Origin of the sequence: Erwinia wuhanensis (assembly GCF_030484085.1) — a bacterium.
Lineage (GTDB): Bacteria > Pseudomonadota > Gammaproteobacteria > Enterobacterales > Enterobacteriaceae > Erwinia > Erwinia aeris.
Map to the genome: position 1 here is coordinate 115,344 of NZ_JAUJUH010000004.1, position 40,722 is coordinate 156,065.

General features: G+C 57.6%; 42 protein-coding genes and 3 tRNA genes (1 of these 45 cut by a window edge). 14 read left to right on the forward strand and 31 right to left on the reverse strand.

Features of this window, described 5'->3' with window-relative positions; all coding sequences use genetic code 11:
* From tssF to QZH36_RS11060, 12 genes are all read right to left on the reverse strand, one after another.
* On the reverse strand, positions 1-800 hold the 5' portion of the coding sequence (gene tssF / locus QZH36_RS11005; protein ID WP_301730210.1) for a type VI secretion system baseplate subunit TssF. It extends 1,078 nt beyond the left edge of the window; the window shows 800 of its 1,878 coding nt (coding positions 1-800); it begins with the start codon at positions 798-800; its stop codon lies off the left edge, out of view.
* Positions 801-802: 2 nt separating this feature from the next.
* Positions 803-1,354: a type VI secretion system baseplate subunit TssE gene (gene tssE, locus QZH36_RS11010; protein WP_125290453.1), complete on the reverse strand. Its 552-nt coding sequence runs from the start codon at positions 1,352-1,354 to the stop codon at positions 803-805.
* Entirely contained in the window at positions 1,347-2,156 is an 810-nt protein-coding gene (locus QZH36_RS11015) for a type VI secretion system accessory protein TagJ (protein WP_253455488.1), read from the reverse strand. Before QZH36_RS11015 ends, tssE begins: the two co-directional genes overlap by 8 nt.
* Positions 2,157-2,177: 21 nt before the next feature.
* Positions 2,178-3,194, reverse strand: coding sequence for a hypothetical protein (locus tag QZH36_RS11020; protein ID WP_301730211.1), 1,017 nt, complete (start codon positions 3,192-3,194; stop codon positions 2,178-2,180).
* A gap of 18 nt (positions 3,195-3,212) precedes the next feature.
* Positions 3,213-4,004: a PP2C family protein-serine/threonine phosphatase gene (locus QZH36_RS11025; protein ID WP_301730212.1), complete on the reverse strand. Its 792-nt coding sequence runs from the start codon at positions 4,002-4,004 to the stop codon at positions 3,213-3,215.
* Positions 4,004-5,989 (reverse strand): type VI secretion system-associated FHA domain protein TagH, encoded by a 1,986-nt coding sequence (gene tagH / locus QZH36_RS11030; RefSeq protein ID WP_301730213.1) that lies wholly within the window; start codon positions 5,987-5,989, stop codon positions 4,004-4,006. Before tagH ends, QZH36_RS11025 begins: the two co-directional genes overlap by 1 nt.
* 124 nt (positions 5,990-6,113) lie before the next feature.
* Positions 6,114-6,965, reverse strand: a complete 852-nt coding sequence (locus QZH36_RS11035) for a hypothetical protein (RefSeq protein WP_301730214.1) — start codon at positions 6,963-6,965, stop codon at positions 6,114-6,116.
* Positions 6,966-7,190: 225 nt separating this feature from the next.
* Positions 7,191-7,535 carry a hypothetical protein gene (locus QZH36_RS11040; RefSeq protein ID WP_301253421.1) on the reverse strand — a complete coding sequence of 115 codons (345 nt, stop codon included), beginning with the start codon at positions 7,533-7,535 and terminating at the stop codon, positions 7,191-7,193.
* A 211-nt stretch (positions 7,536-7,746) separates the two neighbouring features.
* A complete protein-coding gene (locus QZH36_RS11045; RefSeq protein WP_301730215.1) occupies positions 7,747-8,037 on the reverse strand; it encodes a hypothetical protein in 291 nt (96 codons plus the stop codon).
* 559 nt (positions 8,038-8,596) lie between these two features.
* Positions 8,597-8,998: a lysozyme inhibitor LprI family protein gene (locus QZH36_RS11050; RefSeq protein WP_301730216.1), complete on the reverse strand. Its 402-nt coding sequence runs from the start codon at positions 8,996-8,998 to the stop codon at positions 8,597-8,599.
* A 12-nt stretch (positions 8,999-9,010) separates the two neighbouring features.
* A complete protein-coding gene (locus tag QZH36_RS11055; RefSeq protein WP_253455504.1) occupies positions 9,011-9,880 on the reverse strand; it encodes a DUF8812 domain-containing protein in 870 nt (289 codons plus the stop codon).
* A 107-nt stretch (positions 9,881-9,987) separates the two neighbouring features.
* Positions 9,988-10,470, reverse strand: a complete 483-nt coding sequence (locus tag QZH36_RS11060) for an Hcp family type VI secretion system effector (protein ID WP_253455505.1) — start codon at positions 10,468-10,470, stop codon at positions 9,988-9,990.
* A gap of 257 nt (positions 10,471-10,727) precedes the next feature.
* Between QZH36_RS11060 and QZH36_RS11065 the strand changes: the two genes are divergently transcribed.
* A complete protein-coding gene (locus QZH36_RS11065) occupies positions 10,728-10,940 on the forward strand; it encodes a hypothetical protein (RefSeq protein ID WP_253455506.1) in 213 nt (70 codons plus the stop codon).
* 84 nt (positions 10,941-11,024) lie between these two features.
* On the opposite strand, the gene tssC is transcribed toward QZH36_RS11065, so the two are convergent.
* The 12 genes from tssC to QZH36_RS11125 all read right to left on the reverse strand — a co-directional run bounded on the left by tssC (position 11,025) and on the right by QZH36_RS11125 (position 24,433).
* On the reverse strand, positions 11,025-12,521 hold the full coding sequence (tssC, locus tag QZH36_RS11070) for a type VI secretion system contractile sheath large subunit (protein ID WP_253455508.1): 1,497 nt from the start codon (positions 12,519-12,521) through the stop codon (positions 11,025-11,027).
* Positions 12,521-13,057 carry a type VI secretion system contractile sheath small subunit gene (tssB, locus tag QZH36_RS11075; RefSeq protein WP_253455511.1) on the reverse strand — a complete coding sequence of 179 codons (537 nt, stop codon included), beginning with the start codon at positions 13,055-13,057 and terminating at the stop codon, positions 12,521-12,523. The genes tssC and tssB overlap by 1 nt, the downstream gene beginning before the upstream one ends.
* Positions 13,058-13,083: 26 nt before the next feature.
* Positions 13,084-14,091 carry a type VI secretion system protein TssA gene (tssA, locus tag QZH36_RS11080; protein ID WP_301253426.1) on the reverse strand — a complete coding sequence of 336 codons (1,008 nt, stop codon included), beginning with the start codon at positions 14,089-14,091 and terminating at the stop codon, positions 13,084-13,086.
* A gap of 9 nt (positions 14,092-14,100) precedes the next feature.
* Positions 14,101-14,787, reverse strand: a complete 687-nt coding sequence (gene tagF / locus QZH36_RS11085) for a type VI secretion system-associated protein TagF (protein WP_301730218.1) — start codon at positions 14,785-14,787, stop codon at positions 14,101-14,103.
* 14 nt (positions 14,788-14,801) lie between these two features.
* Complete coding sequence (tssM, locus tag QZH36_RS11090) at positions 14,802-18,398, reverse strand: type VI secretion system membrane subunit TssM (RefSeq protein ID WP_301730219.1); 3,597 nt, start codon at positions 18,396-18,398, stop codon at positions 14,802-14,804.
* Between the two features lie 3 nt (positions 18,399-18,401).
* Positions 18,402-19,634: a DotU family type VI secretion system protein gene (locus QZH36_RS11095; protein ID WP_253455519.1), complete on the reverse strand. Its 1,233-nt coding sequence runs from the start codon at positions 19,632-19,634 to the stop codon at positions 18,402-18,404.
* A gap of 17 nt (positions 19,635-19,651) precedes the next feature.
* Complete coding sequence (gene tssK / locus QZH36_RS11100) at positions 19,652-20,992, reverse strand: type VI secretion system baseplate subunit TssK (protein ID WP_301730220.1); 1,341 nt, start codon at positions 20,990-20,992, stop codon at positions 19,652-19,654.
* 24 nt (positions 20,993-21,016) lie between these two features.
* Positions 21,017-21,508: a type VI secretion system lipoprotein TssJ gene (gene tssJ / locus QZH36_RS11105; RefSeq protein ID WP_445235124.1), complete on the reverse strand. Its 492-nt coding sequence runs from the start codon at positions 21,506-21,508 to the stop codon at positions 21,017-21,019.
* Positions 21,509-21,540: 32 nt separating this feature from the next.
* Positions 21,541-22,038, reverse strand: coding sequence for an SH3 domain-containing protein (locus tag QZH36_RS11110; RefSeq protein WP_253455525.1), 498 nt, complete (start codon positions 22,036-22,038; stop codon positions 21,541-21,543).
* Between the two features lie 882 nt (positions 22,039-22,920).
* A complete protein-coding gene (yjjG, locus tag QZH36_RS11115) occupies positions 22,921-23,601 on the reverse strand; it encodes a pyrimidine 5'-nucleotidase (protein WP_301253430.1) in 681 nt (226 codons plus the stop codon).
* A gap of 9 nt (positions 23,602-23,610) precedes the next feature.
* Positions 23,611-24,051, reverse strand: coding sequence for a ribosomal protein S18-alanine N-acetyltransferase (gene rimI, locus QZH36_RS11120; RefSeq protein ID WP_253455529.1), 441 nt, complete (start codon positions 24,049-24,051; stop codon positions 23,611-23,613).
* On the reverse strand, positions 24,014-24,433 hold the full coding sequence (locus tag QZH36_RS11125; RefSeq protein WP_301730221.1) for a DNA polymerase III subunit psi: 420 nt from the start codon (positions 24,431-24,433) through the stop codon (positions 24,014-24,016). Before QZH36_RS11125 ends, rimI begins: the two co-directional genes overlap by 38 nt.
* A gap of 106 nt (positions 24,434-24,539) precedes the next feature.
* Here QZH36_RS11125 and rsmC point away from each other — a divergent pair, with 106 nt between their 5' ends.
* The 4 genes from rsmC to QZH36_RS11145 all read left to right on the forward strand — a co-directional run bounded on the left by rsmC (position 24,540) and on the right by QZH36_RS11145 (position 26,146).
* Positions 24,540-25,574 carry a 16S rRNA (guanine(1207)-N(2))-methyltransferase RsmC gene (rsmC, locus tag QZH36_RS11130; protein WP_301730222.1) on the forward strand — a complete coding sequence of 345 codons (1,035 nt, stop codon included), beginning with the start codon at positions 24,540-24,542 and terminating at the stop codon, positions 25,572-25,574.
* Positions 25,575-25,819: 245 nt separating this feature from the next.
* Positions 25,820-25,906, forward strand: a tRNA-Leu gene (locus QZH36_RS11135).
* A gap of 33 nt (positions 25,907-25,939) precedes the next feature.
* Positions 25,940-26,026: transfer RNA gene (locus QZH36_RS11140), tRNA-Leu, on the forward strand.
* A gap of 33 nt (positions 26,027-26,059) precedes the next feature.
* Positions 26,060-26,146, forward strand: a tRNA-Leu gene (locus QZH36_RS11145).
* 401 nt (positions 26,147-26,547) lie between these two features.
* On the opposite strand, the gene QZH36_RS11150 is transcribed toward QZH36_RS11145, so the two are convergent.
* A complete protein-coding gene (locus QZH36_RS11150) occupies positions 26,548-26,838 on the reverse strand; it encodes a DUF1435 domain-containing protein (RefSeq protein WP_301730366.1) in 291 nt (96 codons plus the stop codon).
* A gap of 240 nt (positions 26,839-27,078) precedes the next feature.
* Between QZH36_RS11150 and QZH36_RS11155 the strand changes: the two genes are divergently transcribed.
* From QZH36_RS11155 to QZH36_RS11165, 3 genes are all read left to right on the forward strand, one after another.
* Positions 27,079-28,164, forward strand: coding sequence for a GGDEF domain-containing protein (locus QZH36_RS11155; RefSeq protein WP_301730223.1), 1,086 nt, complete (start codon positions 27,079-27,081; stop codon positions 28,162-28,164).
* Between the two features lie 431 nt (positions 28,165-28,595).
* On the forward strand, positions 28,596-29,390 hold the full coding sequence (gene fhuF / locus QZH36_RS11160) for a siderophore-iron reductase FhuF (protein ID WP_301253067.1): 795 nt from the start codon (positions 28,596-28,598) through the stop codon (positions 29,388-29,390).
* A gap of 100 nt (positions 29,391-29,490) precedes the next feature.
* Positions 29,491-29,958 carry a YbaK/EbsC family protein gene (locus tag QZH36_RS11165; protein ID WP_253455539.1) on the forward strand — a complete coding sequence of 156 codons (468 nt, stop codon included), beginning with the start codon at positions 29,491-29,493 and terminating at the stop codon, positions 29,956-29,958.
* Positions 29,959-29,965: 7 nt separating this feature from the next.
* On the opposite strand, the gene QZH36_RS11170 is transcribed toward QZH36_RS11165, so the two are convergent.
* Positions 29,966-31,174: an MFS transporter gene (locus QZH36_RS11170; protein ID WP_253455542.1), complete on the reverse strand. Its 1,209-nt coding sequence runs from the start codon at positions 31,172-31,174 to the stop codon at positions 29,966-29,968.
* A gap of 207 nt (positions 31,175-31,381) precedes the next feature.
* Here QZH36_RS11170 and QZH36_RS11175 point away from each other — a divergent pair, with 207 nt between their 5' ends.
* From QZH36_RS11175 to QZH36_RS11190, 4 genes are all read left to right on the forward strand, one after another.
* Positions 31,382-31,858 (forward strand): DUF2946 domain-containing protein, encoded by a 477-nt coding sequence (locus QZH36_RS11175; protein WP_301730224.1) that lies wholly within the window; start codon positions 31,382-31,384, stop codon positions 31,856-31,858.
* 74 nt (positions 31,859-31,932) lie between these two features.
* Positions 31,933-33,345, forward strand: a complete 1,413-nt coding sequence (locus tag QZH36_RS11180; RefSeq protein WP_301730225.1) for a PepSY-associated TM helix domain-containing protein — start codon at positions 31,933-31,935, stop codon at positions 33,343-33,345.
* Between the two features lie 89 nt (positions 33,346-33,434).
* Positions 33,435-33,743 carry a type II toxin-antitoxin system RelE/ParE family toxin gene (locus QZH36_RS11185; RefSeq protein ID WP_253455550.1) on the forward strand — a complete coding sequence of 103 codons (309 nt, stop codon included), beginning with the start codon at positions 33,435-33,437 and terminating at the stop codon, positions 33,741-33,743.
* 24 nt (positions 33,744-33,767) lie between these two features.
* The gene (locus QZH36_RS11190; RefSeq protein ID WP_253455553.1) at positions 33,768-34,094 is read left to right on the forward strand and encodes a HigA family addiction module antitoxin; all 327 of its coding nucleotides are present in this window, start codon (positions 33,768-33,770) and stop codon (positions 34,092-34,094) included.
* A 6-nt stretch (positions 34,095-34,100) separates the two neighbouring features.
* Here QZH36_RS11190 and QZH36_RS11195 read toward each other — a convergent pair whose 3' ends face one another.
* Genes QZH36_RS11195 through QZH36_RS11205 form a run of 3 tightly spaced genes read right to left on the reverse strand, consistent with a single transcriptional unit; the run spans position 34,101 to position 37,533 of the window.
* A complete protein-coding gene (locus tag QZH36_RS11195) occupies positions 34,101-35,078 on the reverse strand; it encodes a nucleoside hydrolase (RefSeq protein ID WP_301730226.1) in 978 nt (325 codons plus the stop codon).
* Positions 35,078-36,109: a LacI family DNA-binding transcriptional regulator gene (locus QZH36_RS11200; RefSeq protein WP_301730228.1), complete on the reverse strand. Its 1,032-nt coding sequence runs from the start codon at positions 36,107-36,109 to the stop codon at positions 35,078-35,080. The genes QZH36_RS11195 and QZH36_RS11200 overlap by 1 nt, the downstream gene beginning before the upstream one ends.
* Positions 36,110-36,156: 47 nt before the next feature.
* On the reverse strand, positions 36,157-37,533 hold the full coding sequence (locus QZH36_RS11205) for an MFS transporter (RefSeq protein WP_253455562.1): 1,377 nt from the start codon (positions 37,531-37,533) through the stop codon (positions 36,157-36,159).
* 561 nt (positions 37,534-38,094) lie between these two features.
* Between QZH36_RS11205 and QZH36_RS11210 the strand changes: the two genes are divergently transcribed.
* A complete protein-coding gene (locus QZH36_RS11210) occupies positions 38,095-38,661 on the forward strand; it encodes a histidine phosphatase family protein (RefSeq protein ID WP_301253075.1) in 567 nt (188 codons plus the stop codon).
* Between the two features lie 118 nt (positions 38,662-38,779).
* Positions 38,780-39,514, forward strand: a complete 735-nt coding sequence (locus QZH36_RS11215) for an SDR family oxidoreductase (RefSeq protein WP_301730229.1) — start codon at positions 38,780-38,782, stop codon at positions 39,512-39,514.
* Here QZH36_RS11215 and QZH36_RS11220 read toward each other — a convergent pair.
* Complete coding sequence (locus tag QZH36_RS11220; RefSeq protein ID WP_301253145.1) at positions 39,508-40,407, reverse strand: AraC family transcriptional regulator; 900 nt, start codon at positions 40,405-40,407, stop codon at positions 39,508-39,510. The genes QZH36_RS11215 and QZH36_RS11220 overlap by 7 nt on opposite strands.
* 44 nt (positions 40,408-40,451) lie before the next feature.
* Positions 40,452-40,722: hypothetical protein (locus QZH36_RS11225; RefSeq protein WP_301730230.1), on the reverse strand; the 271-nt coding region annotated here is incomplete at its 5' end.

The window sequence follows — 40,722 nt, forward strand, 5'->3', positions numbered from 1 at the left end:
GGAAAAGCGAAATATTCCTGAAGCAGCCTGTAACCGTCAAAGTTGCGCAGATCTTCCGGCAGCAGTGCCTGGTTAGCCGCAAAGCCCTCCTGCTTCAGCGCGTCGTCGCCCAGCACGACCCGCTGCGGCTGCGGCTCCACCGTCTGGCAAAAGCTGCCGACCGTGTGCTGCATCATCAGCTCCAGCAGCTGCTGCGCCTGAATGTCCGGGCCGCTGAGAAAAAACATCAGATCTTTCAGGGTCAGATGGCTCAGCGCCACTTCGCTAAAGCATTCAAGGCGGATACGCAGCGCGCTGACCGCACCGCGCTGGCTCAGCCCCATGCTGCCAAGCGGGATATCCGCCGGCACGCCGCCCAGTTCCACGTGAGCGATGCGCAGCGGTTGCAGCATCACGTCGTGCGCCGTGGCGTAGCTACAGGTGACGCCGCTTTTTTTCAGCATCTGGCTGTCCATCATGGTGCCGCGCGGCACCATGAAACCGCCGCTGATATCCCCTTTTTTACCGTCGGGATGCAGTTCAGCAATCGCCATTGAAGGCACGGGCGAAAGATAGTTGGGCGCGATCATCTCCAGCATCCGCTGCGAAAAGCGCGGGAACTCGGCGTCCATTTTCAGCTGCACGCGCGAGGTCAGAAAGGCAAAGCCCTCCATCAACCGCTCGACATAGGGATCGGCCACGTCAATGCCGCTCATGCCCAGCCGTCCGGCGACTTTGGGATAGCGTTCGGCGAACTCCGCCCCCATTTCGCGCAGGTACGCCAGTTCACGGTTGTAATAATCGAGCAGTTTGCTGTCCATAATTACCCTACGTCTTTCAGTTCAAAATGGCCGTTTTCTAAATCCAGATCGGTGCGGAACAGAAACTCCAGCGGATAAGGCACGCACCAGAGCCGCCCTTTGATTTCAATCGACAGCATGTTGTGCAGGCTGAGCGAGCTGGTGTCTGATATGCAGCGCACCTGAAGCCCCGCCGGCAGAATGCGCGGCTCAAAGTACAAAATAGAGTTGGTGATTTTGCGCTGGATGTCGGCCAGTTCGATATCGGACATACGCTGTCCGGCCAGCGGCGCAACGCCAAAGTTATAAGCGGAGCGCTGCACGTGCGGAAACGGCGAAAGATCCTGCTGCGCTTCGTTGTTGATGCTGTTAAACAGCCACTGCAAATCACGCAGAACGTTACGCTTCAGCGTGGCGTGCGAAATCACGCGGCTGCCGGGGGCTTCCTGCGGCTTATCCGGCGCGTTGTCGGTCAGCCTGTCCAGCAGCGACGGCTGCATTTTATCGCGCGCCGTCATCGTCTCCCTGCCGCGCTGGCGAAAACCGCCGTGCAGCAAATCGCGACCGTCACTCATCGTCGGCTTCCGCTGCAAAGACAATATGCGCCAGGCTCAGCAGCGGAAAATCCTGCTCTTCGCTCAGCCAGGTTTTCTGACCGTGGCCGATAAACTGCTGGTCGTCCAGCGGCGTCCACTCGGTGACGGCGGCCAGCCGCAGGTTGTCTTCGGCCGTATCGGCAAACGGATAGCGCACCGGCAGCTGGCAAACCTGTTCGCTGCCGTCGATTAGCGTGACGGCCGTGTGCCGCCAGACCAGATCGGTGACGCTCGCCGGCGGCTGAAAACGCATTTCGCGCACGGCGGCGAACGGCAGCCAGGTGTAATGGCCGTTAACGATCAGCTCACAGATCGGGCCGAGCCGTCCGTCGCCGTCGATCAGCCATGCCACGGTCTGCGTCTGCTCGTCCTGCATGGTGACGCGGGCCGGGTTGGCCTGCGCCGCCGCAAAAGCCGCCGCGCGTAACTCATCGGCCTCTTCGGCATGTTCCTTACGCAGCGCCTTCAGTAACGCTTCCGCCCAGGCGAACGCCTCGCCGGGCATTCTCGGCATCGCCAGGCCTTCAAAGACCGCCGCTCGCTGGATTTCTGCCGTAATGGCCTGCTCCAGCAGCGTAACCGTGGGCTTTGCCTGCGGCTTTAAGGCCAGCCAGGATTTCAGCTGGGTTTTGGCGCGCGGCCAGTGGCCCGCCAGACAGAGCAGCTGTACGAAGGCGGCGCGCAGGTCGGCATCCGCCGGGCGGCTTTTGATATCGCTTTCGACGCGCGCCAGAGTTTCCAACAGCGTGGCGCCGGACATCAGTTGAGTCAGAGATTTCATAGCTTTCCTCGGGCACAGGGGTCAGTTAAGCGTCCGGTAAGCACCGGCGGCCGGATCTTTCAGCTGCGGATGGATTTCATCCACCAGCTTGACGATCACCGCGCCGTCGGCCAGATAGGGCGACCAGACCTTACGGACTTCGTCCAGGCGCGCCTTCAGGATACTTGCATCGCTGGCTTCCTGCTGGCTTATCGCCACCACCACGGTGCCGTCAGCCTGCCAGCCGTTCAGCGCGGGCGCGTAAGGCACGATCATCCAGCTCTGCGGCGAACGCTCGTCGCTCAGCACCATACGCTCGTTGTTGACGGTGGTGATCTGCGTATCGCGACCAATCGCTTTGCCGTTCAGCCCGGAAACCGGGAAACCCTGCACGAAGCTGACCTGACGGCTTTTGGCGCCGCCTTTGCCCAGCTGCGTTAGCTGGCTGTCGCCGCTGAGCCAGCCGTCGCTGCCGCAGGTCACGCCGCCTTTCGCAGGCACAAACAGCGCGCTGGCCTGGCTGGCGTTATTCCACCAGGTGCGGAAGTGGCAGCCGTCCAGCAGACTGAACTGGATCCACGGCGTGGTATCCGCCGGCGGCGATAGATCTTCTGCCTTAACCGGCGCGGCGGCTGGCGCGGTTTCTGTCGGTGCGGCCTGAACCGGCACGGTGGGTGTTGCCGCCTGTACCGGCGTGGCCGCTGGCGTTTGCGCCTCTATTTTGCTTTGCCAGCCCTGCGCTTTAGCGGCGCTGCCGTGCGCCAGCGCTTTGCCGTTGCTGTCGGTCAGCTGCCATTGAAACGTGGCTATTTTCGCGCAGCTGTGCGACATCAGGCCCGCGACCTGCGGCAGCAGCTCGTTTACCTTCGCCGGATCTTTATCACCGTTGGCCACGATGCGCAGCGCAACATCGCGCTTGCACCAGCTGGCAGGCTTCTGATCTTTAACGTTATCGAGCCAGACATCCATTTGCAGCGATTTAGCGGTGACGACGCGGTAATCCTGTGCCCAGGCACCGGATGCAATCAGCAGGGTGACACCCGTTAGCCAATATTTCATGTGGGTTAAAGCCTTATTTTAATCACGAAGAGGGAAAAACTGCGCTGCGGCTTCCAGCGAATGCAGCAGCGTGGTGTCCTGCGGATCGCCGACCCAGACGGCGACGGCGCTGTAATTGTCCTGGCTGGCGGCGGCCTGCCGCTCGTTTTTGCGGATAACCTGCTGCATCAGCGTCAGCCATTCGTCCGGCGTATTCACCATATGCAGCGACTCCTGCATGTTTTCCTGCGAAAGCCCGTGCCAGAACCCGTCGGTGCAAAGCAGGAAGGCGTCGCCGTCTTCGATCTCGACCACGTCGCTGTAGCTGGCGTCGCGCTCCTCATCGCCCATGCCGAGCGCAAAATAGAGCAGATTGCCGTTGATGCCTTCGGTCTGGTGACCGGCGTCCTTCATCTGCTGCACCAGGCTGTGATCGGTGGTGACGTGATAAAGGTAGCCGCGTCGGAACAGATAAAGGCGGCTGTCGCCCGCGTGCGCCCAGTAGGCCAGGTCGAAATCGCGATCGATAAACAAGCTCACCAGGGTGGTGCCCATGCGCTTATGGTCGCCGATCGCCTGCTGCTGGCGAATTGCGTGGTTGGCGTCGTTAACGTAGCGGCGAATACTTTGTGCGTCCAGGTGTCGCTCGCCGTCAAAGCGCTGGAGAATGGTATCGCGCGCCAGCGCCGCCGCGACGTCGCCGCCGGGCAGCCCCGCCACCCCGTCGCAGACCACGAAGCAGGCCGAGCGTTCGCCGATGCGCTCGCCGGTCTGATCCTGGTTGCTTTCGCGAGCGCCCTGGTGCGACATAGAGGCAATGGTGATATTCATCATTCTTCCGATCTGATTTGAGAATCTTTGTACTGGTTCACTTCCATGTCGTAGGCGTGCAGGAAGGCTTCGCCAAACAGCGTATGGAAGTCATCCTCAATTTCGCCCGCCGTTTCACCGTAGCGTTTGGCGAAGTGCTCCCACAGCGCGGCTTTACGGCTGTTGGGCAGCGACAGGCGAGAGATGGCGCCCTCTTCGCGCGCTTCTTCTTCCAGCTGCTGCGGGTTAAAGGATTGCAGCATCGAAGCGATAATCGCGCGGATCCCGGCGATCATGCCCAGCTGATGCGCCTGTAAATCGACCAGCGCATCGCGCACCGACTGCTTAGGCGGCATAAAACCCGGCATCCGGCTGCCGAACATCTGCATCAGCACCGATTTACCGGAAGGCAGCAGCTTAAACGGGTTGTTGGCCTCGTCGAGGATCACCGTCATTTCCGCTTTTACGCCGCGCTTGAGGATCGAGCGGGAGGAGAGCAGCGCCACCGTTCCCTGCGAGAACATGCTGAGCATTTGGCCCAGCTCCTGCATCGCGTCGCGGTCAAAGCGCGGCGTCGGCTGTAGATCGTTCAGCCCCATGCCGCCGATCAGCGCCTCCAGCAGCTCGCCGTCCAGCCGCTGACCGTCGCCGGAAGCGCTGTGCTGTTGCGAAGCCGTATTGGCGACCGGATCGATGCGCAGACGGCCTTTTGGCGGCGGCGTAGTGCTGCGCGCAACGGCCTGCGGCGTCGGCAGCGTGATGCCGCCGTACTCCTGCTGCGGCGGCCGCGCGGCGGCGGTGGGCTCGCTGAAATCGGCGTCGCTCGCCGGGTTTTCAGCAAAATGCGGAGGCTGGCTGCGATCCGTATCGCTTTGCGGCAGTTCAGCAAACAGCGGCGACTTGCTGAGATCGTCAGCGGCCTGCGGGTTTGTATCAAACAACGGTGACTTGCTGAGATCGTCAGCGGCCTGCGGGTTTTCGCCAAACAGCGGTGACTTGCTGAGATCGTCAGCGGCCTGCGGGTTTGTATCAAACAGCGGTGATTTACTGAGATCGTCAGCGGCCTGCGGGTTTTCGCCAAACAGCGGCGACTTGCTGAGATCGTCAGCCGTCTGCGGATTGCTTGTTGGCCTGCCGATCGTCTGCGGCTGGCTGTCCAGCGCCTTTGGTGCCGGCGGCACAAACGCAGTCTGTGGCCGCTTCTGCTGCGGTTCATCCACCGGCGTCAGCGGGACGGCGTTGCCCATCATCAGCCCCAGCGGATCGTCGCCGTCGGCGGGTGTGCTGTTGCCGCTGCCGAACAGCGCCATCGGATCCAGCTGCTGCTTTTTGTCCTGCTGCGGCTGCGTCAACGTGCCCGGCGTGCTGTCGTCAAAAATGCTTTGCCGATCGAACAGCGACTCGCTGCTGAACAGAGAGTCAGACGTGCGATCCCGACGATCCAGCTGCGGCGCTGGCTTATCGGCAAACTGCGCCAGCGGATCGACCGGGTTACGATCCTGCGCTTTTTCCGTCAGAGGATCCGATCCGGCTGGCGCGGGCCTGCTGCGGCTGGACAGGTTGTCGCTGATGGAAAATTCCTGCGCCAGGCTGTCCCAGATTTCACTGGGAATGGCGGCAGGCGCGCTTTCCTGCGGCGGCGCGGCCGGTCGGGCAACCGGCGCGGGTCTTGCCACGGGCTGCGCCGCCACGTTGAGTTCGCTGACCTGTAAACGGTACTCATCAATGCTAAGGATGTCGCCATCCTGCAAATCCACCTGCCGACCCCGCTCCAGCGGAATATCGTTCAGGTGCACCAGCGTCACGTTGCCGCGATTGGTAATGCGGCATTCGCCGTCGGCCGTGATATGCACAATGGCCTGCAGGCGGGAAATGGTGCGGTCATCGTCCGGCAGCACCAGGTTGTTGTCGGCGCCACGGCCGATAGTGCCGCCCGGCGGCAGAAAGTCGCAGCTGCTCTGCGGCGGCTGCTGGCCAGCTTTGGTCGCTATTATCGTAAATCGCATCACGTTTTCCTGCGTTGGATTTCGGCGTTCGGGCCGCGCCGGTAGACCCGGCGGGCGTTGAAACTGATTGCTGCCCGGCATGGATTGCGCTATCCCGACAGCTTTAAACAGGACGACGGTTTCGTCAGCGCATCGTGCCTTCGACGCTGTCTGTCACCTGGTCGCCCTTGCTGATATTCATTGTCCAGCGTTCAAAGTCATTGGTGATAAAGGTGTATGTATAATCAGCGTTTTCAAAAGCGTATCCGCGAAAATCGCAAACTTCCGGGCAGTGCACATTAACGGTTTTGCCCTGCAGCAATATGCCTTTCCCATTGAGCTTGCTTCTGGAGTCCAACGTGACGTCATTGCAGTCAACATTGCCTTCTTCGCACCAGGCCGTAATACGGGCCAGATATTTTTTGCTGTCAAAGGTGGCCGTATTGGCAGGATGCGCCGCATAAAAGCGACGAATTTTCGGCACGCTGTCTATTGACGCATTATTCACTCTTTGCGACAGCGCATTATCGACCAGCAGCGAGCGGGACTGGGGATCGTACGCCAGCACCACCGCAACCAGCGAGGTTTCTACCAGCGTGGTGGCGGTATAAATCACAGCGATTTTCACCTCACGGTCGCCAGGCGAGGAAATTACGCCCACGCCTTTCACGTCTTCGCACGCTTCGCCGTCAAAACGATTGAAGCCAATGGTCGGCACCAGGTTTGTCAGGCTTTCACCATCGCGCGACCAGCCAATAAAGCAGGCGTTCATATCGGCCCGCAGCAGACCTTTGCCCGGCACCATCACGCCCAGTAAATGGCCGCTATCCCGTACGGCAAAGGTCTGCTGGCCGAACGGCTCTGCGCCAGCGATATCCAGCGACAGGGCTTTTTGCGCCAGTTCAGGCGCAAACGTATCCGCATCTGCCGTGACCAGATGCGGGCTGGCGACGGCGATGTTGGTTAATAAGGCAAGAGAGAGTAAAAGGCGTTTCATGCTGAGTTCCGGTAAAAAATTAAGGCATAGCGATATATAAATTATTGCTTTGATGTATTAAATACATGACCAGTCAGGCGATTACGCTAAACAGATAGTTATCACCTTAATCTAATTTTTAGCGCAGTATCTTTCTGCTCAGGCAACCTACGTAAGAAAACCACATGTGGCTTAAATTTATATTTTTATAGCGGATCAAGGTGAAGAGAGAACATTCACCGACATTTATTCGGCAGGTGGTAAAAAGGTGAAATCGCCCTCTGCCGGATCGTCTTTATCGCTGATCATCTGCCTGGTTTTCTGATCGACATAAACGCTGAATAATCTGTGCTGCGTCTCGGGATCGCCCGGACAATCGCCGCCGTGCTTTTCCACTACGTCGATCAGATCCAGACCAGGTTCAGCGTCTGCCGTTAGCAGGTAGTTAACGCAGTTGGCGTCCGTCACCAGCTTGTTTTTCTCAACGGTATTTTCAACCTGTATAACTGCTGACTCCGCTGTGCTGGTGGCCGTGGCGTAAAAACTTATCCCTGGAAAGAGAACAAAAAGAGTTAGTTTTAAGATTTTCATTATTTTTAATATTCTATCCTGCTGCTTCTGGTCGTAGTCTGTCAGACAGCATGTTTTGCCTTAAAAACGATAGTCTTATAACCTGAAAGCTGAGAATGAAATTCATACTCACTATAATAGCTATCAACTTTTTCAGGTATTCAGAACGTTAATTATTAAACCTTGCAATAAATGCATGATTTGAAATGCTGGCGGGCGTTTATAGCGCCAACTAAACACCCATTTTGCTGGTAATAAAAACACAAGCCAAGAAAGAAATTGTTATTAAAATTTGAACCTTAAATATATTATAAAATGAACTAATCCAGCGCAGATCATTATCAGCGTTTTTAACAAGATACGTTCTGGCCTGATAATCAAGATAGCGTCCATCCTTAACCTTAACGCGCTTTCCCTTTAATAACATATTTAAAATAGAAATTTTAAATCCAAACCCCCAAAACCCTAAAGAATCATAAAAAGCATAATCCTCATTAGTGAGGTGACCTTTATTTATCAACAACTGGAATGAACTTTCTAATTTATTTGAATTTCTCTTATAAAAAAATAAAGATAAAAAAGAGAACTAACGAGAAAGATAAAAAGCGTAACTTCCATGCATATTAGAAAATAAAGCCAGTCCATTTTATTCCCCTTTATAAAGGAGGTAGTTAATGCCATCACCCATAGTGCCAGCTGCTTTATCACCAATATAGCCACCGGCCATACCACCAGCGGTCGCCGCTACAATACCGCAAACCAGCCCGCCAACACCCGCTGTAGCAGCGCCTGTCGCAAGACAAGCTGGTGCCGCTGCAACTGTAGCGCCACAGCCACCAGCGATTCCGCCTACCGTACTTACCGAAAATTTACTGTAGTTTTTTACGCTTGACCTTCCATTTTTTCGATTAGTCAGACAGGCAATCTTTTCAAAGAGGAGATTGCAATACCATTAAGATTATTTACTCTCTTTGGTATTCCAGCCAGCGCCTTTACCGCCGAAAGCTGCCTGCCTGCGGTAACGTCATTATCTACACCAGCGTATTGATGGGGAATGGTCGTAGCGGGATCAATACGACAAATTAATCATAAGGTATTTCTTTGAGTTCTTTGCTTCTTTGCTCATCAAGCTTTGCAATGCAATTATTAGTAAATACTGCATAAGGATTACTATTTTCTGCGGCGACATGTGCAAACATTTTACACTGATTGTCACGATATTTTAGCCAGCCACGCTGAGCTTCCAGAAACACAGGAAGATAATTTTTCTTTACTTCTGGCTCGTCAGAAAAAGTTGCCTCAATACGTTTTTTTGCTTCTGAATATTCTTTATTTAAGCTCTTTTCAGCTACGGCGCGGTTATTTTCAGCACAGGTAAAAACTTCAGGATCGCTGGTCTTTTTTGAACAGTCTTCCATCGCAAGGGCAGAACCACTCAATGCCAGCAAGCCAATCGCTGCAACAGCTAACGCTTTCTTTTTCATATCATTTCCTAATTATCTGTTTTTTCTCAGGTAGTTAGCCCTTTGACGGCCACCCTCATAACTTTGCACCTGAGCGTTGGTTTCAATAAAATTAATCAACGTGTCGTAGTCATTGGACATGCAGGCTTTCATTGTCCTTTCAAAACCCAAACCCTGATAGACAAAATCCACTGCAATTTCTCTGATTGGGTTTTTTAACGCTTCCCAACTGGTTCGTTCAGGAAAATTAGCGGTTTTGCTCAGGTAAACAGCTTTTGCCCTGGACACATAATTTGGATATATCAACTCAAACAAGCGAGCCTGTGCTTCTCGTGAAATGATGCCACATTCGTTCCGATGGTTGTTAACGAAGCGTTCAGCCGTTACGCCAGTTAACTTTCTTCCCTGCGACATTAGCTCTGCCTGATCGGCGGGTACGCCCGCCCGGGTCAAATCAAGGAAAATCGTCTCTTGAGTACGACCGCCCATATCGTAGCCCCGGCCAATAGTTACACCAGAAACGCCTTTAGGCCAATGCAGATGACGGCTGAAGTAGCTGCTATGGGGATTATCATTTCCTTCAGCGTTAAATGTCACCTGGCCAGCACTGACGGTCAAACGACCAGAATTCAAATGTCGGTTTTCCTGCGGATCCCCGGATGGTGACCCTTGTGAGTTTCCGGCTAACAATTTCCTGAAAGTTCTGCCGTTTGCATCGACTACGCCATCAGGGTGTTTAAGAAACTTTGCCTGATAGCTTTTGATTGCATCAAGCGTTTTTGGCCCAAACACACCATCGGCCCGCAGGTTATTAAATCCATTTTTTTGCAATAGCTGTTGGATCAGTTTTACATCATTGGGGTTATTTTTTGCCCCCTGACCAACAGAAAAAGAGATACCCATCAAAATCTCCTTATTTAATTTTGATATTATCAAGGCACCCTATGAGGTAATTGAATGATATCAAGTGATAAAAGCAATTTCCCCGCAAGGAAATTGCTTCAATAGCATTAAGCTTCTTTATTTTCTTTGATATTCCAGCCAGCGCTGCTTTCTGCGCCTTTACCGCCGGAAGAACTCTGCTCCCAGTACTGCTGCTTCACTTTGGAAGCCTGGAAGGAGTAGCTCATGCCTACGGTGTCGCCGTTATCAGCACCAACGTACTGCACGTTAGTCACCAGCACGTCTTCCAGCGTAATGCGGGTGTATTCAACCTGAGTGCCGCCAGCTTTGCATACGGACAGCTCAACTTTGGCGATGTGCTTGCCGCTTGCACAGTTCTTCAGCAGCGCGGTGGTGGACTTGTCGATCAGCGCTTCAACGTGCAGGTCGTTAAAGTTAACTTTACCGGCACCGCCGCCGCCGCCAACAGACATATTGCCCGGCTGAGAGGCGCCCCAGGAGAAAGAAGTGATATCGGTCCAGCCTTTGTGGTTAGAGTCTTTCGACTCGCCGGTTACACCGTCTACCTTCATAAACATATCAATAGCCATTATTTTCTACTCTTTTTTGATGGACAATTTTGCTTTTGACAAAGCAGCGACAGACAAAAAGGCATGCTTTTTGTCTTTTTTCCGACGATCTTGCAGCCGACCGTACAGAAATCTTTTAACCCGTCGCCAGGACGTAAATTTATTTTTTCCGGGAAGAGGAAATCACAGCGGAATAAATTAAATTTACAGATAGCATTGGCAGATATAAATTAGAGACTTATCACATGGCGCTTCACTTAAAAGGTCAGCGTTAAATAATGAAAAAAACTTTTTTGTCATTACTCAGCGTTATTTTTTTAGCGCTGTCCATCTATGCTCTGTTCACGCTTGCCAGCGGCATCTGGCTGGTAGCCCGCTATGAAAATTTTGATATAAACGCCTCAGGCTTTCTTTCGGGTGAACTGCTGTTCACCGCGCTCTGCCTGGGCTTCTGTTTTTTGATAAGGAAAGCGGCCAAAAAAGCACGTTGACCGCTTTAGCTTTAATTAATCAGCTTATAAAGGGAGCCGCCTTACCTTCCGCCAGCATCCAGCGGTAAGCTCTCCCTTCAGCCTTTAAGCATCATCGCTTTTCAGCGAAGGCAGCTTAGAGACCAGACGCAGCGACACGGTCAGGCCTTCCAGCTGGTAGTGCGGACGCAGGAAGAATTTTGCGGCGTAATAGCCCGGATTATCTTCCAGCTCTTCCACCAGCACCTCGGCGGAAGCCAGCGGCTTGCGGGATTTGGTTTCCTGCGAGGAGTTGGCCGGATCGCCATCCACGTAGTTCATCACCCAGTCGTTCAGCCAGCGCTCCATCTCTTCGCGCTCGCGGAAGGAACCGATCTTGTCGCGCACGATGCACTTCAGATAATGCGCAAAGCGGCAGCAGGCAAACAGGTACGGCAGGCGCGCGGCCAGACGTGCGTTGGCGGTGGCGTCCGGATCGTGATACTCGGTCGGCTTCTGCAACGACTGCGCGCCGATAAAGGCGGCGAAATCGGAGTTTTTGCGGTGTACCAGCGGCATAAAGCCATTTTTCGCCAGCTCGGCCTCGCGACGGTCGCTGATGGCGATTTCGGTCGGGCACTTCATGTCCACGCCGCCGTCGTCGCTCGGGAAAGTGTGGCAAGGCAGATTTTCCACCGCGCCGCCGGATTCCACGCCACGGATCGCCGTACACCAGCCAAACTCTTTGAAAGAGCGATTGATGTTGGCCGCCATTGCGTAAGCGGCGTTCGCCCAGGTGTAGTTGCCGTGGTTCGCGCCCTCGGTTTCTTCCTCAAAGTCGAAGCTGTCGACCGGGTTGCTGCGGATGCCGTAAGGCAGACGCGACAGGAAGCGCGGCATCACCAGGCCCAGGTAGCGCGCATCTTCCGATTCACGCAGGCTGCGCCAGGCAGCATACTCGCTGTTCTGGAAGATTTTGGTCAGGTCGCGCGGGTTCGCCAGCTCCTGCCAGGACTCCATCTGCATCACTTCCGGCGCGGTGCCGGTGATAAACGGACAGTGCGAAGCCGCGCCGATACGCGCCATCTCGCCCAGCAGCTCCACGTCCTGCGGGCTGTGATCGAAGTAGTAGTCGCCTACCAGGCAGCCGAACGGCTCGCCGCCGAACTGACCATACTCTTCTTCGTAGATTTTCTTGAAGATCGGGCTTTGATCCCAGCCAACGCCTTTGTAGCGCTTCAGCGTGCGGCCCAGCTCTTTCTTCGAGATGCTCATAAAGCGGATTTTCAGCATCTCGTCGGTTTCGGTGTTATTCACCAGATGGCTCAGGCCGCGCCAGGCGCCTTCCAGCTGCTGGAAATCTTCGTGATGAATAATCTGGTTGACCTGCTTAGACAGCTTCTCGTCAATCTCGGCAATCAGCGCCTGAATGGTACGGTAAGCGTCGTCAGAAGCGGTAACGGTGTTTTCCAGCGCCTGCTGCGCCAGGGTTTTCACCGCGCTTTCCACCGCCGTGCGCGCAGAGTCGGTTTTCGGGCGGAACTCTTTGTTCAGCAGCGAGCTGAATTCATCCTGGCTCCAGGCCTGCTGGCCCTGCTGCTCAAGCTGGGAAGGATTGGTCATTACTGCTCTCCTTCTTTAGCCGCGTCATCCTGCTTTGGCAGGTGGCTGAGAGATTGCAGCAGCGTCGGATCCTTGAGGATTTTGGCAATCAGCTCTTCCGCGCCGTTTTTGCCGTCCATATAGGTCAGCAGGTTGGAAAGCTGGGTACGCGCATCCAGCAGCTTGTTCAGCGGCTCGACGTTGCGTGCCACCGCGTCCGGCGAAAAATCTTCCATGCTGTTGAAGGTCAGATCGATGTTCAGATTGCCTTCGCCGGTCAGCGTGTTTTGCGCCTGGAAAGCCACGCGCGGCTTCAGCGCCTTCATGCGCTCGTCAAAGTTATCGACGTCGATATCCATAAATTTGCGTTCGTCGACCGACGGCAGGTTATCGACCGGCTTGCCGACCAGATCGGCCATCACGCCCATCACAAAAGGCAGTTCGATTTTGCGTTCTGCGCCGTAGATCTCCACGTCATACTCGATCTGTACGCGCGGCGCGCGGTTACGGGCGATAAATTTCTGCCCGCTGGATTTACTAGCCATAATGTTCTCCATTGGTATGCGCGATTAGTCAGGACGCCTCAGTCGTGACGCCCGAAAATGTTTTCCAGCTGATGCACGCCGTCCGGCGCCAGGTCGCGGATAATGCTCATAAAGTCCATCTCGATCATGCGCTGTACGCGGTCGATCATCAGCGGCGCCGGATGGCTGGGTTCGTGCTGCACAAAATACTGTTTCACCTTTTCCAGCATCAGCTGCGCATCGGCGCGCGATGCGGGCTGCACGCTGCGCCAGTCGGTCTGCGTCGTCCTGGCCGGTTGCTGCGTCGGGGCGCTTTCCGCCTCTTCGCTGGCGGCCTGCGGGAGCAGAGCGCTGACGTCGGTCATTTCACAGGCCTGCGCGACGGTATTGACCGTTTTCAACAGCTGCGCCATTTCCGGCACGCCGCTTTCGCCCAGGTGCTCCATCAGCGTTTCACGAATGGTTTGTAACCGCTCACTTATGCTGCGAATAGCGACAATGCCCGGTTGTTCGCTCCGGGCCAGCTCGTCCAGCAGCCTTGCGCGACCGCCGGGAAACTCGTCGCACTCGCTTTTGCTGCCGTCCAGCAGCGCACAGGCGTCGCGCAGAGAAAGCTGATCGGCGGCGTTACGCAGCAGCAGCGACTGGCGCAAAGCCGTAGTAAGCGCTGACTTATCACCTAAAGCCGCCAGCGCGTTGATGCGGTAAAAGGGATCGTAGTCGCCGTCTTCGGTCAGTACCGGCCACAGTGGCTCCCAGTAGAGCAGCAGCGACTGCTTGATCAGCTGTAAGCCGTCGGCGTAGCCGCTTAAGCCTCGCAGCTGGGTCCAGGCCTGGGTCAGCGCCAGCATCACGCGCAGATCTTTGCTGCGCGTCAGCAGGCTGCCCGCCAGCTTCGCCACCTTGTTCCAGTCCGCCGGTTCAGCGGGAATGATGGTGTCGCCAAACTGCTGCTCGGCTTTGCCCGCGCTGGCCTGCTCCATCGCCATATAGTCGGCGTCATATTCCAGGTTTTCCCCGCACGGCCGATCGCTGCTGATGGGGGCTAGTAGCTCGTCAAGATTCATGGCAGTTCCTTACTCGAACATCGGCGGATAAAGACCGTGGCGGCCAGGCTTTGCGCCAGCGGCCGGATCGAACAGCATCGAAAACAGCTGGCCGGTGAAGTTGCCGCTGTGCACGTGGGTATAAAGCGGCTTGCCGTCGGCCTGATTCGTCCACCAGAAGCTGGTGTAGTGCTGCGGATCGAAACAGTCGGAAGCGCGTCGCCAGCTCAGCGTCACCCTCTGTTCCTGATAGCCGATAGCGTCAAGAATGGCCGACTGCTGCGGCTGCGGCAGGTTCAGCGCCAGCAGCGCGCCGTCGAGCTGTGCCGACGACCAACCTTCACGTACGGCGTTCAGCAGGATGCGGCCCAGCTGCTGATACCAGTCGCCCGCCAGCGCCAGCTGCGCCTGCGTCCAGCTCTGCGGCGAAAAGGTTATCAGCGCGCAAAGCGGATAAAGCCGGCCAACGCTGTCGCGCGAGGGCACCAGGCAGCCCATCTGGATCTGCTGGCTGCCCAGCATCGGCGGCACCACAAAGTTCCAGACCGGCGCATCGGCAAACTGCCGTTCGCTCTCGGTGTTTTCCTGGCGATGCAGCAGCCCGACCTGAAACCAGTGCGACCACTGCGCCAGCAGCGCGTCCGGGAAACGACGCTTTAAAAAATCGCCGCCGCTCGGCAGCTTTCCATACCAGCAGAGTGCGGGCGTCTGACTCATGTTGTTCTCCCGGCTCATGGGCAGGCGAAACCGGGCAGCTGGAACGGGTTACGAATGCTGTTCGGCGTAAATTCCAGCGTCACGTGGTGGCCGCTGACGTTAAAAGAGGCCTGACGGCTAAGGCTGCTACCGCCTGCGGAGAGCTGCGCGCGGTCGAAGAACCGGTTCAGCGCCCAGGCGCCGTTGGTGACCAGCGTTGCCGTGGTGCCGTTGGCGAGGCCAAGCTGCATGCGCACCTGGCTGGTGCCGCCGGGGCCGGGCCAGCTCATCAGCTGTACCGCCTGCGGGCCGTGGCTGTATTGCAGCAGCTGCCCGTCCACATCCAGCGTCATGGTCAGAATATCGTTATCCATCTGGCCGGTGCGCACCGTCACGCGGTAAGAAGGCGTGGTCGCGCCGTTGGCGAAAAAGGCGTCGCGAATGCTCTGCGCCTGCTGAAAAGGCCGCAGCACGCTTTCGCCGCCCGGCAGCGTTTTGCCGTCAATGCCGGGCATAAAGCGCCAGCTGGCCTGGGTGGTATCAACCTTGTTTGCCAGGTTGTCGCGGAAAAAGCTGTCCATCAGCCCGCTGCCCGGCGCGAACATGCGCGCCAGATCGTCCGGCGTCACTTCCGCCCGTGCCGAATGCGAAAGCGGATAGCGTCCGGCAATCGCCTGGCGACAGAAGCTGCCGACCTCAACGTTGATGCGCTTGCGGATATTGTCTAAATCGCGGCGCTGCGTATCGCTGCTGGCGCCCACCGCCATGCTGGTAAACATGGTCTGCAACGAGCCGGGTAACCGCCCTGCGCTGGCCTGCAAACGGCTGATGGCTTCGCCGGTCGGCGGCGGCATTCCGCTGTTGGCCGCGTCCTGCACGGCGGTGAGGTAACGATAGAGATCGTCAATCTGATGCAGGAAATCGTCAAAGGCGATGGTTTTACCCCCCTTCTCCAGCGGCTGCGCCAGCTCGGTAACAGGAGCAAAGTGAGCGGTTACTGACTGCTCCGGCGTCTGCTGCTGCTGGCTGGCTGCCGTGGCCGCCTGACGCGCGTGGAACAGCGCATCCAGCGTGCTGCTGGCGCTCTCCTTGCTCGCCTCTTCCTTGCCTGCTTCCGGCGCGGCCTTATCCAGTACCAGATAGTGACTGAGATTAATCACCAGCTTGCGCAGCGGCGAGTTATTGCCGGAAAGCAGACGTGCCGCGTTAATGCGCTGCGACAGATCCGCGCTGTTGTTCAGCTGGATATCCTGCAACAGCCCGTCCCACTGGCGCATATAGTCGCTCATATAGCGCTGGCGCACGGCGTAATCGATCTGCTGCTGCGTTTCGCTCTGCACCGTCTCGCTCAGCACCCAGCGATCGTCGTCGTGCAGCGATTTGGTGACGGCAGCGATATTTTTATCAAAGCTGTTCCAGTAGCCCTCTGGCGTAAACAGGCCCGGAATGCCTTCGCTAATCGCCTTGCCGCTTTTGCGGGAAAAGACCAGCTCGCTCTGCGGGCCGCCCATCAGCGCCAGGGAAACCGGCTTGAGGCTGTCGTCCCGCTCCAGCAGACGCTTCAGTCGACCGTAGACGCGCTGCGACAGCGGCATCTGATTGATGAGCGCCTGCTCGCGCTTTACCAGGGCGTCATCCTTTGCGTAAGGCGACGCCTGGATCTGCGTCTCCAGCAGCTGCGCCAGATGCCAGTCGAGCTGTTTGATCTGCGCTTGGGTGACGTTCTGCGGCTGGCTGCGCGCGATATTCAGCATTACCCAGGCATGCAGGAACTTGCCGTCGTAGTGCTTCGGCTGATAGAGCATCTGATAAGCCTTCAGCGCTTCATAGCTGTAGTCCGCGTCGCTGCCGTTATCCGCGCGCAGCCAGCTGGTAATAAGCTGCGCTACCTGCGGCATCACCAGCTGCTTCAGCGCTTTCTGGTAAAGCGCCTGGGTGGCGTCGCTGACCTCTTCGCCACGGTACAGCCCCATGCGGCGCGTAATCGGCGGATCGTTAAGGTCAAAATCGGCGCTGTCCGGCAGATGCAGCACGCCGTTCAGGTAAGGCAGCAGCGACCAGAGATCGGCCGTCTGCAAATTCTGGCCCAGCGCGTTGATTTCCGGCACCTTCGCCTGCACTTCCGCCAGCCAGGCCTTGTTGTTGCGGTAGCTTGTGCTCCACAGCAGCGTGGCGACGATCAGCGCACCCAGCAGCAGCACGTAGCCAGACCAGAGCACCGCGCGGTTACGCAGCTCCCACCAGCGGTTGCTGCCCGCCAGGCCCGCTTCCTGAAAGATCACGTTCTGCAGCAGATCCTTTAAGAAGAAGCTCTGACCTTTGTTGCCGGGAATAGGCGCGGCCTTATCCACCTTATCCCAGGCGCCGCTGTTGCCGCTGTCGGACTCTGGCAGCTGAAGCGTGCGGCTCAGCTCGCCCATTACCCGGTCAAACGGCAGGCCTTCCTGGGTGCCGCTGGCGAAGTAGATGCCGCGCGGCGAAAACTGCGTTTCGAAGTTGGAACGGCTGAATACCGTCTCCAGATAGTCGTTAAGCAGCGGACGCAGCGCCGCGAACTCCTGCGGGAACAGATAGCTTTCCGCACGGGTTTGGGCATCGCTTTCCTGGATCAGCGTATCCGGCAGGCCCGCGTCCAGCCGCTGTTGCAGCAGCGCGTATTCCTGCGTGAAAGCGCCGGGCAGATCGAAATCGGCCTGTTTCGCACGCTCCCACGGAAAGGTGAAGCCCCAGACCTGATCGCGCTGCGCCTTATCGAACTTGCTGAAATAGGCGTTAAAGCCTTTCAGCAGATCGGTTTTGGTTACCAGCACGTAAACCGGAAAGCGAATGCCCAGCTGTTCGTGCAGCTCCATCAAGCGCTGGCGCAGCGACAGCGCCTGCTGACGCGAGGCTTCCGCAGACTGGGTCATCAGATCAGAGACGCTGACGGTGACGATCACGCCGTTGACCGGCTGGCGCCCGCGATACTTGCGCAGCAGATCGATAAATTTGCTCCACTCGCTGGCGTCCTGCTGCCGCTCGCTCTCCTGCGTGGTGTAGCGGCCCGCCGTATCCAGCAGCACCGCCTCGTTGGTAAACCACCAGTCGCAGTTGCGCGTGCCGCCGATACCGCGCAGCGCGGCTTTGCCGAAGCGGTCGGCCAGCGGAAATTGCAGGCCGGAATTCGCCAGCGCGGTGGTTTTCCCCGCGCCGGGCGCGCCGATAATCACATACCACGGCAGCTGGTAAAGATACTGACGGCTGAAGCGCTGCGTCCAGCGACGGTTGCCCGCGCGGCTGAAATGCGCTTTTTTCAACAGCTCGGCGGCTTCGGTAAAGCGCTCCGCCAGCACGCGATCTTCGCTGGTCAAACGCTTGACGTTCGGATCGTCCTCCTCCGTGGCCGGATTCAAACTGCCCATCAGCTTGCGGTTCAGCCAGGCGTTGTAAAGACGCGGCACCACGTTGCTCAGGCCCCAGGCGATATAAAGCAGCGCGATACTGATCTGGCGATTGACTTCCGGCTCCAGCGGCCGCGAGTCGACGATAGAGAAAACCGGCCCGATCACCCAGATAATGAATGACAGCGCGGTAATGCCGAGAAAGCCCCACATCAGCCGGTTGGTCATAATGGCAAACAGAATATTCATCATCCGTTAATTTCCTTGCTGCGACGTCAGTTCCGCGCGGGTGTTGTCAGGGGAAACCAGCAGCGTGATATCCACACGGCGATTGCGCGCCCGGTTGGCGGCGGTGGTGTTCGGTACCAGCGGATTGGTTTCACCGCGCCCTTCCGCCTTCACGCGCGCGGGCTGGCTCAGCGTCTGCTGTAGCCGTTCCTGCACCGATTTCGCTCTTGCCAGCGACAGCTCGTAATTAGAGGCGAAGCGGGCGCTGCGGATCGGCACGTTGTCGCTGTAGCCAATCACCAGAATGCGGCCGCTGACGTTGTTCATCGCCTGAGCAATGCGATCCAGCACCTCTTCATAGCGGCCGCGCACGGTTGTGGAGCCGGAGGTAAACAGGCCATCGCCTTTCAGCGTCACCACGCTTTGATCCGCTTCGTCTTTCACCGACACCAGCCCCTCGTCGATTTCCGGCTTCAGGAAGGCTTTCAGGTTCAGCGCAGCGGGCGCGGGCGGCGCGGGATTGTGAATGGTTACTTCCGGCAGCGAGGTCTGATAGACCGAGGCCAGCACCGGACTGGTCGCATCGCTCAGCCGCCAGTTCAGCAGAATGTAGAGCAGACAGGCCAGCAGGCCCACCAGCGCGGCGCAGGCCCACAGCGGCACAACCGGACGCCACAGCCTGCGCGTGACCGGATGATCTTCCGGATGTGGCGACAGCGGCGGCGGATAGCCGCCACGCACCGAACGGATCATTTGCAGCAGGCGGCTTTTGATCGTCTCCAGCTGCGAACGGCCGTTATCCAGCACGCGATAGCGCCCTTCAAATCCCAGCTGCAGGCAGTAGTTAATCAGCTCCAGCAGCGCAATCTGTTCGCGCGGATTCTGCGACAGCTTGGCCAGCAGCTGGAAAAACTTCTCGCCGCCCCAGGTTTCATTATGAAAGGTCACCAGCAGGCCCTGCCCCGGCCAGGCGGCGCTGCCCCACGGCGTCAGCGCCGCCGCTTCGTCGATAGCAGTGCACAGGCAGTAGCGCGCGCCAATAATCACCTCGTAAGGCAGCCCGGCGCGCTGGCAGTGCATTTCAAACTGGCGGATTTCATCGATCAGACGCTGGCGCAGACCGCCAGGATCGGCGTGCGTCACCGAGTGGCGGATCTGCGGGATTGCATTCAGTAGGGGATTTGCCGCCGCAACCAGCGGGTTAACGCTGCTCGCGCCCGAAAAAATGTCGCCCTGTGCGGCGGCCTGTCGTTGCTGCATGTCTCTTGCTCCTGACGTCAGGCGGAATGACTACGAATGGCCCAGAATTCCATGGCGAGGCCGGGAAAATCACCGGCCAGATGAAGCGCGAAGGTGCCGGACTTTTCCATTTCCTGCCAAAGCTCGCTGCCCTTATCCAGTTCGAAATAGCTGTAGCCGGCGTGCCACGGGATCTGCGGCGGCGCGACCGACATCGGGCGCAGGATCATGCCCGGCAGCTGTAGCTGCACCAGATCGCGGATTTTTGTCACCGGCGCGACTTTCATCTGCGCGGGGAAGTGGGTCAGCAGCGTATCGGCGGGCACGCTGGCGCGCACCGCCAGCACAAAGCCGAACTCGCGCACCATCGAGCTGGTCGGCACCGTCGCCACGTTCAGGCCGTGCGAGCGTTCGGTCAACGGCAGCTGCACGGCATTTTCTTCCAGCACCTGCGACAGCCCCTGACGCAGCATCAGCATCAGCCTGCCAAAGCAGCGAGCCAAATCGTCATGGTCGTAAACCGGCAGCGAAGCGTCCGGGAAACGCTGCGGCGTGTAGGTCGCCAGCTCGCAGGCAAACGCCAGCCAGCTGGCGAACAGCGTTTCCGGGTGCAGCAGCGGCAGGTTTTTCAGGTGGCTGACGTGGCCCAGATGGTGGTTAACCAGCGCCAGCAGCATAAAGTCGACCATATCCGCAGTATTGAAACGCCCCGGCTGCTGGAGCCGCTGGCCGATCTGCTGGCTGCGCTGCTGCAACAGGCCCGGCATATCGTTGAGGTAGTCGCTAAGCTGCGGGCTGGCGCCGCAGTTCAGCATCGGTGGAATATAGCCGCTTTCCAGCCGCACCTGATTGCTGCGCTTCTCCAGCACTTTTACCACGGCCATCGCCGTCCATTCGGCGCTCAGCTCGCTTTCCAGCATCAGGCGCAGGCGCAGCTTGCCAAACTGCACGGCGGCCGGGCTGACCGATAGCGCGTTGCAGTCGTCCACCTCTTGCTCAAACGTGATATAGCGTGCCAGCGAGTCGGCGGTTTCGCTGAAAATTACCTCGTCGCGGCCGTTGCGACGCGCGGGCAGCGCCAGCAGCACTTTTTCGCTGCCCTGACCGTCCGGTATCGCCAGCGGCGGCGGGCCGTTTTTGCCGTCATGAAACGAGAAGAAGGTGCCGTCGGGCAGCAGGCCGCTGGCCGAACTGAGGGCGACTTTGCCCTGGCGCAGCAGCGCCTCGTCAATTTCGTAGTCGAGAAAGCCCCACATATAGGGCCGCTGCGCCTGGCCCCACTGATTCAGCAGGCTTTGCTGATAGCTTTCCGCCTGCTGAAAATGATGCGGGCGCAGGAACATGCCTTCGGTCCAGACCACTTTTTCTGCTTTGTTCATAAGGCTTCCGTTTTCAGGCTGGCGTCAGTGACTGACGGCAAGGAGTCCGCTGTCGTTAGCGATGAGGGTGGCCTGCAGCAGGCTGTCCGTCTGCTGCCAGATCGTGCTGGCGTCCGCGCCGGACGGCAAAGGCAGCGCAAGGCGCCACTTTTTGCCGTCGAGCGACTGGTATTCTGCAAGCACGCCTATATAGCGAGCCTCGGCCGACAACGGCCCGCTCAGGGTGTCGGCGCTTTTTCCGGGCATCAGGAAGAGTTGTTCGCTGTTCAGCAACGCGCCGCCCAGCAGGGCGCCCGTTTTGTTTTGCAGCGAATAAAAATCGGCGGACAGGAAATCGGCGTCGGACCGCAGCAGCAATACGCGCACCTTAAGCGGCGCGCCGTGATTAATCTGCGAAGGGTGCCTGAACGCCAGGCTGTAGTGAGAAGGTACGCTGTGCGAAGTGCAGCCTGTCAGCACGCTGAATGCCATCAGGAAAAGCGCCTGAAAGCTCAGGCGCAAAACGTTTCTGTTCATGATTATTAGCTACTGGATTATTAGCTACCGGATTAGTCGATTACCCAGGTTCCGCTGTTGCTGTTCTGGCAGGCTTTGCTGTCGCCATCCACCGCAACGCAGGTCTTTTTCGTCGGCGCGCGAACGCGTTTGCGGCGGGCATCGGCTTTTACGGTTTTATCGTAAAGGTCGCTTTTCACCACGGCGCGCAGCGGCACGTAACCAATCAGCTGCTCTTCTCCGCTTTCGGCGATGGCGAACCAGTTGTTCTCCACCGAGCCAAGCACGGTATAGGGCTTGCCGTTTTCCAGATGGCTGACCAGCTTGCCGCCGAAGTCAGGACGCGTCATCACCGAAGCGGCGTAAAGCGCCCGATACTCCTCGTTCACCGGGGTGAAGGAGAGCGGCGGCTGCACCGCATGACGATAGGTCAGCTTCACGCCGTCAACGGTGCTGGAAACGATCGTATCGTCGGTCATTGGCGGCGGCGGCGCCTTACATCCCGCCACAGTCAGAACAAAAAGCAGGCTTAGTGCAATTCGAATTTTCACCCGGGTCCTCATGATTTCTGTTTAAAAAGGCGTGCGCGAAAGCGCGACGGGAAGCGGCCCGGACAGGCCTGAAGCAAAAGTCTGCTATTGGCTGGCCGCACCACGTGGAAAAACAGCCCCCGCCGCGCCCGATTAGTACAATGGTTAACACAACCGAAGCGTTTCTGTTTACCCGCCAGCGGGAGAACAACGTCTGGTTAGCGGATTAATTATTAAGCAAGCCGACGATTAAAACAGGCGCTGGCCGTGTTATAGCACCATTTAAAGCTGGGCATTCAGCAATTTTTTGCGGCCTGCCGCGCTCAATCCGGCTGGAAATTAACCGTTCAGATAACCATTTTTTCAGATTTTCTTTATTGATTATCCGCAGCAATTATGCGGACAAAAAAGGCAATAACGTCAGATAAATGAATGGATTAGTCCATTATTCTGCGCCACCATAGCTACCGCACGGGCCAGTGCTGAAGCAGGCTGCCCGTATAAAACCCAGGGATTAATACCCCCTTTTTTCGGCAAGTTTACAGAGTCTTTCCAATTATTCAACGTTACGCCCCGTCCCAGCAAAGCTTTAGCCTTGCTAATGTAAAAAAAATAAACAAAATTTGACCGTTCTGGCGCACATTTTCCCGAAAGCGCCCCTCTTTGATGATGTTTTCTTCATCTTCCAATTGCATTTAGTTACTAAAAAACAGAATCTAAATAACCAAATATTATATAGACACAGTCCGCACTGGCACTGAACTTTAATACAGGGGAGGAAGGTAATTTCGGAGAGAAAATAAAAAAGATAAAGTATCGGATGAGACGATTATTTCCGTCCCACCCAGTTACTTACGCTGACTAAAGAAAAATTGAGAGGTTTTTACTGCGCACAGGCCAAACTTAAGCAATCAGAATCTCTTCGAGTTCCTGTAGCGTGGCGACCTGCCAGGTTGGCGCTATGCCGTCGGGCAAAGGGCGGTTATCGGCATTCAGCCAGCAGGTCGCCAGCCCGGCGCGCATCCCACCCAGAATGTCGGAATCGGGGTTGTCGCCTACCATCATCACCCGCTCGCGCGAGGGATTGCCCATCTTTTCCAGCGCGTGGTCGAAGATGGCCGGATGCGGCTTGGCGTGGCCGACCTGTTCGGAGATCACCAGCAGGTCGAAATAGTCCAGAAATCCGGTGCGCTCCAGGCGGGTTTGTTGCAGGGCGGTAAAGCCGTTGGTGATGATGCCCATCTTCACTTTTCCCTTCAGGCGGTTGAGCAAATTCACCGCGCCGGTCAGCGGCAGGCAAAGCTCGGCCATCGCGCTCAGAAAACCGTTGTTGAGATCGAGGGGCGTGACGTTCAGCCTGTCGGCCCAGCCCTGGAAACGCTGGTGCTGTAGCTGAAGCGCAGTGATAGCGCCGTTCTGATACTCCACCCACAGCGGCTTGTTAACCGACTGGTATTGCTGATAATCATCCGGTGAGAACACCACGTCATACTGCTGAAACAGACGCTGCAATCCGGCGTACGCATCAAAGTGAAACAGCGTGTCGTCAGCGTCAAACAATATCCAGTCCCACTCTTTAAGCATTCGTTACCCTTAAATAGTTAGCGCCATGATAATGGCATCTTCTTTCCCCTCGGCGGTGGGGTAATAGTTGCGGCGTACCGATACCTCATTGAAATCGAGCTGCTGATAAAGCGCGATGGCAGCCCGATTCGAGGCGCGAACTTCCAGCCACAGGGTCAGCACGCCGCGCTGTTCCAGTTCGCCGATCAGATGTTGCAGCAGCGTCCGGCCAAGGCCGCGACGCTGGAAAGCCGGATCGACCGCGAGGTTGAACAGCGTGGCCTCATCCAGCACGATTTGCGTAATAGCGAAGGCCGCCATTTCCGTGCCGACATCCAGCCGGTAATTCAGATAGCGTTCGCCCTGGTTGCTGGCAAAGGTTTTTTCACTCCAGGGAAAAGCGTGGCTGCGCTGCTCAATGGCGAAAGCGCGGTCAAGATCTTGCGGCGTCAGTAAAGAAATCGGATTCATAGTGGGTGATCTGCTGCCAGAGCGCGCGTTTGGCGTCGGCATTATGGTAAAGCTCCGCCAGTACGGGCGAAGCGAGTTGAGCGCCGTCGATCGCGACCGGCCCGGCCAGGCCCAGGCACCAGCTGGGGCAGCGCGTGTCGTCAGGCAGCATAGCCAGCTGCTCCGGCGTCAGCGCCATCACCTCATGCTCGCGCATCAGCAGCGCGGCCAGCACGTCGCGGATCAGCGGATCGGTTAACGGCGGCGGCGTTTCCGCCACGATGATCAGCCGGATCTGTTCCGGCAGCGAAATAGAGACTTCGCCGTGCAGGGCGCGCGGACGCCGCAGCGTATACTGCGTAATACCCATCTGCTGTAATAACCAGTCACGTCTGGAAGACATCATTTTTCCCGTCTGGTCGCCCAATTGCGACGCTATGCTAGCAAACCCATCGAATCTGCGCCAACAAACCACTATAATCGCCGCTCTGATTTGTAAGGAGCCACCGATGTCCGCATTTACCCCGGCCAGTGAAGTGATACTGCGCCACAGTGATGAATTTACTCAACGCCGCGTGCTGTTTGCTGGCGATCTGCAGGATGACCTGCCCGCCCAACTGGATACCGCGCTGAGCCGGGTACATACCCAGCAATATCATCACTGGCAGATCCTCAGCCGCATGATGGGTGAAAATGCCTTTTATGGTCTGGTGGCGACGCCGGAAATGGTCGCCGATTGCGACACGCTGGTCTACTTCTGGCCAAAAAACAAGCCGGAAGCGCTGTTCCAGCTGGAAAACCTGCTCTCTTTACTGCCGGTCGGCAGCGAGCTGTTTATCGTCGGCGAAAACCGCAGCGGCGTGCGCAGCGCCACGGATATCGTGGAAGGCTGGGCCACCCTGAACAAAATCGACAGCGCGCGCCGTTGCGGACTTTATCACGGGCGGCTGGATGCGCAGCCAGAATTTGACGCTAAGGCGTACTGGAACGATTACGAGCTGGGCGATCTGACCATCAAAACGCTGCCGGGCGTGTTCAGCCGCGACGGCCTGGATGCGGGCAGCAACCTGCTGCTGTCCACGCTGACGCCGCATATGAAAGGCAAAGTGCTGGATATCGGCTGCGGCGCGGGCGTGCTTTCCGCTATGCTGGCGCGCTTCTCGCCGAAGGTTCGCCTGACGCTGACCGACGTTAACGCCGCAGCGGTAGAAGCGAGTAAAGCCACGCTGGCCGCCAACGAGCTGGAAGGCGAGGTCTTTGCCAGCAACGTCTATTCCGACGTGCAGGGGCGTTTCGATCTGATTATTTCCAACCCACCGTTCCATGACGGCATGCAGACCAGCCTGGACGCGGCACAGACGCTGATCCGTGGCGCAGCGAAGCATCTGAATATGGGCGGCGAGCTGCGTATTGTCGCCAACGCCTTCCTGCCCTATGCGCAGGTGCTGGATGAAACCTTCGGCAGCCACGAAGTGCTGGCGCAGACGGGCCGCTTTAAAGTCTATCGCGCCGTCTGGTCACGCGCGGCCAAAGCGAAGCGCTAATCCACTCCGTCCCGCACCTTTTTCGGTGCGGGACGCGGCCCTTTCTCCTTTTTGCGCGCTGCCTGCCGTCTTCCTCTCTTCTGCCAGATGCCGCTTTTTGCGCACTGATTGCGCTGCCCGCCGCAACCCGATGACGCTTTTTGCAGCGATCGCCGCAGCCGCGTTAAATAACTGTTGACGTGTCGGGGAAAATCTCTAGAATGCGCCTCCGTGGTTGCAATATAACGTTGTTATGTTGACGGTACGCGAAGGTGGCGGAATTGGTAGACGCGCTAGCTTCAGGTGTTAGTGTCCTTACGGACGTGAGGGTTCAAGTCCCTCTCTTCGCACCAAAAACCACGTTATTCATATTACGCAGCATCTGCGCGAAGGTGGCGGAATTGGTAGACGCGCTAGCTTCAGGTGTTAGTGTTCTTACGGACGTGAGGGTTCAAGTCCCTCTCTTCGCACCAATGCGGTGATATGAGTAAAAAGTTCAACACGATGCGAAGGTGGCGGAATTGGTAGACGCGCTAGCTTCAGGTGTTAGTGTTCTTACGGACGTGAGGGTTCAAGTCCCTCTCTTCGCACCACGTTGAACGCTCTTTTCTGCGCTTTTATCCTCTCGCATTACCCCTTTTCTGTTTTTACCATCTCTGCTTTCAATATCTGTTTTTGCTTCTGATGCCGATACCTGCTTTGCCGTTATGCTTACGTACGCGCTGACTATGCGGTAATTTGCCGTCTATAACATCGCCATGCTGCTGCCCGGCTTGATCTTCCAGGGGTTCGCCAGGTCACTGCACGGGATTTGTCGTCTACGGCATCGCCAGGCTGCCGCGTAACGTTTTATCGTTCACGAGATCGCCTCGCCGCCGCATAACGCTTTGCCGCAGCGGATTGCTATGCTCCCGCCGCTATGGTTCCCCGTCGTGCTGGCTAGCCGCGTCGGCAGGCGTATGACTGATTCCGCTGCTGGCTTTATCGCAGGCCGCTATTTTATCAGCGCGCCGAAATTAACCGAGATCGCTATCATCCCGCCCGCCAGCGCCAGGCAAGAAGGCAGCAGCAGATAGTGGCGCAGCCGTTTGTGATAAAGCATGACTACCGTCGCCAGTAGCGCGGCCACCATTACCAGCCGCCACTGATTGAAAGAGAGATTCAGTAACGTAATCAGCGGCATAATCGCGCAAGGAAGCAGCGCTCCCCAGGCACTTTCCAGTTTGTTTCCTGCCATCCAGCCTGTTCCCCCTGTGCCGCAAGCGGCTTTTGCGGCGGTCTGCATCGCTTTGCTCGCGCCACTAATGATAATGATTCCCAATAGCATATAAGAACTCCTATCATTTTGCAGCAAGATTTCTTGACGTGTCTTTACGCCCGATGATGACACCAGAGTTATTAAGTGTTAAATTGTCGGCGCCTTACTATTATTAAATCCATATAATAACAACAGCAGACTCTTCCCGGCATGGTCCTTTTTTCAGGCCAGGCCGTGCGCTATTCAGGCAGTCATGAGTAGAAAAGAATGAAATTACAAAGCTATAATGAATTGCTTCACAGCAAATATCGGTTTTCGCTGATGCTATTTCTCTTTTTAAACACAGCAGCGTCTTTATTTTATATTTACAGCAGAAAAGAAAAAACCGGCGCGCCCACGCTGATTATTGCTTTGCTCAGCGGGCTGTTATTGTTATGGACATTTTTGCGTCCCAGAGGGAAATTTCCGCTATTAAATATCGCGGCGGTAACCACCGGTCTGCTCTGGGCCTGGCAAATTGTCCTGACATTTGAATTAATTTTCTATTTTGATAACAGTTTTTTGCTGCTCAGCCTGTTCTGCGCCTTTTTTATCGCGGCCATTGCGTTGAACGATAATCTGCTGGCATTTTGTCTGCATACCGCGCCGCCTTCGGTGGCGGTGGTCGTGCTGGATCGCGGCCAGAATACGGCGATTATCGCCTTCACTATCCTGCTGCCGCTGGTGGGCTTTACGCTGAACCATATCCTGCAAAGACGGCGGGATCGCTTTACCCGACGCCTGGTCAGCCAGCTCTACGAAGAGAAAGAAGCCTGGAGCGATCTGAGCATGCTCGACCCGTTAACCGGCCTGTATAACCGGCGGGGCTTGATGAACCGGCTGAAAAATATATTTGATAATCATGCAGGTAACCATTTTGTTCTGCTGCTGGATATCGATCATTTTAAAGCCTACAACGATAACTATGGGCACGCGATGGGCGACCAGGCGCTGGCACGCGTCTCAATCGCCATCCGCGACGCCGTGCGTTCCCGCGATATCGTGGCGCGCTACGGCGGCGAGGAGTTCCTGGTGCTGCTGACCAACGTTAACGACGCCATCGCGATGAAGCTGTCGGAGCGTATTCGTCAGTACGTGCACGAGCTGGAGATCCCGCATCTGTTTAACGAGCGCGTCGCCACACACGTTACCCTCAGCGCGGGCTTTGCCCCAATAGTCGATGAGGATTTTGACAGCGCGGTCGCCAATGCCGATCGCGCGCTCTATCTGGCGAAAAATCGGGGACGGAATACTATTCTTTCCTGGGAAGCGCTTAGTCAACACGATCTGAACAAACCTGCTAACACGCTTTAATGCTTTCACCGGCCTGAACAATTCGGGTCGGTGAAATAAATTTGCCTTAATATCCCCTCCCCTGCACCAGTCTTATTTGATTTATATTCATTAAAAAGAGCCAACCTGCCGGAAACGTTTTTTTTCAGAATTCCTTTATGCGTCTTTAAGGTAAATTCCGCTACGAGTTTTTATTATTCATATACTGAGTAATTATTTTCTGTATCCGGCCAGCCTAAAATCAAATTAATGGCCGGACAAAACTTGCGGAATCGTTACCGCACGATTTTTTCCCGCCTGCGACATTAATACAAATTACTTTATTCAGAAAATACCGTGCTTTTTGGCGTCCGGGCGACGGAAAAAATGGCGCTTGTTTGTCCGCCAGGCCTCAGATACAATCAAGAACGATTATCATTTGTTTTCCCACTTAGATTGATGCCGGATAACCCATGAGCACACTTCGTCGTCAGGCCCCAGATTCAGCGGTTTCTCCGCTTATCTTTCTCCAGAGCCATCGCCCGCTGGCCGGCTCGCTACGTGCGCTGTTCAGCGAGCATCGCGCTTACTTTCTGGAGACAATCAGGCTGAACGAAGCGGCGCCTGCCGGCTGTTTGACGCTGGAGCAGTGGTCGCAGCCGGAGGCGTTCGCCCGGCTCAACGCGCGCTACGGCGATTTTATTTATCGCGCTCACGGCGACCAGGAAAGGGAAAACAAACCGCTGCAATCGCTCTGGGCGCAGTGGTATCTGGGTCTGCTCCTGCCGCCGCTGATGATGGCGCTGCTGCTGGAAAACCGCGCGCTGGACTGCTCGCCGGAACATATTCACGTTGAGTTTCATGAAACCGGCCGCCCCGCCGCCTTCTGGATCGACGTGCAGGAAGATGAAGAGGCGCGCTACCTCAGCCCGCGTCGCCGGATGGATCGCCTGATCCAGCGCTGCCTGATCCCGATCGTAAACGGAATTGAACGGCACGGCGATATCAACGGCAAGCTGATCTGGAGCAATACCGGCTTCGCGGTGCACTGGTTCCTGGGCGAGCTGGCGCCATTGCTGGGCGAGAGCCTGCGCGCCGAGCTGGAGCACGCATTTTTCTTCTCGCGCTCGCTCGCCGATGGCGCCGACAATCCTTTTTACCGCACCATGCTGCCGCGAGACGGCGAGATGCAGCGCCGCACCTGCTGCCAGCGCTATCGTTTGCCTGACGTAGAGCGCTGCGGCAACTGCACGCTCAAGCCCGTCTGACCGCCCTTCCCGCCCCGAAAGGTCTCAATTTTTTCCTGCCCGTTTACAGCCGGGCCGCTCTGTGGCAGCTTTATCGCCCCGAACGTTAAGGAGCTGGAGCATGAGCCTGGAGTCTGTACGGCAGTTCTTTGCCGAGCGCGCGCCCGATATCGGCATTATTGAGCTGGCGGAGAGTACCGCCACGGTGGCGCAGGCGGCGCGTGCCCACTACGTCAAGCCGGGGCAGATAGCCAAAACGCTGTCGCTGAAGGTAAAAGACAGGGTGATATTGATCGTGACCTGTGGTGATTTAAGACTGGATAACCGCAAGCTGAAAGCGGTGCTGGGCGCGAAGGCGCGGATGCTCAGCACCGATGAGGTGGTGAGCTGGACGGGCCATCCCGTCGGCGGCGTCTGCCCTTTCGGCCTGGAAACGCCGCTGCAGGTGCTGTGCGATGTGTCGCTGCGGCAGTATGACGAAGTGCTGCCCGCGGCAGGCTCCATCTACAGCGCGGTGCGTATTTCTCCCCAGCTGCTGGCGGAGCTGACCGACGCCACCTGGGTAGACGTCTGCCAGCCGCCGGGCTGAAGCCGTTTTAGTTTTCCTGGCGGGTGATGACTTTGCCCTGCGTTTCCCTGCCAAAGGCGACGATAACCGCAATCAATACCGCCACCGTTCCGGCCACTATCGCCATCGCCAGGCCGTAATTATTGCCGTGCGCTTCGGCAATGCCGGACTGGAGCGTGGCATTGACCGACGCTATCAGATTCCCCAGCTGGTAAACGAAGCCCGGCAGTATCGCTCGCGTATTGGCCGGCACCAGTTCAGTCAGCCAGGTCGGCACCACGCCCCACGCGCCCTGTACCATAAACTGCATCAGAAACGCGCCCAGCCCGATGGTGAACGATCCGCTGGAAAAAGCCCACAGCGGCAACACCGGCAGCGCCAGCAGCGCGGCGATAATGATCGCCTTCTTGCGGCCGATTTTCTCCGACAGCGAGCCGAAAAAGACGCCGCCCATCATCGCGGCAATATTGTAGGCAATGGCGATCAGGCTGACGGTATGCGGGTCGAAGCCGTGCTGCACCTTCAGGAAGGTTGGATAGAGATCCTGCGTGCCGTGGCTGAAAAAGTTAAAGCAGGCCATCAGCCCGACCAGATAGAGGCACAGCTTCCAGTGCTTACGCACCACCGGCAGCAGCGCCACGCTCTCTTTCTGCGCTCTGGCGGCCAGCCAGACCGGCGATTCCGGCACCTTAAACCAGATAAACGGCAGCAGCAGCACCGGCATCGCGCCAATCAGGAACATGCCGCGCCAGCCGACAGACGCATAGCAAAGCCCAAAAATAATCGAGGCCAGCAGATAGCCTGCCGGATAGCCCGCCTGAAAAATGCCGGACATCAGCCCTCGGGAGCGATCGGGAATGGTTTCCATCGCCAGCGACGAGGCTACGCCCCAGACGCCGCCCATCGCAATGCCGTAAATCACGCGCAAAATCAGGAAGGTGGTAAGCGTAGGCGACCAGGCGGAGAGCAGCTCAAACAGCGAGAAAAGCAGGATATTGCTCATCAGGATCGGGCGGCGGCCATAGGTTTCTGCCAGACGGCCAAACAGCAGCGCGCCGATCGGCCGCACCGCCAGCGTCAGCATGATCGCCAGCGACACTTCCGCCACCCCAACGTGAAAATTCGCCGCGATATCGCTCAGCACGAAAACCAGAATAAAAAAGTCAAACGCATCCAGCATCCAGCTGGCAAAACTGGCGAAGGCCACGTTGCGCTGGGTAGAAGTCCAGTCAAGCATATGAAGTTCCTGTCTTGCAGACGGCAAAATCCGCCAGGGAAGGCGGCGCAAATGTTAACTATTTGTTTATAGCATGTAAGAAGTTGCTAAAGGCCGAAGCAGTTGTCAGCCTTTAATTCAGGTTGTAAGCAACCTTTTCACAACAGAGGTGAGTGAATTTGCTACACTGGCCACCGTTTATTCGCTGGCGCCGTTGCCGTTGAGGATATGCCAAACCTTTCGCTGATTAAAATGCGGCGTAGTTGCCTTGCCGCCTGGCTTGGCCTGCTTGCCGTCATGCTGCTGTTTATCGCGCCGGTGATTTCTAAATCGCTGGTGGCGTCGCCTGCGTGGCACAGCATGATGATGCCGGGCATGGCGATGGATGAGGCGATGATGGCCGATGCCGCCATGATCGGCCACGCCGGGTTGGCACACGACGACGCGTCCGCGATGCCTGGCGAGAGCGCCACAGTAGCGGAAGATAACGGTCGCGCCAAAGGCGGACCTCCCCTTTCTGTAATGGACGACAGCGCCTGCGGTTACTGCGTGTTGCTGGCCCATCTGCCGCTCGATCTTACCCGGCTGCCGCCGCTCTGGTCGTCGCTGCAGGCTGCCAGACTGCCCGCGCTGCCGCTGTTCAGGCCCGTTGTCGCCCGCTTCGTTCCCCACTTTTTCCATCCCCGCGCGCCGCCGCGCCGCTAAGCCGTCCCGCTAAAAAAGCGTCGCTTTTGCGACAGTCACCTGCTTATGCCTGGATTCAGGCGGATGGAATTCCTATGTCAGAAAAAAGCCTGGCGCAGCCTTTGCGCGCCGCCACCACTCACGGCGCGCTGCTGCCGCTGCTGCGTCGCCTGCATTTTTATATCGGGCTGTTTATCGCGCCTTTTATTTTTATCGCCGCCCTGACCGGCACGATCTATGTGCTGACGCCGCAGCTGGAAAATGCGCTCTATAGCCACCAGCTGTTTACCGATAACGCGGAACCGGCCAGGCCACTCGCCGACCAGGTGCGCGTGGCGCAGGATTTTGTCGGTGCCGATCTGCCGATCGCCGCCGTGCGTCCCGCGCCTGCGCCGGGCGAGACCACGCGCGTGATGTTCACCACACCGACTTCCGGCCCTTCTGAAAGCACGGCCGTTTTTGTCGATCCCGCCACGCTGGAGATCCGCGGCATGCTGCCGGTTTACGGCACCAGCGGCGTGCTGCCGCTGCGCACCTGGCTGGACTATCTGCATCGTAATCTGCTGCTGGGCGACCTCGGCAGAAACTACAGCGAGCTGGCCGCCAGCTGGCTGTGGGTCGCTGCGCTTGGCGGCGTGCTGCTTTGGGCTGCCGGTCGACCAAAGCAGCACGCCAAAGGACGCGGTCAGCCGATCCTGCGTCAGCGCTACTGGCACAGCACGCTGGGCGTGATCCTGCTGCTCGGTCTGCTGTTCTTCTCCGCCACCGGCCTGACCTGGTCGCGCTGGGCGGGCGATAATATTTCCGCCCTGCGCGCCCATTTCGGCTGGATGACGCCTGCCGTCAATACCTCGCTGCTGCCCGATAAACCCAGCCCGATGGACGAACACGCCGGACACCATATGACCTCATCCGCGCATCACGACATGCCGGGCATGGCCATGCCGAAAGCGGCCGCCGTGGCGATGACGCCAGCGCAGTTTGACGGCGTGGTGCAGGCCGCGCGCGCTGCGGGGATCCGGGCAGAGAAAATAGAAATCCGGCCGACCACGAAAGCCGACAAGGCCTGGATCGTCAGCGAGATCGACCGCCGCTGGCCGACGAAGGTGGACAGCGTCGCGGTGGATCCGGCCAGCTTTCGCGTGATGGACAAAGTGACCTTTGCGCAATTCGGCCTGCTGGCAAAGCTGACCCGCTGGGGCGTGGATGCACATATGGGCGTACTGTTTGGCCTGCCGAACCAGCTGCTCCTGGCAGCGTTTGGGCTGGGACTCTGCATAATGATTGTGCTCGGCTATCGTCTGTGGTGGCTGCGGCGCCCTGCCGCTGCCCGGGGCTGCCATCCGGCGGAAACGCTGATCTATCACTGGCGGCGACTCGGCCTGAGCGCGCGTTTTTTGCTGCTGGTCTGCATCGCGACGCTGGCGGTCAGCCTGCCGGTGATGGGCGTCAGCCTGCTGCTGCTGCTGCTGATTGACGCGCTACGCTGGCAGCGGGCAAAAAGCTAGCGCGCCGTTTGCGTCAGGCACACCTGCACTTGCGCACAGTGCAGTTGTGCAATAAAGTATTGGCCAGGCGTCACACGGAGGTGGCAAAAATGCTGAGAAATATCGACAGTTTTCGGGACAAATGGTTGGAGGATTTTTTCCTGTATAACAAGTCGCACCGTCTTATCCCGGCTGATATTCAGTCAGCCCTGGCGCGCAAACTGGATATGATTAATGCGGCCGTCACCTGTAAAGACTTACGATCGCCGCCGGGCAACAGATATGAAGAATTGAGGCCGCCGCTAAAAGGCTACTCTTCGCTGCGGGTTAACGAACGGTACAGACTTATATTTAAGTGGCTCGATGGCAAAGCGGTCGATCTGTATCTGGATCCACATCGTTATAAAACATACCGTTAGCGCAACGTTGATTTGGAGAAACTAATGAAACAGGCTACACGCAAACCCACCAGCGTCGGAGATATTTTGCTGTACGAGTACCTGGAGCCTTTAGATCTGAAAATCAATGATTTAGCAGAGATGCTCAACGTACATCGCAATTCAGTTAGCGCGCTGGTGAATAACAACCGTAAGCTGACGCCCGATATGGCGTTCAGGCTTGCCGCCGTCTTTGATACCAGTATCGCGTTCTGGTTAAACATTCAGAACAGCCTTGATATCTGGGAGATAGAGAACGATGCCCGCACCCAGGAAGAACTGAGCCGCGTGGTTTCCGTGGCCGATTTCCTGGCGCACAGAGGGGCGGCCTGAACGCCCCTACCCTGCCAACGCCTGCTCCAGCATCGCCAGCAGCCTGGCGTTATCCACCGTTTGCAGCACGTGCGCCAGCCCGCCGGTCAGCTCGCCCACGGCCGTATCGACCCGTAGCGGCAGACGATAGCGCCAGGATTTTCCACGCGTCATGCCCGGCCGCAGCTCTACATCGACATAATAATCCGCCGCCGTGGCGACGCGCTGATCGATCAGCCATGCCATCACCAGCGCATCATGGATCCAGCAGCCCGGCAGCCTGCGGGTTTGCATGGAATAGTCGAGCCAGGGCCGCAGCGTTTCACCAACGAATCTCGCCAGCGGCGTATCAGGCGCGGTTATCCGTTGCAGATCGGCATGGGTCAGCATCGTGCGGGTAGTGACGTCCATCGGCACCAGCGTAATACAGGCGCCGCAGGTCAGCACCCGTCGCGCCGCTTCAGGATCCAGACCAAAATTGGTGTCTTTGATAAAGTCGTCCAGCGCAAACACGCCGCCCATAATGGCGATTTCCTGCACGGCTTCCGCCATTTGCGGATAGCGCTCCAGCGCCAGCGCGACGTTGGTCAGCGGCCCAATCGCCACCAGCGTGATTTTGCCGGGATTAGCGCAAATCAGCCGTCCCATCGCATCGGCGGCCTCTTCCTCCGGCGCCTGATAAGCGCGGGGCGGACGAACATTCTGCCAAAAGTGCGCCAGCTGCGTATGCCAGACGCGGTTATCCAGCGCCTCGCGCCAGGGTTGCGGCGGCTCCGCTAACGCCCTGTCGGCGCCTTTATAGACCGGCACGTCCAGCTCAAGCCTGGCTAACAGCGCCTTTGCCACGTTAAAACCCGTCTGGCTCGGCGTATTGCCCGCCACGATAGTGATCATCTCCAGCGAGATGCCGGGCGAGCCGATCGCCAAAGCCAGCGCCAGGCCATCGTCCACGTTCGCGCCGACCACGCCGTTGCCCGGATCGCAGTCGATTATTACTCTTTTCATTAGTTCTGCACCGCAGCGGAAACAGGGCCACAGCCGCAGGATTCTCCAATCTGCAGCTGGTGTGAAAACTCGCTTAGCTGCACCTCGCTTTGCGGCGCGGCCAGCATCGCCAGCGCTTTTTTCGCCATCGCATCCACCGGCTGGCGTACCGTCGTCAGGGAAGGCACATGAAAAGCCGACTGCTCCGTCCCGTTAAAACAGACCAGCGCCATATCCTGCGGCACGCGGAGTCGCTGCTCTGCCAGCGCCCGCATGCAGCCGATAGCCTGTAGCTCGTTAGAGGCAAACAGCGCACGGGGAAGCGCGCCGCCGCGCAGCATTTTCTTTGTTGCCAGGTAGCCGCCCTCGCGCGTGTAGGCTGCCGGGAAAATCCACTCGGGCCGTGCCGGGATGCCGAAATCCGCCAGCGCCTGTCGCCAGCCTGCCAGACGATCCTGCGCGTTATACATCTCCGGCGGGCCGCTGATTATGCCAACCTGCTGGTAGCCGTGGCTGAGCAAATGCGTGGTGACCTGATGTGCCGCCTCGCGCTCGTCCACGCGGAGAATATTGACGTTCAGCGCCGGATCGACGCGATCGAGCATCACCAGCGGCGTACCGCTGGCCTGGATAATATCGATATAGGGATGACGATCGACGCTGTTGTAAAACAGGCCGTCAACCTGCTGGCTGAGCAGATTGTTGATCAGCTCCAGCTCGCGCTGGCGGCTGTTGCCCGCGTCGCCCAGCAGCATCACCATGCCGTTGCTCAACGCTTCCTGTTGCAGGGCGTGCGCGAAAGAGGCGATAAACGCGTTGCCGATATCCGGCACCACCAGCCCGTAGGTTTTGGTCGTGCCCAGCGCCAGCGCTCTGGCCAGGCTGTTAGGGCGATAGCCGGTTTTCCGCACCGCCTCCAGCACGCGCAGCCGTGTCGCTTCCGCCACCGGCCTCGGCCCGTTATTGATCACATAGCTGACCACCGCGACGGAGGTACCGGCTTCTCTGGCTACATCGGCACGCGTCGCCCTCTCAGAACTTTGTCTCGCCAACGTGGCACCTCTTTTCCTGACGGGCGGCGCAACCCGCCCGCGTTATATCAGATGGCATCTTCCGGCGCGTTAAGATCGCGACCCCGGGTTTCCGGCGCCACAAAGGTGGTCAGAAATCCGATAGCCGCCATCACGGCAAAATAGCTGGCGATCGCCCACCAGTGGCCGGTCCAGGATAGCAGCGCCGCCGCAACCAGCGGTGCCGTGCCGCCGGAGAGGATAGACCCCAGCTCTTTGGCGGTCGCCATTTTAGTGTAGCGGTGTTTTACGCCAAACAGCTCTACGCCCCAGGCCGCCTGCACGCCGTAAATCCCCAGCGAGGCTAATCCCATGCCCGTGACGATCACCGCCATCACGACAGCCGGTTCGCGGGAGTCCAGCAGCATAAAAGCCGGAAAAGCGTAGAGGATCAGCAGCAGGCAAAACCAGCGGTAGACGATACGGCGACCAAACCGGTCAGAGAGCCAGCCCGCAAAAGGAATAATCAGGAATCCCAGCAGCGAGGCGATAAATACCGCCGAGGTCGCCACCGATTTATCCACCGCCAGCACCTTCACCACGTAGCCGATCATAAAGCCCTGCGCCAGATAGGAGGGGCCGTTTTCGCCGATGCGCAGGCCCAGCATCACCAGAAACGAGCGGCTGCGCTGCCAGAAACTGCGGTCGGCGGCGGGCTGATACATCACCAGCTTGCCTTCGCGTGCCGCCTGCATCTCTGCGTTTTTACGCTCGAACACCGGCGTTTCTTTCAGGTGACGACGGATCCACAGCGCCAGCAGCGCAATCAGCGAGCTGCACAGAAAGGGAATGCGCCAGCCCCACGCCTGCAGCTGCGCCTGATCCATCTGCACCACGGCCAGCCAGACCAGCGAAGCGATCAGCGTACCGCTGTTCGATCCCAGCGCGATAATCGAGGAGACCAGACCACGCTTTTTGGCTGGCGCATATTCTCCCAGCATCACCGTGCCGCCGGAGAGTTCCGCCCCGGCGCCAAACCCCTGGGTAAAGCGTAAAATCACCAGGCAGACCGGCGCCCAGAAGCCGATAGTGGCATAGCCGGGAATGAGGCCAATAAGGGTGGTAGAGAGGCCCATCAGGATGATGGTGGTGACCATCACTATCTTGCGGCCTTTGCGATCGCCCAGCCAGCCAAAAAAGAGTGCGCCGATGGGACGGGCAATAAAGCCGACTGACCAGGTGGCAAAGCTCGACAGCAGCGCCATGGTGGGCGTAGCGTTGGGGAAGAATACGTCGCCGAAAATGATGCCGGCCGCCAGGCCGTAAAGCGCGAAGTCCGCATATTCCATCGCGGTACCGAGCCAGCAGGAGAAGGTCGCCCGCCAGAAATCCTTACGCCCTTCCGGCGTGGTCAGACGCGCATCCGCTGCGGAAACAGCGTCCTGCCGGGTGCTTTGTGTCAACATGAAAAATTCCCTGATATGAGGAGGTCTGTATCGCCTTCCCTGGCTACCTGCTACGTGGGCGATCCGCCAGTGAGGACGTGCTTTTGCTGAGCCATGATTAAAGGTCAGTAACGGGTTCCCTGGTGTTGGACTTCGTTTTGTTTACTTTGCGTCCGCTGATTTAAGGTATCAGTCGTTTAAAACGTAAAGTAAATTTGACCTTCACTGGACAAACAAGCCTCGTCACCGTGAATTTTCAACGCGCCGCCATTGTATCTACGCGCGTAGATAAATCAAGCCACCTGACGAAACAAATTAGCCTTTCTTCACATTCATTAAAAAAACAGATGATATAATTTGTTTTAAATCATAAAGTTAATTTACGTGAAAATTTATGCATGCGGCTTTTTGCCAAAAAACCATGCAAAGCGTTTACTTAAGTACAATTATTGCGCTTTTTCGCGCTGGCATCAGCGGCTGCACTCTATCGCTGGCAGATTGCAGTCGGATGACAGGTTAACGATCGGCAGGCCCGGGTTTCTCAGCGCGCTGCCGTTCTTAACGTTACCTTTGAGGAAACCGATGACTATTATCCTGATGCGCCATGGTAAACCCGATCATCCTCAGGGCGGTCCTCTGCCCGCGCTGGCTATGGCAGCGTGGTGCGAGGCGTACGATATGTCGCAGGTAGAGGATATGCCGCCGGACAGATGCCGCCAGGTTGCCGCCACGGCGGACTATATTGTGGCCAGCCCGCTGCCCCGCGCACGCTCCTCGCTGGAGAAGCTGGGGCTGGAAGCGGCTGACATCGATCCGCTGTTCAGCGAGGTTTCCCTGCCCGTGATGCGGCTGGGCTATCCCCATCTTCCTCCTGGCTTCTGGCTGTTGGCATTGCGCCTGATGTGGCTGGGTGGCTATGCCGGAACGGTGGAGTCTTATCAGCAGGCGGAACAGCGGGCGCAGCAGGCAGCCGCCAAGCTGATTGCGCTGTCGGCACGCGGCAACGTGCTGCTGGCCGGGCACGGCATTATGAATAAACTGATCGCCCGACAGCTGCGTAAACAGGGCTGGCTGGCCGAGAAGCATGCCAGCAGCCGCCACTGGAGCACCGCCATTTACCATCCGCCTTTTATTCCGGCGGACGCGTAGTTTCAGAGGATCGGGCAAGCTTTAAAGAGCCACGGCTATTTTTCCTGCGCGGCAACCCGCTTACGCTGATGACTGCTGACGGAGATGCCGTTCAGCCGTTCTCTTATTGGAGGTTTCCGTGTCTGAACTGAAAAATAAAATCGTTGCTATTACTGGTGCCAGCAGCGGTATTGGCGAAGCAACCGCTCGCTTGCTGGCCGCTAAAGGCGCTCGCGTCATGCTGGGCGCCCGACGTGTGGATCGCCTGACAGCGCTGGTCGAGGAGATCCGCGAGGCAGGCGGCGAAGCGCATTCAATGGCGCTGGACGTTACCCGCCCGGAACAAGTTGAAGCTTTTGTCGCTGCGGCGCAGCAGCATTTTGGCGGGCTGGACGTCATGATTAATAACGCTGGCGTGATGCGGCTTTCGCCCCTGTCGGCGCGCAAGGTGGATGAGTGGAATCAGATGATCGACGTGAATATCCGTGGCGTCCTGCACGGCATCGCCGCGGCCCAACCGGTAATGGAACAGCAGCAGCACGGCCATATTATCAATATTTCTTCCATTGGCGGTTTGAGCGTTTCCCCTACCGCTGCGGTTTATTGCGCGACGAAATTCGCCGTACGGGCGATCTCCGACGGACTGCGGCAGGAAACGGATAAATTACGGGTGACGGTTGTTTCCCCTGGCGTGGTGACGTCTGAACTGGCGGAGACGATCAGTGACGCATCCGCTCGTGAGGCGATGAAAACGTTTCGGCGCGTGGCGCTTGATGCCGACGCTGTCGCCCGTGCTATCGCCTGGGTTATTGCTCAGCCTGATGAAGTGGATGTCAGCGAGCTGGTGATCCGCCCTACCGCCAGTCCTTACTGATATGACCCGGCCAGGCTACAAGCCGGCGCCAGCCGTAATATTTCCTGCATATACTGCGCCTCCTGCTGCGGGCTTCGGCCAAAAAAGCGCTTAAACTCCCGGCTGAACTGCGACGGGCTTTCATAGCCCGTCTCTGCCGAAGCCGCGACGGCAGAAAATCCCTGTCGCACCATTAACAGCCTGGCCTGATGCAGGCGCAAAGACTTGAGATACTGCATTGGCGAACTTTGCGTGACGGCCTTAAATCGCGCATGGAAATTCGCGCTGCTCATTCCCACTTCACGTGCCAGGTCGGCTACTTCCATATGCTGCTGATAGCGGGTTTGCATTATCTGTAACGCGCGCGCGATTTGCGCAAAGTATCCCTGATTTGTTAATGCGGCCCGCAGCGCAGCGCCCTGCTCGCTGACCAGTACACGATAGTAAATTTCACGCAGCAGCCCTGGCGCAAGAACCTGAGTCTCCTGCGGCGACTGCAACGCTTCAAGCAGGCGTAACACGCTGTCTCCCAGACGCTCATCAAGCGGCGTGGACAGCATACTTACCGGCTCCACCTCCGCCGCAAAGGGCAGTTGCAGCGTAACCAGCAAATCCGCGAGCACCTGTAAATCCAGGCGCAGCGCCACGGCCAGCATCGGTTCTTCCTTTGAGGCCTCTGTCTGGCTGATAAAAGGCAACGGCACGGCCACCACCAGAAACTGCTGAGCATCGTAGATATAAACGTTGTCGCCCAGGAAACCCCGCTTGCGTCCCTGGCAGACGATAACGATGGAAGGCTCATACAGCACCGGCGTTCTCTCCAGCGGCACATCAGAACGCAGCAGCCGCACTTCTTCCAAAGCCGATTGAGTGTAACCATTGCCTGGCGCCAGCCGGGTTATTAAGGCCGCCATTTTTAGCCGACGGCGTTCAGATGAGGAAAGATTATCGGCCACGGTCAGTCTCTGTAAGGGATGAACATAACGGCCCGCGCTTTTGTTGACGGCTTGCCGGACAGGATAAAGAACAGATTAGCCAGGTTGCTGAACCAAAAACAACCCGATTCAGAGAAGAGAATGGAATAGCCAGGCGCAGGATGCTGGTGGCAGGCGGCAGGCGGCAGGCGGCAGGCGGCAGGCGGCAGGCGGCAGGTGGCAGGTGGCAGGTGGCAGGTGGCAGGTGGCAGGTGGCAGGTGGCAGGTGGCAGGTGGCAGGCGGCAGGCGGCAGG

What these genes read in the sequence shown, in the direction of transcription:
- QZH36_RS11150 (WP_301730366.1), bottom strand. Translation starts at nt 26,838, where the DNA reads ATGCAGACCGCCGCAAAAGCCGCTTGCGGCACAGGGGGAACAGGCTGG.
- tssE (WP_125290453.1), bottom strand. Translation starts at nt 1,354, where the DNA reads ATGAGTGACGGTCGCGATTTGCTGCACGGCGGTTTTCGCCAGCGCGGC.
- QZH36_RS11220 (WP_301253145.1), bottom strand. Translation starts at nt 40,407, where the DNA reads ATGGCGGCCTTAATAACCCGGCTGGCGCCAGGCAATGGTTACACTCAA.
- fhuF (WP_301253067.1), top strand. Translation starts at nt 28,596, where the DNA reads ATGAGCACACTTCGTCGTCAGGCCCCAGATTCAGCGGTTTCTCCGCTT.
- QZH36_RS11015 (WP_253455488.1), bottom strand. Translation starts at nt 2,156, where the DNA reads ATGAAATCTCTGACTCAACTGATGTCCGGCGCCACGCTGTTGGAAACT.
- tssA (WP_301253426.1), bottom strand. Translation starts at nt 14,091, where the DNA reads ATGAATCTTGACGAGCTACTAGCCCCCATCAGCAGCGATCGGCCGTGC.
- QZH36_RS11055 (WP_253455504.1), bottom strand. Translation starts at nt 9,880, where the DNA reads ATGGGTATCTCTTTTTCTGTTGGTCAGGGGGCAAAAAATAACCCCAAT.
- tagH (WP_301730213.1), bottom strand. Translation starts at nt 5,989, where the DNA reads ATGCGATTTACGATAATAGCGACCAAAGCTGGCCAGCAGCCGCCGCAG.
- tagF (WP_301730218.1), bottom strand. Translation starts at nt 14,787, where the DNA reads ATGAGTCAGACGCCCGCACTCTGCTGGTATGGAAAGCTGCCGAGCGGC.
- QZH36_RS11025 (WP_301730212.1), bottom strand. Translation starts at nt 4,004, where the DNA reads ATGAATATCACCATTGCCTCTATGTCGCACCAGGGCGCTCGCGAAAGC.
- QZH36_RS11180 (WP_301730225.1), top strand. Translation starts at nt 31,933, where the DNA reads ATGTCAGAAAAAAGCCTGGCGCAGCCTTTGCGCGCCGCCACCACTCAC.
- QZH36_RS11210 (WP_301253075.1), top strand. Translation starts at nt 38,095, where the DNA reads ATGACTATTATCCTGATGCGCCATGGTAAACCCGATCATCCTCAGGGC.
- QZH36_RS11125 (WP_301730221.1), bottom strand. Translation starts at nt 24,433, where the DNA reads ATGTCTTCCAGACGTGACTGGTTATTACAGCAGATGGGTATTACGCAG.
- QZH36_RS11020 (WP_301730211.1), bottom strand. Translation starts at nt 3,194, where the DNA reads ATGAAATATTGGCTAACGGGTGTCACCCTGCTGATTGCATCCGGTGCC.
- tssC (WP_253455508.1), bottom strand. Translation starts at nt 12,521, where the DNA reads ATGACCAATCCTTCCCAGCTTGAGCAGCAGGGCCAGCAGGCCTGGAGC.
- QZH36_RS11205 (WP_253455562.1), bottom strand. Translation starts at nt 37,533, where the DNA reads ATGTTGACACAAAGCACCCGGCAGGACGCTGTTTCCGCAGCGGATGCG.
- QZH36_RS11190 (WP_253455553.1), top strand. Translation starts at nt 33,768, where the DNA reads ATGAAACAGGCTACACGCAAACCCACCAGCGTCGGAGATATTTTGCTG.
- QZH36_RS11060 (WP_253455505.1), bottom strand. Translation starts at nt 10,470, where the DNA reads ATGGCTATTGATATGTTTATGAAGGTAGACGGTGTAACCGGCGAGTCG.
- yjjG (WP_301253430.1), bottom strand. Translation starts at nt 23,601, where the DNA reads ATGCTTAAAGAGTGGGACTGGATATTGTTTGACGCTGACGACACGCTG.
- rsmC (WP_301730222.1), top strand. Translation starts at nt 24,540, where the DNA reads ATGTCCGCATTTACCCCGGCCAGTGAAGTGATACTGCGCCACAGTGAT.
- QZH36_RS11095 (WP_253455519.1), bottom strand. Translation starts at nt 19,634, where the DNA reads ATGCAGCAACGACAGGCCGCCGCACAGGGCGACATTTTTTCGGGCGCG.
- QZH36_RS11170 (WP_253455542.1), bottom strand. Translation starts at nt 31,174, where the DNA reads ATGCTTGACTGGACTTCTACCCAGCGCAACGTGGCCTTCGCCAGTTTT.
- QZH36_RS11155 (WP_301730223.1), top strand. Translation starts at nt 27,079, where the DNA reads ATGAAATTACAAAGCTATAATGAATTGCTTCACAGCAAATATCGGTTT.
- tssB (WP_253455511.1), bottom strand. Translation starts at nt 13,057, where the DNA reads ATGGAGAACATTATGGCTAGTAAATCCAGCGGGCAGAAATTTATCGCC.
- QZH36_RS11065 (WP_253455506.1), top strand. Translation starts at nt 10,728, where the DNA reads ATGAAAAAAACTTTTTTGTCATTACTCAGCGTTATTTTTTTAGCGCTG.
- tssM (WP_301730219.1), bottom strand. Translation starts at nt 18,398, where the DNA reads ATGATGAATATTCTGTTTGCCATTATGACCAACCGGCTGATGTGGGGC.
- QZH36_RS11165 (WP_253455539.1), top strand. Translation starts at nt 29,491, where the DNA reads ATGAGCCTGGAGTCTGTACGGCAGTTCTTTGCCGAGCGCGCGCCCGAT.
- tssK (WP_301730220.1), bottom strand. Translation starts at nt 20,992, where the DNA reads ATGAACAAAGCAGAAAAAGTGGTCTGGACCGAAGGCATGTTCCTGCGC.
- QZH36_RS11050 (WP_301730216.1), bottom strand. Translation starts at nt 8,998, where the DNA reads ATGAAAAAGAAAGCGTTAGCTGTTGCAGCGATTGGCTTGCTGGCATTG.
- QZH36_RS11175 (WP_301730224.1), top strand. Translation starts at nt 31,382, where the DNA reads ATGCCAAACCTTTCGCTGATTAAAATGCGGCGTAGTTGCCTTGCCGCC.
- rimI (WP_253455529.1), bottom strand. Translation starts at nt 24,051, where the DNA reads ATGAATCCGATTTCTTTACTGACGCCGCAAGATCTTGACCGCGCTTTC.
- QZH36_RS11185 (WP_253455550.1), top strand. Translation starts at nt 33,435, where the DNA reads ATGCTGAGAAATATCGACAGTTTTCGGGACAAATGGTTGGAGGATTTT.
- QZH36_RS11040 (WP_301253421.1), bottom strand. Translation starts at nt 7,535, where the DNA reads ATGAAAATCTTAAAACTAACTCTTTTTGTTCTCTTTCCAGGGATAAGT.
- tssJ (WP_445235124.1), bottom strand. Translation starts at nt 21,508, where the DNA reads ATGAACAGAAACGTTTTGCGCCTGAGCTTTCAGGCGCTTTTCCTGATG.
- QZH36_RS11195 (WP_301730226.1), bottom strand. Translation starts at nt 35,078, where the DNA reads ATGAAAAGAGTAATAATCGACTGCGATCCGGGCAACGGCGTGGTCGGC.
- QZH36_RS11035 (WP_301730214.1), bottom strand. Translation starts at nt 6,965, where the DNA reads ATGAAACGCCTTTTACTCTCTCTTGCCTTATTAACCAACATCGCCGTC.